Origin of the sequence: uncultured Ruminococcus sp. (genome assembly GCF_946415235.1) — a bacterium.
GTDB lineage: Bacteria > Bacillota > Clostridia > Oscillospirales > Ruminococcaceae > Ruminococcus.
The window spans coordinates 1-57,347 of the sequence record NZ_CAMKRR010000004.1; the positions used below are offsets into that span (position 1 = coordinate 1).

Annotated in this window: 57 protein-coding genes and 2 tRNA genes; 14 read left to right on the plus strand and 45 right to left on the minus strand. The window is 47.5% G+C overall.

Annotated elements, in window-relative coordinates; genetic code table 11:
• Window positions 1-215: 215 nt before the first annotated feature.
• The 31 genes from glgA to Q0R37_RS01935 all read right to left on the minus strand — a co-directional run bounded on the left by glgA (window position 216) and on the right by Q0R37_RS01935 (window position 32,963).
• Window positions 216-1,637, minus strand: a complete 1,422-nt coding sequence (gene glgA, locus Q0R37_RS01785; protein ID WP_294750465.1) for a glycogen synthase GlgA — start codon at window positions 1,635-1,637, stop codon at window positions 216-218.
• Window positions 1,638-1,652: 15 nt separating this feature from the next.
• Window positions 1,653-2,774: a glucose-1-phosphate adenylyltransferase subunit GlgD gene (gene glgD, locus Q0R37_RS01790; protein ID WP_294750467.1), complete on the minus strand. Its 1,122-nt coding sequence runs from the start codon at window positions 2,772-2,774 to the stop codon at window positions 1,653-1,655.
• A gap of 16 nt (window positions 2,775-2,790) precedes the next feature.
• Entirely contained in the window at window positions 2,791-4,017 is a 1,227-nt protein-coding gene (locus tag Q0R37_RS01795) for a glucose-1-phosphate adenylyltransferase (RefSeq protein WP_294750469.1), read from the minus strand.
• A gap of 36 nt (window positions 4,018-4,053) precedes the next feature.
• Entirely contained in the window at window positions 4,054-6,084 is a 2,031-nt protein-coding gene (glgB, locus tag Q0R37_RS01800) for a 1,4-alpha-glucan branching protein GlgB (protein ID WP_294750471.1), read from the minus strand.
• A gap of 247 nt (window positions 6,085-6,331) precedes the next feature.
• On the minus strand, window positions 6,332-8,566 hold the full coding sequence (locus tag Q0R37_RS01805) for a SpoIIE family protein phosphatase (protein WP_294750473.1): 2,235 nt from the start codon (window positions 8,564-8,566) through the stop codon (window positions 6,332-6,334).
• Window positions 8,567-8,710: 144 nt separating this feature from the next.
• On the minus strand, window positions 8,711-9,340 hold the full coding sequence (locus Q0R37_RS01810; protein ID WP_294750474.1) for a precorrin-8X methylmutase: 630 nt from the start codon (window positions 9,338-9,340) through the stop codon (window positions 8,711-8,713).
• The gene (locus Q0R37_RS01815) at window positions 9,340-10,806 is read right to left on the minus strand and encodes a cobyric acid synthase (protein WP_294750476.1); all 1,467 of its coding nucleotides are present in this window, start codon (window positions 10,804-10,806) and stop codon (window positions 9,340-9,342) included. The genes Q0R37_RS01810 and Q0R37_RS01815 overlap by 1 nt, the downstream gene beginning before the upstream one ends.
• Entirely contained in the window at window positions 10,799-11,833 is a 1,035-nt protein-coding gene (locus Q0R37_RS01820; RefSeq protein WP_294750478.1) for an aminotransferase class I/II-fold pyridoxal phosphate-dependent enzyme, read from the minus strand. Before Q0R37_RS01820 ends, Q0R37_RS01815 begins: the two co-directional genes overlap by 8 nt.
• Window positions 11,827-12,798: an adenosylcobinamide-phosphate synthase CbiB gene (gene cbiB, locus Q0R37_RS01825; protein WP_294750480.1), complete on the minus strand. Its 972-nt coding sequence runs from the start codon at window positions 12,796-12,798 to the stop codon at window positions 11,827-11,829. Before cbiB ends, Q0R37_RS01820 begins: the two co-directional genes overlap by 7 nt.
• Entirely contained in the window at window positions 12,795-13,355 is a 561-nt protein-coding gene (locus tag Q0R37_RS01830; protein WP_294750482.1) for a histidine phosphatase family protein, read from the minus strand. The genes cbiB and Q0R37_RS01830 overlap by 4 nt, the downstream gene beginning before the upstream one ends.
• On the minus strand, window positions 13,345-13,743 hold the full coding sequence (locus Q0R37_RS01835) for a bifunctional adenosylcobinamide kinase/adenosylcobinamide-phosphate guanylyltransferase (protein ID WP_294750484.1): 399 nt from the start codon (window positions 13,741-13,743) through the stop codon (window positions 13,345-13,347). Before Q0R37_RS01835 ends, Q0R37_RS01830 begins: the two co-directional genes overlap by 11 nt.
• Window positions 13,740-14,510, minus strand: coding sequence for an adenosylcobinamide-GDP ribazoletransferase (locus tag Q0R37_RS01840; RefSeq protein WP_294750485.1), 771 nt, complete (start codon window positions 14,508-14,510; stop codon window positions 13,740-13,742). Before Q0R37_RS01840 ends, Q0R37_RS01835 begins: the two co-directional genes overlap by 4 nt.
• Complete coding sequence (locus Q0R37_RS01845; RefSeq protein ID WP_294750487.1) at window positions 14,507-15,025, minus strand: bifunctional adenosylcobinamide kinase/adenosylcobinamide-phosphate guanylyltransferase; 519 nt, start codon at window positions 15,023-15,025, stop codon at window positions 14,507-14,509. The genes Q0R37_RS01840 and Q0R37_RS01845 overlap by 4 nt, the downstream gene beginning before the upstream one ends.
• Entirely contained in the window at window positions 15,022-16,071 is a 1,050-nt protein-coding gene (gene cobT, locus Q0R37_RS01850) for a nicotinate-nucleotide--dimethylbenzimidazole phosphoribosyltransferase (RefSeq protein WP_294750489.1), read from the minus strand. The genes Q0R37_RS01845 and cobT overlap by 4 nt, the downstream gene beginning before the upstream one ends.
• The gene (locus tag Q0R37_RS01855) at window positions 16,064-17,410 is read right to left on the minus strand and encodes a cobyrinate a,c-diamide synthase (RefSeq protein WP_294750491.1); all 1,347 of its coding nucleotides are present in this window, start codon (window positions 17,408-17,410) and stop codon (window positions 16,064-16,066) included. Before Q0R37_RS01855 ends, cobT begins: the two co-directional genes overlap by 8 nt.
• Entirely contained in the window at window positions 17,407-18,597 is a 1,191-nt protein-coding gene (gene cbiE, locus Q0R37_RS01860; RefSeq protein WP_294750493.1) for a precorrin-6y C5,15-methyltransferase (decarboxylating) subunit CbiE, read from the minus strand. The genes Q0R37_RS01855 and cbiE overlap by 4 nt, the downstream gene beginning before the upstream one ends.
• A gap of 4 nt (window positions 18,598-18,601) precedes the next feature.
• Window positions 18,602-19,348 carry a precorrin-6A reductase gene (gene cobK, locus Q0R37_RS01865; protein ID WP_294750495.1) on the minus strand — a complete coding sequence of 249 codons (747 nt, stop codon included), beginning with the start codon at window positions 19,346-19,348 and terminating at the stop codon, window positions 18,602-18,604.
• Window positions 19,341-20,069, minus strand: a complete 729-nt coding sequence (gene cobJ / locus Q0R37_RS01870; protein ID WP_294750497.1) for a precorrin-3B C(17)-methyltransferase — start codon at window positions 20,067-20,069, stop codon at window positions 19,341-19,343. The genes cobK and cobJ overlap by 8 nt, the downstream gene beginning before the upstream one ends.
• Complete coding sequence (locus Q0R37_RS01875) at window positions 20,066-21,106, minus strand: cobalt-precorrin 5A hydrolase (protein ID WP_294750499.1); 1,041 nt, start codon at window positions 21,104-21,106, stop codon at window positions 20,066-20,068. Before Q0R37_RS01875 ends, cobJ begins: the two co-directional genes overlap by 4 nt.
• Window positions 21,103-21,861 carry a precorrin-4 C(11)-methyltransferase gene (cobM, locus tag Q0R37_RS01880; protein WP_294750500.1) on the minus strand — a complete coding sequence of 253 codons (759 nt, stop codon included), beginning with the start codon at window positions 21,859-21,861 and terminating at the stop codon, window positions 21,103-21,105. Before cobM ends, Q0R37_RS01875 begins: the two co-directional genes overlap by 4 nt.
• Window positions 21,854-22,996: a cobalt-precorrin-5B (C(1))-methyltransferase CbiD gene (gene cbiD, locus Q0R37_RS01885; protein WP_294750502.1), complete on the minus strand. Its 1,143-nt coding sequence runs from the start codon at window positions 22,994-22,996 to the stop codon at window positions 21,854-21,856. Before cbiD ends, cobM begins: the two co-directional genes overlap by 8 nt.
• Window positions 22,986-23,687: a precorrin-2 C(20)-methyltransferase gene (cobI, locus tag Q0R37_RS01890; protein ID WP_294750504.1), complete on the minus strand. Its 702-nt coding sequence runs from the start codon at window positions 23,685-23,687 to the stop codon at window positions 22,986-22,988. Before cobI ends, cbiD begins: the two co-directional genes overlap by 11 nt.
• Window positions 23,687-24,541 (minus strand): 16S rRNA (adenine(1518)-N(6)/adenine(1519)-N(6))-dimethyltransferase RsmA, encoded by an 855-nt coding sequence (gene rsmA / locus Q0R37_RS01895; protein WP_294750506.1) that lies wholly within the window; start codon window positions 24,539-24,541, stop codon window positions 23,687-23,689. The genes cobI and rsmA overlap by 1 nt, the downstream gene beginning before the upstream one ends.
• A 10-nt stretch (window positions 24,542-24,551) precedes the next feature.
• A complete protein-coding gene (locus Q0R37_RS01900; protein WP_294750508.1) occupies window positions 24,552-24,815 on the minus strand; it encodes a hypothetical protein in 264 nt (87 codons plus the stop codon).
• A 59-nt stretch (window positions 24,816-24,874) separates the two neighbouring features.
• Window positions 24,875-25,996 carry a hypothetical protein gene (locus tag Q0R37_RS01905; protein ID WP_294750510.1) on the minus strand — a complete coding sequence of 374 codons (1,122 nt, stop codon included), beginning with the start codon at window positions 25,994-25,996 and terminating at the stop codon, window positions 24,875-24,877.
• Window positions 25,997-26,003: 7 nt separating this feature from the next.
• Entirely contained in the window at window positions 26,004-27,596 is a 1,593-nt protein-coding gene (locus Q0R37_RS01910) for an FAD-dependent protein (protein ID WP_294750512.1), read from the minus strand.
• Window positions 27,593-28,834: an aminoacetone oxidase family FAD-binding enzyme gene (locus Q0R37_RS01915; protein ID WP_294750514.1), complete on the minus strand. Its 1,242-nt coding sequence runs from the start codon at window positions 28,832-28,834 to the stop codon at window positions 27,593-27,595. Before Q0R37_RS01915 ends, Q0R37_RS01910 begins: the two co-directional genes overlap by 4 nt.
• A 6-nt stretch (window positions 28,835-28,840) precedes the next feature.
• A complete protein-coding gene (locus tag Q0R37_RS01920; RefSeq protein ID WP_294750516.1) occupies window positions 28,841-29,719 on the minus strand; it encodes a metallophosphoesterase in 879 nt (292 codons plus the stop codon).
• Window positions 29,719-30,639, minus strand: coding sequence for a mechanosensitive ion channel domain-containing protein (locus tag Q0R37_RS01925; RefSeq protein ID WP_294750518.1), 921 nt, complete (start codon window positions 30,637-30,639; stop codon window positions 29,719-29,721). Before Q0R37_RS01925 ends, Q0R37_RS01920 begins: the two co-directional genes overlap by 1 nt.
• 164 nt (window positions 30,640-30,803) lie before the next feature.
• Window positions 30,804-32,324 carry a nucleoside-diphosphate sugar epimerase/dehydratase gene (locus Q0R37_RS01930; RefSeq protein WP_294750520.1) on the minus strand — a complete coding sequence of 507 codons (1,521 nt, stop codon included), beginning with the start codon at window positions 32,322-32,324 and terminating at the stop codon, window positions 30,804-30,806.
• Between the two features lie 42 nt (window positions 32,325-32,366).
• On the minus strand, window positions 32,367-32,963 hold the full coding sequence (locus Q0R37_RS01935; protein ID WP_294750522.1) for a guanylate kinase: 597 nt from the start codon (window positions 32,961-32,963) through the stop codon (window positions 32,367-32,369).
• A gap of 292 nt (window positions 32,964-33,255) precedes the next feature.
• On the opposite strand from Q0R37_RS01935, the gene Q0R37_RS01940 reads away from it, so the two are divergent.
• Window positions 33,256-35,958: a glycoside hydrolase family 9 protein gene (locus tag Q0R37_RS01940; protein WP_294750523.1), complete on the plus strand. Its 2,703-nt coding sequence runs from the start codon at window positions 33,256-33,258 to the stop codon at window positions 35,956-35,958.
• Between the two features lie 128 nt (window positions 35,959-36,086).
• Window positions 36,087-36,830, plus strand: a complete 744-nt coding sequence (locus Q0R37_RS01945; protein ID WP_294750525.1) for a hypothetical protein — start codon at window positions 36,087-36,089, stop codon at window positions 36,828-36,830.
• A gap of 86 nt (window positions 36,831-36,916) precedes the next feature.
• Here Q0R37_RS01945 and Q0R37_RS01950 read toward each other — a convergent pair whose 3' ends face one another.
• A complete protein-coding gene (locus Q0R37_RS01950; RefSeq protein WP_294750527.1) occupies window positions 36,917-37,708 on the minus strand; it encodes an NUDIX domain-containing protein in 792 nt (263 codons plus the stop codon).
• Window positions 37,709-37,909: 201 nt separating this feature from the next.
• Here Q0R37_RS01950 and Q0R37_RS01955 point away from each other — a divergent pair, with 201 nt between their 5' ends.
• Window positions 37,910-38,986, plus strand: a complete 1,077-nt coding sequence (locus tag Q0R37_RS01955) for an iron-containing alcohol dehydrogenase family protein (protein ID WP_294750529.1) — start codon at window positions 37,910-37,912, stop codon at window positions 38,984-38,986.
• On the opposite strand, the gene Q0R37_RS01960 is transcribed toward Q0R37_RS01955, so the two are convergent.
• Both Q0R37_RS01960 and Q0R37_RS01965 read right to left on the minus strand, forming a co-directional pair.
• Window positions 38,983-39,612 carry an HAD family hydrolase gene (locus Q0R37_RS01960; RefSeq protein WP_294750531.1) on the minus strand — a complete coding sequence of 210 codons (630 nt, stop codon included), beginning with the start codon at window positions 39,610-39,612 and terminating at the stop codon, window positions 38,983-38,985. The two genes, Q0R37_RS01955 and Q0R37_RS01960, sit on opposite strands and share 4 nt — an antisense overlap.
• Window positions 39,609-40,673: an iron-containing alcohol dehydrogenase family protein gene (locus tag Q0R37_RS01965; RefSeq protein ID WP_294750533.1), complete on the minus strand. Its 1,065-nt coding sequence runs from the start codon at window positions 40,671-40,673 to the stop codon at window positions 39,609-39,611. The genes Q0R37_RS01960 and Q0R37_RS01965 overlap by 4 nt, the downstream gene beginning before the upstream one ends.
• Window positions 40,674-40,934: 261 nt before the next feature.
• Between Q0R37_RS01965 and feoB the strand changes: the two genes are divergently transcribed.
• The 4 genes from feoB (at window position 40,935) to pta (ending at window position 44,779) form a co-directional block, all read left to right on the plus strand.
• On the plus strand, window positions 40,935-43,280 hold the full coding sequence (gene feoB, locus Q0R37_RS01970) for a ferrous iron transport protein B (protein ID WP_294750535.1): 2,346 nt from the start codon (window positions 40,935-40,937) through the stop codon (window positions 43,278-43,280).
• A gap of 1 nt (window position 43,281) precedes the next feature.
• Window positions 43,282-43,425 (plus strand): FeoB-associated Cys-rich membrane protein, encoded by a 144-nt coding sequence (locus tag Q0R37_RS01975; RefSeq protein ID WP_294750536.1) that lies wholly within the window; start codon window positions 43,282-43,284, stop codon window positions 43,423-43,425.
• An 84-nt stretch (window positions 43,426-43,509) separates the two neighbouring features.
• A tRNA-Arg gene (locus tag Q0R37_RS01980) sits at window positions 43,510-43,583 on the plus strand.
• A 179-nt stretch (window positions 43,584-43,762) separates the two neighbouring features.
• Window positions 43,763-44,779 (plus strand): phosphate acetyltransferase, encoded by a 1,017-nt coding sequence (gene pta / locus Q0R37_RS01985; protein ID WP_294750537.1) that lies wholly within the window; start codon window positions 43,763-43,765, stop codon window positions 44,777-44,779.
• 52 nt (window positions 44,780-44,831) lie between these two features.
• On the opposite strand, the gene Q0R37_RS01990 is transcribed toward pta, so the two are convergent.
• A complete protein-coding gene (locus tag Q0R37_RS01990) occupies window positions 44,832-45,356 on the minus strand; it encodes an ATP-binding protein (RefSeq protein ID WP_294750539.1) in 525 nt (174 codons plus the stop codon).
• Window positions 45,357-45,806: 450 nt separating this feature from the next.
• On the opposite strand from Q0R37_RS01990, the gene Q0R37_RS01995 reads away from it, so the two are divergent.
• From Q0R37_RS01995 to Q0R37_RS02010, 4 genes are read left to right on the plus strand one after another with little or no spacing between them, the layout of a single operon-like run.
• On the plus strand, window positions 45,807-46,253 hold the full coding sequence (locus Q0R37_RS01995) for a MarR family transcriptional regulator (RefSeq protein WP_294750541.1): 447 nt from the start codon (window positions 45,807-45,809) through the stop codon (window positions 46,251-46,253).
• Between the two features lie 18 nt (window positions 46,254-46,271).
• Window positions 46,272-46,820: a glutathione peroxidase gene (locus Q0R37_RS02000; RefSeq protein ID WP_294750544.1), complete on the plus strand. Its 549-nt coding sequence runs from the start codon at window positions 46,272-46,274 to the stop codon at window positions 46,818-46,820.
• Window positions 46,821-46,824: 4 nt separating this feature from the next.
• Complete coding sequence (locus Q0R37_RS02005; RefSeq protein WP_294750546.1) at window positions 46,825-47,916, plus strand: radical SAM protein; 1,092 nt, start codon at window positions 46,825-46,827, stop codon at window positions 47,914-47,916.
• A 13-nt stretch (window positions 47,917-47,929) separates the two neighbouring features.
• Complete coding sequence (locus tag Q0R37_RS02010) at window positions 47,930-48,079, plus strand: hypothetical protein (protein WP_294750548.1); 150 nt, start codon at window positions 47,930-47,932, stop codon at window positions 48,077-48,079.
• Window positions 48,080-48,133: 54 nt separating this feature from the next.
• On the opposite strand, the gene Q0R37_RS02015 is transcribed toward Q0R37_RS02010, so the two are convergent.
• Together Q0R37_RS02015 and Q0R37_RS02020 are read right to left on the minus strand one after the other, a co-directional pair.
• A complete protein-coding gene (locus Q0R37_RS02015) occupies window positions 48,134-48,856 on the minus strand; it encodes a putative ABC transporter permease (RefSeq protein WP_294750550.1) in 723 nt (240 codons plus the stop codon).
• Window positions 48,853-49,521, minus strand: a complete 669-nt coding sequence (locus Q0R37_RS02020) for a VTT domain-containing protein (RefSeq protein WP_294750552.1) — start codon at window positions 49,519-49,521, stop codon at window positions 48,853-48,855. The genes Q0R37_RS02015 and Q0R37_RS02020 overlap by 4 nt, the downstream gene beginning before the upstream one ends.
• Window positions 49,522-49,968: 447 nt before the next feature.
• Between Q0R37_RS02020 and Q0R37_RS02025 the strand changes: the two genes are divergently transcribed.
• Entirely contained in the window at window positions 49,969-50,544 is a 576-nt protein-coding gene (locus Q0R37_RS02025) for a TetR-like C-terminal domain-containing protein (RefSeq protein WP_294750554.1), read from the plus strand.
• Window positions 50,545-50,678: 134 nt separating this feature from the next.
• Here Q0R37_RS02025 and Q0R37_RS02030 read toward each other — a convergent pair whose 3' ends face one another.
• Complete coding sequence (locus Q0R37_RS02030; protein WP_294750556.1) at window positions 50,679-50,972, minus strand: hypothetical protein; 294 nt, start codon at window positions 50,970-50,972, stop codon at window positions 50,679-50,681.
• A gap of 431 nt (window positions 50,973-51,403) precedes the next feature.
• Window positions 51,404-51,478: transfer RNA gene (locus Q0R37_RS02035), tRNA-Arg, on the minus strand.
• A gap of 93 nt (window positions 51,479-51,571) precedes the next feature.
• Between Q0R37_RS02035 and Q0R37_RS02040 the strand changes: the two genes are divergently transcribed.
• Window positions 51,572-52,123, plus strand: coding sequence for a hypothetical protein (locus tag Q0R37_RS02040; protein WP_294750557.1), 552 nt, complete (start codon window positions 51,572-51,574; stop codon window positions 52,121-52,123).
• Here the strand turns inward: Q0R37_RS02040 and Q0R37_RS02045 are convergent.
• A complete protein-coding gene (locus Q0R37_RS02045; RefSeq protein ID WP_294750559.1) occupies window positions 52,112-52,411 on the minus strand; it encodes a hypothetical protein in 300 nt (99 codons plus the stop codon). The two genes, Q0R37_RS02040 and Q0R37_RS02045, sit on opposite strands and share 12 nt — an antisense overlap.
• 1 nt (window position 52,412) lies before the next feature.
• Window positions 52,413-53,579, minus strand: a complete 1,167-nt coding sequence (locus tag Q0R37_RS02050; RefSeq protein WP_294750561.1) for a stage II sporulation protein P — start codon at window positions 53,577-53,579, stop codon at window positions 52,413-52,415.
• A gap of 113 nt (window positions 53,580-53,692) precedes the next feature.
• Between Q0R37_RS02050 and Q0R37_RS02055 the strand changes: the two genes are divergently transcribed.
• Entirely contained in the window at window positions 53,693-54,580 is an 888-nt protein-coding gene (locus Q0R37_RS02055) for a polysaccharide deacetylase family protein (RefSeq protein ID WP_294750563.1), read from the plus strand.
• Window positions 54,581-54,621: 41 nt separating this feature from the next.
• Here Q0R37_RS02055 and Q0R37_RS02060 read toward each other — a convergent pair whose 3' ends face one another.
• The 4 genes from Q0R37_RS02060 to Q0R37_RS02075 are packed head-to-tail and all read right to left on the minus strand — an operon-like array spanning window position 54,622 to window position 57,343.
• Entirely contained in the window at window positions 54,622-55,245 is a 624-nt protein-coding gene (locus Q0R37_RS02060; RefSeq protein WP_294750565.1) for a DUF4190 domain-containing protein, read from the minus strand.
• A gap of 15 nt (window positions 55,246-55,260) precedes the next feature.
• The gene (metA, locus tag Q0R37_RS02065) at window positions 55,261-56,208 is read right to left on the minus strand and encodes a homoserine O-succinyltransferase (protein WP_294750567.1); all 948 of its coding nucleotides are present in this window, start codon (window positions 56,206-56,208) and stop codon (window positions 55,261-55,263) included.
• 21 nt (window positions 56,209-56,229) lie between these two features.
• Window positions 56,230-56,610 (minus strand): hypothetical protein, encoded by a 381-nt coding sequence (locus Q0R37_RS02070; RefSeq protein ID WP_294750569.1) that lies wholly within the window; start codon window positions 56,608-56,610, stop codon window positions 56,230-56,232.
• A gap of 1 nt (window position 56,611) precedes the next feature.
• The gene (locus Q0R37_RS02075; RefSeq protein WP_294750570.1) at window positions 56,612-57,343 is read right to left on the minus strand and encodes a pseudouridine synthase; all 732 of its coding nucleotides are present in this window, start codon (window positions 57,341-57,343) and stop codon (window positions 56,612-56,614) included.
• Window positions 57,344-57,347 lie beyond the last annotated feature (4 nt).

Below are 57,347 nucleotides of genomic sequence, written 5' to 3' on the forward strand. Positions count from 1 at the left end.
TTAAAAATTTCTTTCAATTTTTTCTCACTTGACTTTTCCGTATCTGTCGGACAGTGATTATATTATATCATCTATCCCGTAATTTGTCAAATCAAATTTTGCCCAAATAATTCATTTCTTTTTGTACGAAATCACGGACGCTTTCTTTATTCACCTTATCTAAGTGGTTTTCGGACATAAAAGGCGCCTGAAAGACGCCTTTTACTATTTCATTTTCATTCGGAGGCAAGAAGCTCTTTGTACGAAGTGATGTACATATCTGCCGAAGCTGCCCAGCTGTGGTCGCATTCCATAGCTCTCTTTACGAGCTCCTCCCAGACTCCTTTATCGTTATAATCGTTCCATGCGCGCTTTACTGCGTCAAGCATATCATTTGCATTGTACGTCTTGAATGTGTATCCGTTGCCGTCCTCGCCGCCATTATCACGTACAGAGTCCCTGAGGCCTCCTGTTTCGCGGACTATGGGAACAGCTCCGTATCTCATGGCTATCATCTGAGCCAGACCGCAGGGTTCGCTCTGTGAAGGCATAAGGAACATATCCGCTCCCGAATATATCCTGTGTGAAAGTTCGGGCTCAAAGCCTATCGTTACGGATACTCTTTCAGGATATCTCGCCGCCATTTCAAGAAAGAAATCCTCATATATCTTCTCACCGTTTCCAAGGATAACGAATTTGATACCGTCATGCACCATTTCTTCAAAAACACAGCGTATAAGGTCTATGCCCTTGTGTCTTACAAAACGTGATACAATGCCTATTATCGGCTCATCTCCTTCAGCAAGACCGAACTCCTTTATCAGCTCTTCCTTGCATTTTTCCTTACCGCCGAGTTTTTTGGCGGAATAGTTCGCCGAGATGAATTTATCCTTTTCGGGGTCATACAGCTTGGTATCTATGCCGTTCATGATGCCGCGGAGCTTATACTGCTTTGTAACAAGTATCCTGTCAAGACCGTGAGCATACCACGGATCCATTATCTCCCACGCATAGCTCGGACTTACCGTCGTTATCATGTCGGAAGTCTCGATAGCGCCTTTCATCATATTGACATAACCGTCATACTCGATAAGTCCCGCGTTATACATAGGTATTCCCATGAGCTCGCTGAGGACTTCCTTTCCGTACTTTCCCTGATACTCTATATTATGGATAGTGTATACTGTCTTTATTCCGTCATATCCCTGCTGATACTTATAGTAAACATTGTAATAAACAGGTATCAGTGCTGTCTGCCAGTCGTTGCAATTGATAATGTCGGGAGTGAACTTTATATACTTCAGCATTTCAAGCACTGCCCTGTCAAAGAAAACAAATCTCTCACAGTCATCATAGAAACCGTAGAGTCCGTCTCTCGAAAAATAGTACTCGTTGTCTATGAAGTAATAAGTTATGCCCTCATATATGGTCATGAATATTCCGCAGTACTGTTTGCGCCATGAAACGTCAACAGTAATATTTGCGAGAAACACCATTTTCTCGCGTATCTCAGGCTTTATGGACTTATAGAGCGGTATCACCACCCTGCAGTCATGCCTTTTTGACTTTATCGCTTTCGGAAGCGAGCCTACAACATCTGCAAGACCGCCTGAAGCTGCGAAAGGCACAGCTTCGCTGGCAGCAAAAAGTATTTTCATATTCGATCACCGCCGTCAGATCTTACCGCCTTTTCCAATATACAGCGGATATGTCTCGGAGCCCGTAAGCACCTTTGCATTGCTTATCTCTACATTCTTATCGGTTATCACCGATGAAATACTGCAGCTCGTACCAACCTTGGTTCCCTGGAACAATACGCAGTCTTTTACTACTGTATCCTTCCCTATCCTTACGCCTCTGAAGAGGATGGAATTTATTACCGTTCCCTCTATTATGCAGCCGTCTGCGATAAGAGAATCCTTTATATTCGACTCAAGTCCGTATTTTACGGGACCATTGTCGCCTATTTTTGTGAATACAGGCATATTCTTCATGAACAGTGCGTTTTTCTTTGCAGGATCAAGGAGAAGTCTGCTTGCATTGTAATAATCCTGAATACTGTCTATCCTTGTAAAGAAGCCGTCATGTCTGAAGCCCATTATCTTGAAATCCTTGTTTCCGCTCTGAAGTATCTCGCGGGTAAAGCTGTGCTGATTGCGGCTTGCCGCGTCAGCTACCACCTTCTTAAGGAATTCCTTTGTGATGATGCACATTTCGAGCCACAGACTGCACTCACCCTTTATCTGCGGAGCTACAAGAGCGTCCTTGAGACAGTTGTTCTCATCGAACTCAAGCACCGTGGCGCAGTTGCTCTTTTCGCCGTCGTAATAGCCCTTGCTGTAGATAAGGGTTATATCTGCTTCATTGTCCATGTGCTGCTTGAGCGCAGGATTGAAATTGAGCGTTGTGACAACATCACAGTTGGACATTATCACGTACTTTGCATTTGAATGTTCAACAAAGCCCCATATGTTGTTAAGGGCGTCAAGTCTGCCCTTGTATATGCCGCCCGTCTGGCTGTACGGCGGAAGCAGATGCAGGCCGCCCTTTTTACGGGCAAGATCCCAGTCACGTCCCGATCCGAGGTGATCGAGAAGCGAACCGTAGTTTGATTTTGTGATTACGCCTACCTCTGAAACTCCCGAATTTACAAAATTCGACAGAGGAAAATCAATAAGGCGATAACGTCCCCCGAAAGGTATCGAACCCATCGTTCTTGATTTTGTCAGCTCACTGACATAAGAATCATGCATACTTGCAAAGACAAGTCCCAAAACATTATAATTAACACTCATAGTAACATTCCCTCCGTCAGATATTCTCGCCGATGATCTGTTTCGGCTCTACTACTTTTTCAGCCGATACAGTTACGTTATGTCCGACAACGGCAATGCCCCATCGTTCTCTGTTGTCAATATTCTCGGGACTTGATCCCACGTGAGCACGGTTTTCGATAACACTGTCGCTTCCTATGATAGCGTATTCAACAACAGCTCCCGATTTTATAACAGTACCCGGCATTACGATGCTGTAGTTCACAGTCGCGCCCGGTTCGATTGTAACGCCAGAAAACAGAATGGAGAAATCGACTGTTCCGTCAATAGTGCTTCCCTCTGAGATCATGGAGTTCTCAATGCAGGCATTGTCACCCACATACTGCGGCGGATAGTTGTTGTTTCGTGAATATATCTTCCAGTTGGGATCGTATAGGTCGAGCGGGACATTCGGACTGAGGAGATCCATGTTCGCCTCCCACAGTGAGTCAAGCGTTCCGACATCCTTCCAGTATCCCTCGAACTCATACGCAAAGAGTCTCTGTCCGTCCTTGAGCATTGATGTGATGATATCCTTGCCGAAGTCTTTTGACCACGGCTCGCCCTTTTCGCGCTTTGCATTGGCTTCGTTCTCGTTCTCTATGAGATACTCCTTCAGCTTTGCCCAGCTGAATACGTATATACCCATTGACGCAAGAGTTGACTTGGGCTCTTTGGGCTTCTCAACAAAGTCAACGATCTGCTTCTTATCGTCGCATATCATTATGCCGAAGCGTGAAGCCTCTGCTTTCGGAACATCAATTACCGAGATAGTACAGTCGGCGTTGTTTGCAACATGGAAATCCACCATTTTGGAATAATCCATCTTATAGATATGGTCTCCGCCGAGAACTACCACATACTCGGGATCGTATCTCTCGATAAATCCCATATTCTGGTATATAGCGTTCGCTGTACCCTCATACCATGAAGCCCCTGCCTGTGTCTCGTAGGGCGGAAGTACATGAACACCTCCATTCATCTTGTCAAGGTCCCACGGCTGGCCGTTGCCGATATACTCGTTCAGCACAAGAGGCTGATACTGAGTAAGAACTCCTACCGTATCTATACCTGAGTTGGTGCAGTTTGAAAGCGGAAAGTCTATGAGTCTGTATTTACCGCCGTATGGTACTGCGGGCTTTGCAACATTCTTGGTCAGCGCATACAGTCTGCTGCCCTGACCGCCTGCAAGGAGCATTGCAACGACTCTTTTTTTACTGTACATTGTTATTCCTCCAATACAATTTCGTATCTGTTATGATCATTTTGCAGATGATTTTTTCTTTGCCGTAGTCCTTGTTTTCACAGCCGTTTCTGAAGCAGGCATTTTGGACTTTGCTGCCGTCTTCTTCGGTACGGCTGTTACGATCTCCGTTTTCTGCCTTGGCTCTCTCTTTTTAGCCGGTACATATCTGAGGTATATCACCGAAAGAGGAGCAAGGGTCATTGTGATACTGTTATCGTGTCCGTGCATGGGGACGCTGTCTGATTTGAAGGTCTTCTCGGTGACTCCCGAGCCTCCGAACTCCACAGCGTCGGTATTGAAAACAAGCTTGTATCTTCCCTTGTAAGGAACGCCTATCCTGTAGTTCTTGCGTTCAACGGGAACGAAGTTGCAGACTGTGATTATCTCCTCATCGTTGTCGTCGATACGTCTGAACGAGATGATACTCTGCTTGTAATCGTCATTCGATATCCATCCGAAGCCGTTCCACGAATCGTCGTCCTGCCACAGCGGCGGGTTTTCCATGTAGAACTTGTTCAGCTTCTCGGAAAACTTCTGCATTGTCTTGTGAGCGTCGAAATTCAGCAGGTTCCAGTCGAGCTGAGCCTTATAGTTCCACTCGCTCATCTGTGCGAATTCCTGTCCCATAAACAGAAGCTTCTTACCGGGGTGAGCCATCATATATGCGAGGAACGCACGGTATGAAGCAAACTTCTGTTCGTAATTTCCCGGCATCTTATTTATCATCGAGCACTTTCCGTGTACTACCTCGTCATGGGAGATAGGCAGGATATAGTTCTCGGAAAAGGCATAGAAAAACGAGAAGGTGAGCTTATCGTGATTGAAGGCACGATATATGGGGTCGAGGGACATATAGCTCAGCATATCGTTCATCCAGCCCATGTTCCACTTGAAGTTGAAGCCCAGTCCGCCGATATCGGTAGGCTTTGTTACCAGCGGCCATGCCGTTGATTCCTCTGCTATCATTAGAGCGTCGGGGTGCTTGCGGAACACTGCTTCGTTGAGGTGCTTGAGGAACTCTACCGCTTCAAGATTCTCGTTGCCGCCGTAGATATTCGCAGCCCATTCTCCCTCGCGCCTGTCGTAGTCAAGATACAGCATCGAAGCTACCGCATCTACACGCAGACCGTCGATATGGAACTCGTCGAACCAGTAATTGGCACTGGATATCAGGAACGAGCACACCTCAGCCCTGCCGAAGTCAAATACACGTGTTCCCCACGCCTTATGCTCCTTTTTGCGGTCGTCCGAATACTCATAGCAGCAGCTTCCGTCGAACTCGTACAGGCCTGCCTCATCCTTCGGGAAATGTGCGGGCACCCAGTCGAAGATAACACCTATGCCCGCATCATGGAACATATCTATCATCTTCCTGAGATCATCGGGAGTTCCGTACCTTGAAGTAGGAGCAAAATATCCCGTTACCTGATAGCCCCACGAGCCGTCATAAGGATACTCCGTAAGAGGCATGAACTCCACATGGGTGTATGACATTTTTTTCAGATAAGGTATTATCTCCTTTGCAAAGGTAACATAATCAAGGAATTTATCCTCACCGTAATTCTTCCATGAACCAAGGTGGACTTCATATATGTTTACGGGGCTTTTGTAAATGCTGACAGAATTCTTGTTCTCGAACCATCTGCTGTCCTGCCATTCATAGCTGCTCTCATATATTTTAGAGGCAGTTCCCGGACGAGTCTCAAAATGAGCAGCATAGGGATCTGCCTTCATAAGTATCCTGCCGTCTCTGGCTTCGATACTGAATTTATATGCGTCATACTGTTTGAGCTTTGGTATCTCTGCTTCCCAGATCCCCTCAGCTATCATAGACATGGGATTTCTTTTCCTGTCCCAGTTATTGAAGTCTCCGACAACGGAAACACTTACAGCGTTAGGAGCCCAAACCCTGAATATATAGACCTTGCTTCTTCCTTTTTTTGCGGAATGCACACCAAAAAACTTATATGCTTCGTAGTTCTTGCCCTGATAAAAAAGGTAGAGCGGAAAATCGTTGGGATTGTTATTGTTATTGTAAACAGACATAATTCAGCCTCCTTTGCTATAATACATTTTATCAGAATAAGCAGAATTATTCAAGCTTTTTTGGTGATTATGAAAAAAATTCAGACGTTATGCTAATATTAGGCATTGCAATTAGTGCATTTTGACATATTTGTTTTGAGATTATCTCGGTCAGCTTTGTTAATATGCACAGCAAAAGCTGCTTTTTTTCATGTGATAGACACGATTTGAGTTAATATTTTGTTCACAAAAGCAGGACTTTTCCCCGTCAACCCGTAACTCTCACGCCGATGACAGTCACATCGTCAGAGTGTATCCCCGGGTTAAAGACCTGAGCCTTTCCGCTTATCTCGTCCACAATATGTCTGAGGTCATCTCCCCCGAGAAGCAGCTCCTTGATGAAGGGATAAGCGTTCTCGGATATGCCGTCGGAAAACATTATTATGATATCGCCGCTCTCAAATTCACAGTCCTTCACAAAGACCTCCGAGGCTTCGTATATGCCTATGGGGAATGTGGGTGAAGTAACCTTGAGGACGTTCCCGCAGTGTCTTATAAGAGTTGCCGCCGCACCTGATTTTATGACCGTCAGGCTGCATTCGTCAAGATCAATGCGGACAGCATCAAGAGTAGCGAAGCTCTCCTGCCACGACTTTGTCACCATGACCGAATTAATAAGCTTCACCGCAGTCGAAAAATCCACTCCTCCTGTTACCAGTCTGCGAAAAAGTCCCACGACCATTCTCGATTCACAGGCTGCTTCCCTGCCTGTTCCCATGCCGTCCGAAAGCACAGCGTAAGCCGCTCCGCTGCCGTCAAAGAATACTGTATGAGTATCTCCGTTATCGTCGGAATTATCCGCCCTTGCCGAAACGGCATATACTTCCATTCCAAAATGAGGCTTTTCGTAAACTCTGATACGCACCTCTTTTCCCGAACGTACAGGCTCGGTACAGTCAAGCGAAAGATGGAGCTCATCGGCGATAAGGTCGCAAATACGTGTACTCGACTCGGGAGCTTCTTCATTTCCGAAGTATATTTCCACCACAAGACGGTTCCTGCTGTTATAGCAGGCGATGACGTTTTCGGGGCTCATCCCGAATTTTTCAAGCTTATGCCTTATGTTCCTGCTTATGTTTTCAGAGTAGCTCACATCGACACGTTCACCGGCGGAACGGATTATATCCTCCGTTATTTTCAGCTGCTCGTACATAAGGCTCCTGCTTTCCGAGAAGCGCATTTCCATGAGCTTTGCAGCAGCTTTTTCACGTGAGCTCTGAGTAAAGACCTCCGCAAGCTCGCTTTTGCGGATACAGTCGTCAAGCTCATGAGGGAAGCTTTCCGCTGCAAATTCCGTCATGTCCGCAAGCTTTGTAAAACCGCGGTATGTATTGCCCCTGTCGGACTTCCAGCAGAATGCCCGCCTGTAGCACAATGTGCATACCTTGTCAGAATTTTCCGCTATCTCGCGGTCGATATCAGCCCCCTTTGCAAGCATATGCGATATACGCTCGGACTCGCTGCGGAGCTCGCTGACCGTATTCGACAGGAACTTCATTTTTATGCCTATCATCTCGGGAAGAGCTGCTGCGCTCTCGCTTCCCGTCCTTATCCATTTATCCGAAAACAGCGCCGAAACAGGAATAAATAAAGCGGCTCCGCATATAATATCTATCATATTCTCAACGCCCTTTACAGTCATACCCGTAAGGACTGTCAGTACGAAATTGATGCCCACAAAACAGGCTGACGCTATGTGATTTTTTTGTCTGTACAGATAGCCCGTGAGCAGACCTGCGGCAGGAAGAAGAACTATATTCATGCCCACTGACGATGACGAGAGAAAGGCTCCGCATACTGAAAGTGCTCCGCAGAATACTCCTCCGTTCTGACGATAAAAATACGCTCCCGTAAGTGTGAACACCGCCGAAGCTATGATGCCCGCATTCAGCGTCGGGAGCTCCACCGCACAGAGCGATGATATCAGCATGATGTAAACTACCGCGCAGGAAAAGCCGCTCATTCCCGACACGCTTACCGTCTTGTGCCGCCTTATGTCAAGCAGCACCTTCGATGCGGAATATGCCGTATAGCCTGCAAGCAGCGCATAGAAACCGTAAAACAGCAGCTTGAACATGAGCTCCCCGATCACCGCAGACACAGCTGTTCCCGAAACAAAAATGCTTACGGCAGTATTTATGCCGCTGAGCTTGGGATCGTTTTTCGGTTCAAGGAACATCTTTATTATCACTATCAGTGCAAGCGATGAGAGCTTAACTATATTATGTCCGATATCGCCGCCGATAATGCTGCGGACAAGACTTCCCGCAAAAACAGCCGCTGAATATGGCAGCTCCAGCGCACCTGAAATGGATATATCCGCAAAGGAAGCAACTCCCGCTATTTTCGTCCCCGCAAGAAAAAAGCCCGCTGCTGCAGCTGCTGCATAAGCAGCCGCTGCACCGCTGTACTTCCAAGACATTATCGCCTTTATATTCAACATAAATCACACCTCACAAAATATACGATAGCTAAATTATACCATCATTAATGTGAGGTTTTTGTCGTTATCCGCCGCTATAAAAAAATGATACCGTCGCTTTGTGACAGAAAATGAAAAAGCTGTGCAAAGCACAGCCATTCGTTATCATTTTTCATCAGCCATATACAGGAGCGCATTGCAGACCGCAGCCGCTACATTGCTGCCGCCCTTTCTTCCGCGGGCAACTATGCACGGGACTCCGCTTTCTATTATCATTTCCTTAGACTGCACCACGTTTACAAAACCTACGGGCATACCTATTATCAGCCGCGGTACAAAGCTGCCTCTGTCAATATGCTCCTTCAGTCTTATAAGGGCAGTGGGAGCATTCCCGACTGCGTATATGATATCTTTTCCCAGTGCAGCCGCCTTGTCCACAGATACCGCCGCTCTTGTTATACCCTTTTCGGCAGCCGAAGCTGCCACATCGCTGTCAGCCATGAAGCACTCGACAGAACAGCCGTGACGTGAAAGTGCAGCCTTGTTTATCCCTGCCTTTGCCATGTTGGTATCCGTAACAAACAACGCTCCGTCCTTTATGGCTGAAAGAGCTGTTTCCACTGCATTTTCCGAGAAATACATATTCTCATAGTAGTCGAGATCCGCAGTTGTATGTATAGCTCTCATGACTATGGGCTTTATGCCGTCGGAAAGCTTTCTGCTGCCAAGCTCAGCTTCTATGATCTCAAAGCTCCGCCTTTCTATATCCTTAGGAAGTATGTATTCAAACTCCATCAGACGCCCTCCTCAACTATCCTGTAGAGCAGGTCGGTATCAATGCTCCTGCGTACCCCCTCTGCAAGCAGGTCGTACTGTCGTTCTTTGTAGGCGTTCCTGTCGACAACTCCGCCGCGGTAAGCTATCCCCTTGCTGTCGTAGAGCCTTTTCACTATCCGCTCGGATACCTGTGAATCATCAAATAAACCGTGGATATAGCAGCCGTAAACGCTGCCCGAGTATGCGCCGCCGCAGTCAAGCAGCTCACGCTCGCCGCTGTCAGTGCTGCCCATGTGTATCTCATAGCCGCTGAACTCCGCACCGCTGAGACAGCTGAAAAATCCGCCGATATTCCTGAATCTGCCTCTGGTCTGAGTCTGTCTTTTCTCACCCATGAATACGGTCCTGCACCGCAGAAGTCCCATACCGCTTATGCTTCCGCCGCACTCGCTGTCAAGGGGATCGGCGATCGTCTCCCCAAGCATCTGATATCCTCCGCATATTCCGAATACAGGGACGCCGTTTGCGGCATTCCTCTTTATCACAGCTTCCATGCCGCTCTCGCGTAGCCATTTCATATCGCAGATAGTGCTTTTTGTACCGGGAATTATTATCATGTCGGGAGTTTCAAGCTCCTCATATCTTGTCACATAGCGGACGGTTACTCCGTCATACTGCGAAAATACGTCAAGATCCGTAAAATTGGATATTTTAGGCAGCTTTATCACAGCAATGTCGATAAGTCCCGAAGACTTTCCCTCCAGCTTTGACGAAAGACTGTCCTCGTCCTCGATATCACAGTCCAGCTGCGGAACTACACCAAGAACAGGCTTGCCGCCGCGCTTGAAAAGGATATCCTTTCCGCTGTCGAAAAGCGAGATATCTCCCCTGAACTTATTCACAACAAGGCCCTTAACCATGTTCCGCTCATCATCTTCAAGGAGGCTCAGCGTACCGAGAAGCTGTGCAAAAACTCCTCCTCTGTCGATATCTCCCACAAGAACAACAGGAGCTTTTGCAAGCTTTGCCATGCCCATATTCACGATATCATCTGTTTTCAGATTGAGCTCCACAGGACTTCCCGCACCCTCGATAACGATAATATCATGCTGTGCGGCAAGCTTGTCATAAGCCTCCTTTATTTTTGGGATTAGCTCTGTCTTTCTGCTGAAATACTCCTTTGCGGACATATTTCCAACAGCTCTGCCGTTCACTATTACCTGCGAACCGATATTGGTAGTGGGTTTCAGCAGAACGGGATTCATGAGCACCGAGGGCTCGATCCCTGCCGCCTCCGCCTGCATCGCCTGAGCTCTTCCTATCTCGCAGCCGTCTGCGGTTATATATGAATTGAGTGCCATATTCTGTGATTTGAACGGAGCACAGCTGTACCCGTCCTGTCTTAAGATGCGGCACAGCGCAGCCGCAAAAAAACTCTTTCCTGCATTGGACATAGTCCCCTGAATCATAATAGCCTTAGCCATTCATTATCCTCCTTATTGCAGCTATAAGCTGCTCATTTTCAAAGCCCGTTCTAACTGCCGTGCGGAAAAAGCCCCCGTCCAGTCCGCTGAAATCAGCGCAGCTGCGGATAAGTATCTTTCTTTCCAGAAGAAGCTCTCCGAGGTCGGTGCGTGCTCTGAATAAAATAAAATCAGTATCCGACGGGAACACTTTTACCCCCATGCCTGCGAGCTCTGCCGCAAGATGTTCCCGTTCGGATTTTATTAGATCTGCCGTTCTCTTAATGTAATCATTTTCGTCAAGTGCGGCAATACCTGCCGCCTGTGCAGGAGCGGAAACGCTCCAGTACTGTCCCGAGGCTGATATTTTTTCAGCGATAGCTCTGCTTCCGCAAACAGTATACCCAAGCCTCAGCCCTGCCATTGCAAACAGCTTCGTAAAGGAACGAAGAACTATGGTATTCCCGTTCAGAAGGTTCAGTGCGGTAAGCTTTTCACTCTCGGGAGAAAAGCCGATAAAGCTCTCGTCACACAAGAAATACGCACCTGTCTCACTGCATTTTTCAGCTATTGCAGCAAGAAGCTCCGTCTTTATTATCTGACCTGTGGGATTGTTCGGTGAAGCAAGTATCAGCATATCGCTGCCTGCGATACTGTCAAGTATGCTCTCGGTAAGAGCGAAGTCATTTTCGATGCGTAGAAAATGCTCATCAACAGTACAGCCGTATTCCGAAAGTGCTTTTCGGTACTCTCCGAATGCGGGAGCGCATATGAGTGCCCTTTTCGGTCTCAATGCAGAAACTATGCGGTATATGAGGTCGTCCGCACCGTTTCCGCAGACGATATCGCATACGGGAACTCCCAGCTTTTGCGAGAGCTTTCCGCGAAGCTCCCCGCATAAAGGATCGGGATATTTTTCCCATCCCGCAGCAGAAGCAATAACAGCTTCCCTGACCTTTTCAGGCATTCCGAGAGGGTTAAGATTGGCAGAAAAATCAAGGCTGATATCAAGTGAAAGATCATTCCCGCCGTGATGTCTGTTCAGCATATGATCCCCCCGAATATCAGCGCTCTTATGATGAATGCTCCTGCAGATACCAGTGCCGAGCCTGCATACATAAGCCTGTTTGCACGGCGTATATCCTCGTTTTCGATCTCCCGCAGAGCATCGCCGATATACGCCTTTTTGTGGAGCTCGCCGAAATAATATGCATCCCCTGCAAGCCTTACTCCGAGAGCTCCCGCACATACCGATTCCGTCTGTGCCGAGTTGGGACTGGCGTGTTTTCTCCTGTCTCTCTTCCAGATGCGGTATGCGCCACTGACGTCAAGTCCGAGCAAAGGAGCGCAGACTATCATCGCAAGTGCAGTGATGCGTGAAGGTATATAATTCAGGACATCGTCAAGCCTTGCGGCAAATCGCCCGATATCCGCGTATTTTTCGTTCCTGTAGCCTATCATGGAATCCATTGTATTCGCAGCCTTATAGAAAAATCCGAGGACTGCTCCCCCGAGAGACATATACATTATCGGGGCTGTCACGCCGTCAGAGGTATTCTCCGCAACAGTCTCCACCGCAGCACGGATAATTCCTGCTTCATCAAGAACTGCCGTGTCTCTGCCAACTATCATTGAAACTGCCTTGCGCGCTCCCTCAATATCTCCCGAATCAATTTCCTTATAGACCTTCATGCTTTCGTCCCGCAGATCTCTTGCCGCCATCAGATAGAAGCACATGACACCCTCTGCGACAGCTCCAAGCAACAAGCTGATACTGTAGCAGATAATGAGTATTATCAGAGGAACGATGGCCGACAAAAACAAAACTGTTATGGCAAGGAACACTCCGCCTGTGCGAAGTCTGCCTGCAAAGTGACTGCGTACAAATACCTCGAGCCGTGAGATCAGTCTGCCTATAAGACGTATCGGATGGGGCATGGTATAAGGATCGCCGATGGCGCAGTCTGCCGCGGCGCCTATAAGAAGCGGGAGCACCGCTGTCAAATAGTTCATATTTTCTCCGTTACAGTAATATTTTTTCCGTCAAACTCAGTGACAAAACCATGTCCGTTTGCAGTGTGCCAGTCGTAATAGCTCTTCTTCGGAACTGCAAAATGCTCCATAATGGACATTATGGTACCGCCGTGAACAACGAATGTCAGGTGTTCGGCATCGTACATATCCGCAATACAGCTCAGGAAGCCGTCAACACATCTCTTTTTGAAGTCATCGGGTAATTCTCCGTTGGGAAATGCCCCTTCGCCTCCGCTGTCTATCCATCGCTGATAACGGCTGTCAAGGCTGAGCTCGATATAGTTCCTGCCCTCGAAATCTCCGAAATCACATTCTTTGAGAGCTTCACAGACAACGGGAGCGGTATCAGGAAAAATAAGCTCTGCTGTTTGCAGGCACCGCTTCATGGGACTTGATACGAGCTTTCCGCAGGTCGGATAGCTTATGACCGCAAGCTCTGCTATGCCCGCAAAGGAAAGGGGCTCGTCAGTCCTGCCGATATACCGCATTTCAAGGTTTCCCTCAGTTTTGCCGTGACGGATAAAATCAATCCTCATCCCTTCCGCCTTTCAGGAATACGGGTATTCCGCAGATAACACGGATAACGGTATCGCTTGCGGAAGAGATTATGCAGCCGCACCTGCCTGTTTCCTCACGGCGCTTGCGCTCCGATTTCTCAACAGGTACTATACCGCAGCCTATCTCGTCCATTATTATAACTGCACCGCTGTTTTCAAGGCAGAGCCTCTTCGTGAAATCAACGGGGCTCACTCCCTGCGCCATAAGACGGGCGATTATCCTATGGTAGCTCTTTATGCACTTAGCTGTAAAAACTTCCTCAAAATCACAGGTCGAGCCGTTGACCATATCGGACTCCTTTAGTCCGAACATCTCGCAGGCAGTATCTATCTTGCCCTGATATGCTCCTCCTATTACAAATTTCATGCTATGACCTCCATTATTCTGTATGTGAAAACGGCAGCTGCTGCGATCAGAAGCTCGCATACCTGTAGGAACCATCCTGCAAGGTCGCCTGTTATACCGCCAAATTCCCTGTATGCCATGTGACGATAGTACATCATCAGGAGCAATGCGGCTGCCGCCGCAGAAATTCCCGCAGGTATATCCGCAGCTGCCATTGCAAAGCAGCTTGCGGCAGCAGTAAAAGCAAGTATGAAAAGCGCAGCATTTTTATGTGTATTGCTTGTAAAATCAAAAAGGCTCCCCTCTTTTTTTGCCGCTGTGAACGCTACGGCAGCAAGTCCGCTGAGAGCTCGCGAAAGCACATATCCGATAGCTGTGACCGCAGCGGCGGGCGTCCCTTGCAGCTCCGACAGAAGCGCAGTATAAAGCACAAGATAAACTCCCAGCTTTATGGCGGCAAAAGCGCCTATGTGCGAGTCACTCAGGATCTCCAGCTTACGCGCTTTGTCTCCCCATGAAGCCCTTGCGTCACAGGTATCGCAGAAGCCGTCAAGATGTATACCGCCGGTGACCAGAACTGTCAGAAACACAGCTCCCGCACCAAAGAGAAGGCTGCCTGTCCCGAGCCGTGTGCAAAGCCTGTCCCAAAGCATGAAAAGGCAGCCCATGACCATTCCTACAAACGGGAAAAAGCACAGTGCATAGCGGCGGTTCTCGGGTCTCCATTCTATCCTCGGCATGGGTATGCGCGAGTACATCTGAAAGGCTGTAATAAACGACCTTATCATACAAGTCTGCCCTTCAGCGCAACAGGTATCCCGTAAACACATTCGACCACATTATCCGCAAACTCCGCTATCCTGCTGTTTATGTGAGCTATCTCGCTGACATACGCCATAAGGTCCGCCGAATAGCTGTTTCCGTCACAGCCTACTTCATTCGTTACTATGACGAACTCCGAAGCTGTCTCACCAAGGGACTTAAGATTGCTTATTATCTTATCTGACGGTCTGAATATATTGCCGCCCACGTACATCTCGTTTGCACAGAGATTGCCGATACATTCAAGGAGAACTCCGCATCCTATGGGCAGATCGAGCTTGTCGACATCACGGGGACATTCCAGCGTTATATAGTTCTTGTTCCTGCGTGATTCACGGTGACGTGCTATTATCTCATCTGCATCGTCACCCACGGGATTCATTGTGGCGATATAGTATTTAGGTCCGCGGAAGTTCTCAAGTACTTTTTCAGCATAGCCTGATTTCCCGCATTTTGTACCTCCTGTAACAAGTGTTATCATTTCAGTTCCACATACCTTTCTATGCCTGAGCTGTCAAATCTGTGTGAATTGTAGTATATAGCCGCTGCTCCGTCAAGAAGCGGCAGGAGAAGTATACCTCCCGTGCCCTCGCCAAGTCTCAGCTCACCGTCTATGACTGCACGGAGACCCAGCTTTTCAAGCAGCCCTCTTCCCGCAGGCTCGGCAGAAACATGGCCCGCAAGCATATAGTCCACCGACGCAGGTGCTATCATGGAAGCCAGCACAGCCGCAGCTGCTGAAATAACGCCGTCTATGACAGTTACGACTCCGTAACAGGCACCTCCGAGGAAAAGACCGACCATTCCTGCTATTTCAAAGCTTCCAAGCTTTGAGAGGAGCTCCACACCGTCATCGGAAAAGGGAGAATTTATCTTTATCGCCCGCTTGACGACTGCTATTTTACGCTCAAGTCCTTCAGTTGACAAACCTGCACCGCGTCCTGTTACAATGTCGGGCGGCAGTCCGAGGAGGACCGATGACAGCGCTGCTGTGGGAGTGGTATTCCCTATTCCCATTTCTCCTGTGACTATGAGCTTTATGCCCTTGTCCGCAAGCTCGCCGACTATGTCCATGCCTGTTTTTATTGCCTGCCTCGCCTTTTCAGCCGACATGGCAGGTCCCACAGCGATATTGGCTGTACCCTTGCACACCTTTCGGTTCAGAAGTCCCCTGCAGGTCATATCACGGGCGATGCCTATATCAACAGCAACGACCTCGGCACGGTAAACGTCCGCAAGAACATTTATATTCGACCTGCCGTATGCTATTTCCTCGGCGCAGACAGCCGTGACAGAATTATCCGACTGTGTCACGCCCTCTGCAACAACTCCGTTGTCAGCGCACATGACAACTACTGCACGGTTGAAGATATTCGGCATATCGGTACGCTGCACAGCCGCTATCCTGTTCCACATCTCCTCAAGTATGCCGAAGCTTCGGAGAGGCTTTGCGACCGTATCCCAGCGAGCCTGTGCAAGGTCGGCATATTTCCTGTCGACAGGCTTTATATGAGCTATCCTATCCATAAATACCTCCAAACTCCGCACAAGCAGCTGCAAACCGCTCGGCAATGCTGATATCCGAATAAAAATACAAGTGCGGAAAGCCTGCATAAAGAGACTTTCCCCCGTGTATACAGCTCCACTCCCTGCCGTCCGCTTTTTTTGCATTGAAGCAGCTGCCGCAGTCAGTGCTGTCCCAGTAGTGGAACTCATGAGCGGCTGTTCTATGACCTTTCTCACAGATAAGGCTGTCCTCGCTGGCAGTAAGTGTAACATACCCGAAGCGCTGCAGGCGGGAGGTCTCATATGCAGTACCGCTCAAAGCTCCTGCCATTTTGTATTCGCGCCCGTCCGACGTCTTAATCGTATCATGCAGATACATAAAGCCGCCGCATTCAGCGATAGTCGGCATACCTGATGTCACCGCCATTTTTATGGCAGCAAGCATCTCACTGTTATCCGAGAGCTCCCCTGCATGAAGCTCGGGATAACCTCCGCTGAGCAGCAGTCCGCAGCAGTTTTCGGGAAGCATTTTATCCTTTATCGGTGAAAAATACGCGATATCACAGCCAAGCTGCCTGAGAAGCTCAATATTTTCATCATAAATAAAGCAAAACGCCTCGTCCCTTGCAACAGCAATTTTTGGCTTGCTGTTTTTAAAAAGACTTTCCACTTTTAAAGGTATATATTCGGGCAGCGGAGCTTCCGAAGCTGCTATCAGTTCATCAAGCAGTATATGCTTTTCCGCAAGCTCTCCGAGCTCCTTCGTTTTTGCTTTAAGGTCAGTGACCTCGGCAGCCGTAACAAGTCCGAGCCGCCTGCTTTCAAGTGAAAAGCCGTTCACGGGAAAGAATCCGAAATATCGACTCCCCAGCCTTTCGCAAAGCTCCTTTGCAAGAGGCACGAGACGTTCGGGAAGTCTGTTGAAAATAAAGCCGCTTATCCTGTTCGGGACTTCATAATCCATGAAGCCCTTCATCACTGCACCTATGGATTCCGACGCTCCCTTGCAGTCGATAACAATTACAGAGGAAGTCCCCGTCACCATTGATACGGAATGGGCAGAGCCCTGTCCGTTCACTCCGTCATAGAAGCCCATAACTCCTTCGATCACTGATATATCGCTGTTTTTATCGTTTTCGCACAACAGATGCTTAAGCGTATTGTCATTGCAGAAAAAGCTGTCAAGATTGTAGGAATCCGCACCTATTATGCTCTTATGGAACATCGGATCAATATAATCGGGACCGCATTTGAAGCTGCTCACTGCAAGTCCTCTTGCTTTAAGCGCAGCAAGAATCGCACAGACTATGGTAGTCTTGCCGCAGCCGCTGTTAGTGCCGCCTATAAGTATTCTTTTCATAGGCGTTTCATCTTTATTATCCATATGGGATTTTCAGCGTTCAGCATTGTGTGTTTGCCGACTTTTCGGGTTCGGGTCACCGCTATCTGAGTTATCTCGGCTTCAAGTCCGAGTTTATCAAAAATTGCTGTGCACTGTGAAAGAGTTTCCAGCGAAACAGCAGTAACGGTCAGCCGTAAATTGCGATTTCTTATAACAGCCGCTTCGACAATACTGCATAACTGACCACCCGAACCGCCAATAAAAACAGCATCGGGAACAGGCAGCTTCTCAATGATCTCAGCCGCTTCTCCGCAGTATACTTCAATATTGTCGCAGCCGAACTTTATCCTGTTCTTATCTGTAAGCTCCACTGCTTCGGGATTTTTCTCCACAGCGCAGACTGTACCGTTTCCGCAGCGCAGAGCCATTTCAACTGCCACTGAACCCGTACCGCTGCCGATGTCCCAGCAAACGCTGTCATCACCTATGTCAAGCCCGGCAACAACAACTGCCCTGACCTCTGATTTTGTCATCGGAACATTGCCTCTTATGAACTCATCATCGGCAATGCCGCATGGGATAAAGCGCTCGTTATCGGGATTTTCGCACAGCATGACACACAGTCTGTCAACGGCGCTGTCAGTAAACTCAAAAGCTTTCCCGCTCTTTATCATCTCGCTGTCATAACCAAGGTCTTTTCCGATATATACGCTAATATCCCCCATTCCGAAGTCACAGAGCTTTTGGCATACATCAGCTGCTGTTATATCTCCGCCAAGGAGGAAAAATGTCTTTTTGTGAGCTCTCACATTTCTCACGATACTTGCTTTTTTACCGTGAAGGCTCACAAAAAAACAGTCAGACCACTCTTTTCCGAGCTTTGAGCAAAGGTAAACAGGTGAAGAAATACCGCATATAACTTCGGGAGAATACTTCGCAAGCTTCTCGTTCAGCTTTTTTGCACCGCTGAAAAAGCCGCAGTCTCCCGACATTAGCACTGTTGCGGAGGAAATACTGTTTTCTTCAATATATCGGACTATTTCGTCGCTCCTGTACTCAGCGAAGAGCTTCTTTCCGAGATCTCTGAACGGCTCAAGCATACGCTCCGCGCCTATAAGTACTTCAGCATCTTCAATTGCAGCAGCCGCTTCATTTGTCAGCGTTTTTACGCCGTCCATTCCCGTCCCGACTATGTATATCTTCAACTCTTCACCTCATTTCGTCTATGATTTTCTTTATTTCATCAGCTGTAAGACCATTTTCCGCATGTCTCGTCAGCACTATCACTTTTACCCCGCATATTTCCGCTGCTTTAAGCTTTTCGGGAAAACCTCCCACTGCACCGCTTTCCTTCGTGACAATCAGTTCCGCACCGCTTTTTCTTATATGAGCGATATTCTGCTCAACTGTGAACGGACCTTTTTCCAGTATGAGCCTGTCCCCGCTGTATCCGAGTTCTATGCAGCTTTTCCGCACATCTTCCACAGGAAGTGCCCTTATCCATATCCTTTCTGAAAAACTGCGGACTTCTGCAAGCTTTGGCAGCTCCTTGCTCCCGAGTGTACTGAGGACTTTCTTATCAGAGCTGTTCAGTATCTTCACAAGCTCATCCATGCTTTCGGCTTTTATGCAGTCGGAAAGCTCCTCCTGTGTTCGTATGAGCCTGTAATAAGCTACTTCAAGTCCCGTACAGGCAGCTTTTATATTCTTTGTTACCTCTTCCGCATAGGGGTGGGTAGCATCTATGACAGCCGAACATTCAAGCTCTGTTATAAGCCTTCTGATCCCGCCGGCGTCAAGTCTGCCAACGAGCTTTTTGATACGATCGCTTTTCGGGAGCAGCTCCGCACCGTACTCAGTAGCCACGGAAACAGTGGCAGCGATACCTTTTTCCGCACAGTACTCGGCTATCTCCCTGCCCTCTGTAGTTCCGCCGAAAATCAGTATCCTACACATTGCGATAGCCTCTTGGTGTGACCATTTTCCCGTTTATGACCTTAGTTTCGGAGTTCCCGATAAAGACCGTAGTGAACATATCCACCTGTGTTTCTCTCAGCTCATTCAGCATAAGGACTCTGCTCTGCTGTCCCTCTCTGCCTATATTGCCGACTATACCGCAGACAGTTTCGGGAGAGCGGTATTCAAGTATGATATCACACGCCCTTTGAAGATAGTCCGCACGTTTTTTCGAGGACGGATTGTACAGAGCGATCACAAAATCCCCCTCCGCCGCACAGCGCAAACGCTTTATTATCTTTTCCATGGGAGTAAGAAGGTCGGAAAGACTTATCAGTGCAAGATCGTGTGTCATAGGCGCACCGAGAACTGCTCCGCCGCTGAAAGCCGCCGTCACTCCAGGTATTACTTCGATATCAACTTCGGGATAGTTCACAGAGAGCTCAATGGCAAGACCTGCCATGCCGTAAAGCTGACTGTCGCCGCTGCACACAAGAGCCACTGTTTTCCCGTCAGAGGCATTCCGCAGTGCAAGCTCAACGCGCTCACGCTCCTGCTTCATACCTGTGGAAATACATTCCTTTTCGGGATAAAAGCTCTTTATCTGCTCGATATAGACTGTATATCCGACCACGATATCGCTGCTGAGTATAGCTTTTTCAGCTTCAATGGTGATGCCGTTCCTGCTTCCGCAGCCAATGCCCGCAACGTAAAGCTTCATAGTGATATGTTCCTCTCAAAATCAAGATATACCGGCTTTTCAGCAGCCGCAACAGTTACACCGTCAGCTGCTGTCTTTTTCATTATCAGCTTTCCGCCGCTGCAAAGAACGGCGCTTCTTTCGCATACATTATCCGCACCTGTTGTTTCGAGTACAAAGTCGGAGCTTTCAAATTCTCCGCTGACAGACATAAGCTCTTCAGCAGTATAGGTATTCAACTTTATTCCCACGCTTTCGCAGAAGCTGCACAGACCTGATTCGTCTTTTTTGATGTCGATGGTAGCAGCTTCCGATATCCTGTTCATGTCCATATCATTCTGCTTAAAAGCTTCACTTACCGCATTCCTGACAGCTTCTGCGGAAGTGCCCTTCTTACAGCCGATGCCGAGAACTATATTCCTCGGGACAAGATTAAGGGTAACAGGAAATGGCTTCTTCTCGGTATCTGTGCTAACGCATATGCCCGTCCTGCAAATGCCGAATTCCGTCAGCTCCGAGGGAAGTCCGCTGTGGCGGTACTCGCTGTAAAAGCCTATCTTTTCATCATCAAGCACCTCGGCAGCGATCTCCTTTGCAGCTTTCAGATCAGTCAGTATCAGCTCGTTGGCAGCAGCGAAGCTGTCGGGAGAGAAACGCCCGCCTACATCCGTAGCGGTAGTTATGACAGCTTCCGAACCGAGACCTTCGGCTATTATCTCCGCAAGCCTGTTTGCTCCGCCGATATGTCCCGAAAGAACAGGGATAACGAATTTTCCGCAGTCGTCCATGACTATAACTGCGGGATCATCAGCCTTCGTACCGAGGTATGGAGCTACCGCACGTACCGCAATACCGCAGGCACACACGAAAACAAAGGCATCGGAGCGCTCGAAAAGGCGTCCTACCATGCTTCCCATATTCCAGAATACAGCCGAATTATCGTCGGTATGCTTATGAAAACAATATCGGCTCACCTTATGCTCGGCTTCAAGCAGCCCGCCCACTCTGAGCGAGAGCTTCCTGCCGTTTTCGGTGACCGAAAACACAGCTATATTCATGTTTTTTCTGCCTTTCTGAATTCAGTTTCAAATGTTTTATCATAGAGCTTTGAAAGCTCGTAGTCATTTCCGAGAAAACCGCCGACAGTTATAAGCGCAGTTTTAGTTATACCGTTTTTCTTCGCCGCTTCATCAAGAGAAGCCACAGTACATCGCACTACCTTTTCGTCCTCCCATGTCGCCTTGTATACGATAGCAGCGGGAGTATCTTCGCTGTATCCGCCTTTTATGAGACGCAGCGAGAGCTCCTCCGTCATGCCTGCACTGAGGAATATGACCATAGTCGCATTGTGAGCTGCAAGGCTCTCTATGCTCTCTTTTTCGGGGACGGGAGTACGCCCTGCCATTCTTGTGAGAATGACAGTCTGTGATACATCGGGGAGCGTATACTCAGCTCTCAGCGCAGCCGCAGCTCCGCAGAATGAGCTTACTCCCGGAGTAACGCTGTATGGTATATCAAGCTCGTCAAGCCTGTCCATCTGTTCGCGTATAGCTCCGTATACCGAAGGATCACCCGTATGGAGACGAACTGTGTTCTTTCCCTCAGTTTCAGCTTTTTTCATTACCTCTATCACTTCGTCAAGGTGCATAAGAGCACTGTTATGTATCTCGCAGTCCTGCTTTGCATATGAGAGGAGCTCGGGATTTACAAGAGAGCCTGCATAGATAATAACATCGGCATTCTCTATGAGCCGCTTTCCCCTGAGTGTTATAAGGTCGGGAGCTCCGCAGCCCGCACCAACAAAATCAACCATTTTCTTCACCTGTTATTGCCTGTATAAGTTCGTCTGCAAGGGAGGTTTTTATAAGGAGCTCGCGCTTGAAGGAAAAAGCGATCGCCGCTATCTTTGCTTCGCCCTTTACCCTTGCATTGAGGTAAGTTTCCATCCGCTTTTCAAGAACTTCCGCTGTTTTTTCAAGATATCCCTTTTCATCGAGGATATCCATTGCAGCGTCAGCCGTTGCACATTCGGGTATCCTTTTCAAAGTATCCGTATCAGCTCCCGCAAGGACTCCGCAGGTAACGAGCACGTCCATTCGTCCGTCCGCATAGGAGGAATGGGTATTCATTATACCTGCCCCGAGCTTTACCAGCTTGCCGATATGACCGACTATAAGTATGCTCTCAAAGCCGAGCTCAAGTCCTATGTCAACAGCATCGCCGATGAAGTTGCTGCACGTAACGCTTCTGTCAAGAGAAAACGGCAGCTCGTTCTGCACGAAGCTCTCACTGTAGTTTCCCAGTGTCAGGAGCATATTCCTCTGCCCTTCGGCACGGCGCATTTTCGCCTCGGTGCGGATAGTTTCCACAAGTGCGGAATTGCTCATGGGCTCAACGATGCCGCTTGTGCCGATAATGGAGATACCGCCCTCTATCCCCATTCGGGGATTGTAGGTCTTATTGGCTATCTCTTTTCCGCAGGGTACCGATACCGTCACACGGAAACCGCCCGAATAGCCGTATTTCTCCGCAATTTCCATGACTGCTTCGCGTATCATTCTGCGAGGTACGGAATTTATGGCAGCTTCACCCACAGGCTGATCGAGACCTGCCTTTGTCACAACGCCTATGCCCTCGCCGCCTATTATCTCAACTCCGCTGTCCGCAGCAGATACCTCGGCAAAAACGCTTATACCGTTGGTTATATCGGGATCGTCGCCGCTGTCCTTGACTATGGCACATACAGCGCTCTCCGCACTCATTCTCTGCTCACTGACATCAAGACACAGTCTGATGCCCTTTGGAGTCATTATCTCCACAGAGTCAGCTTTCCTGCCTGTCATGAGCATTTCCGCAGCAGCTTTTGCAGCAGCTGCCGCACATGAACCTGTTGTATAGCCGCAGCGCAGCTTCTGTGTTCCTCTGCAAATGTATTCCTCAAGCTTCATGGAAATTCTCCCTGTCAGTTATTATGAAAAGCGTAAAGTATCCGAGCTCGCTGTCAATGCTGCCGACCGAGCGATATATTATTTCATCGGCAAGCCCGCAGTTCGATACTATTTTTGTACATCCCGACAGTCCCTTTGCCTTTATGAGCCCTATGAGATCCTCAGCCCTTCTGCCTGCCTTCATTATGACCTTTGTGCCGCCGAGTTCAAGTGCTTTTTCAATATCTCCGCAGTCGTACGGGATAATATGCAGCTCTTCGTCTCCGAGGCAAAGGGGCTCTCCGAGCAGAGCAGCCGCCGCACTGAAACTGGTAACTCCCGCGCATATCTCGGTCTCAAAGCCTCTTTTTCCCACAAGGCTGCCTATATGACTGAACGTGGAATACACGGAAATGTCACCGAGAGTGAGGAAAGCAGCATCAATGTTTTCAAGCTCGCTGCAAAGTCTGTCGGCTATGTCCGAATAGTTTTTTCCGCACTCTTCCCTGTCAGCTGTCATCGGGAAGTCGAAATAAAGCTTTCTTTTGCCTGACAAATCCACAGCCTGCTCCGCTATTGACAGAGCAATGGAGGTTTCTCCGCCTGTGCGGGGCACCGCTATAACTCCGCACTTTTCTATGATATTTGCAGCTTTCAAAGTCATGAGCTGCGGGTCACCGGGACCCACACTTACACCGTAAAGCCTGCCCATTACTGCTTCATCAGCTCCGCAGAGACTGCAATGAGCTTATCCATATCGATCTGCTCTATACGTGCAGCCTCGGGAAGTCCCTCGGCTCTCAGTGCGGAATAAACCTTCTCCTTAGGTATTCCCATGACCGATGAAAGCGAGTTCGCAAGAGTTTTTCTTCGCTGTGAAAAGCCTGCCTTGACTACCCTGAAGAAGAATTTCTCGCTTTCCTCGTCAAGACGCTGCTCCTTGTTTATATCTATCCTTATGACTGCCGAATCCACATTAGGCGCAGGCATGAAGCTGCCACGCGAAACGCCGAAAAGATTTCTGACAGTGCCGTAATAGTTCACTCCCACTGTTATTGCTCCCGAGTCCCTTGAGCCCACCTTTGCACAAAGGCGCTGTGCGGCTTCCTTCTGTACCATTACGGTTATAGACTCTATCGGCAGACGGCTCTCAAGGAGCATCATAATGATGGGGGACGTAATGTAATATGGCAGATTTGCACACACCGCTACCCGAAGCCCCTTGAACTCCTCGTCGATAAGCCTGTGCAGATCGCATTTCATTACGTCCTCGTTGATTATTTTTACATTGTCAAAGTCAGACAAAGTCTCGGCAAGTATGGAAAGAAGCCTTGTATCTATCTCTACAGCCGCGACCTTGTCCGCCCGTTTTGCAAGCTCTGCCGTAAGGACTCCGATACCCGTTCCTATCTCAAGCACTCCGAAGCCCTTGCAGGCATTGCCGTTTTCTGCTATTTTCGGACAGATATCGGGATTGATTATGAAATTCTGTCCCAGACCCTTTGAAAAGCTGAAGCCGTGACGCGAAAGTATATCCTTCACTGTTCCGATGTTGGTTAGATTCATTCAGTACTCCTTAAACGCTGTGTCGCTGTTTTTCGGAAAACTCGCTGCGCTTTGCGTCATTGAGCTTATCCATGGTATTTACCAGATAATCGGCAGAACGGTAGGCTCTCTGAAAATCCATGTCCTTGAAATAGACCTTCAGATCCACAAATTCGCCGTCGATGACTATATCTATCTGCCCGATCTGTCTGCCGACATATTTCTGTGCTGCGTACTTTAAGTACTCGTCGATCTCACATCTGTTCATTTCTCCGCCAATAACGTTGATTTTCATACTTAAGCCTCCTGTTCATAGATAAAGTTTTTTCATACCCGTCTTTCGGGCATCTGCTTTTAATTTATTACACTGAGCTTTTCAGCGAGCTCAGCTTTTGCTATTACCTTTTCGCTGCCGTCATTGCTTATGAGGAGCAGTTCCTTGCCGTTTGAGCATATAACTCCCTCACTGCATATCGTATAGTCAAGAACTCCCTTGCAGAGTATGGTCTCTGTTTCGTCTGGGCTTATTCTTACAAGGACACGGCTTCTCGGGAATATACCGGGATTTTTGTCACCTGCCGCAGCATTTTCCTTTTCATTCTTCTCGGCTTCACGCATTCTTTCCTCAAGGAAGAGCTCCCTCGGAGTCTTTGTTTTCGACTTGACATCGCCCTTCCTCTGACTTTTCCTGAGTGGCTCGCCGCCGAACAGGACGGAAAAAGCATTGATGAAGCCAAACAGTGCTTTTATCAGTCTTGCAGGAAAAAGCAGCACCGATTTCCATACAGGCTCTTTTGCCTCCTTTTCCTGCTTGTAAGGCTGACGGATAAAGTAATAATTGCCGTCAGCATCATTTTTAGGATCAAGGAGATCATTCCCCTCTTCCGCAAAAAGAGTGTCTATAGTACCTGCGTTCTCATCGACCGCAAGTATCGAGCTTGCGGAATAACCGCTGCCGCCCTCGAGGGCGCGTCCCCTTGTTGAGCAGAATATCCTGTCGTCCGTAGCCGACCAGAAAGGAGAGTCCTCCAAGGAATGTCCGTCGGTGAGCTCGTCATAGTCACCGCGCTCGTCGAATATTGCAAGGTGCCCGTCGAGTATTGCGGCTATCCTGCCGTTTTTATAGGCGATACTGCCGATATTCCTGTTCATACCCGTATAAATATGTCCCTCGGGAGCCTTGGGCGAATCAGCGCTCTTCCTGTAAATAGCACCCATTTCACCAAGCACAGCCGAATAGATAAAGTCGTCCTTTGCAGCGGATACACCGTTTATCCTGACAAATTTTGAAGCGTCGGCGTAATAATCGATATCCTCTCTGAACATGGCGCCTGCACCCGAATGCTTCCACTCCTTGTTCTTGTTTATCTCATTGACTGTATCAGTGTATTTTTCCGCCCTTTCACAGGGAAGCGCCGTGACCTTTCCGTCACTGCACAGAAACATATTATTGTCCGATATGTAAACTATCTTCATGTGTATTTCAAGTTCCTTCCATTCTTCTGCATACTGCCTCGGCGCACTTCATGCCGTCCACAGCTGCGGAAACTATACCGCCCGCATAGCCTGCGCCCTCACCGCAGGGATAAAGTCCCTTGAGCGATACGGACTGCATATCGTCACCGCGGTCTATACGCACGGGAGAGCTGCTCCTGCTTTCAATGCCTGTGAGCAGTGTATCATCATCGTCGAAGCCATTTATCTTTTTTCCCATTTCCTTTATGCCGTCTTTAAGAGACTCGCACACAAAATCGGGAAGGTATTCCTCGGGAGCTGCAAATCTCACAGCAGGGCGGTATGACGGTTTTACCCGTCCGAGCTTTTCACTGACGCGGCCCTTCATGAAGTCGCCCAGTACCGCCGCGGGAGCATGATAATCACTGCCGCCTGCGATAAAGGCTTTTTCCTCAAGCTCACGCTGGAAGTACATACCAGCAAGAGGATGATCGCTGCCGTAATCCTCAGGTCCCACATTCACAAGGAGAGCACTGTTGGAATTCTCCGCGTCACGGGCAAAGCAGCTCATGCCGTTGACTGCGAGCCTGCCCTCTTCCGAGGAGGCTGCGACCACATGGCCGCCGGGACACATACAGAAGGTATAGAGCGTTCTTCCGCCGGGAAGATGTACCGCAAGCTTGTAATCCGCAGCTTTAAGTGCAGGATGGCCGGCAAAATCTCCGTACATAGCCTTGTCTATGTCCGTGCGAAGATGCTCGGCTCTCACTCCTACGGAAAAGCTCTTCTGAGAAAGCTTTATCTTTTCATTGTAAAGCATCTCAAAGGTATCACGTGCACTGTGACCTGCCGCAAGTATAAGGCTGTCCGTATCTATGGTAAAAGTTTCACCGCCGTGAGTATATCTCACTGCCGAAAGATTTCCGTTTTCTGCCTCAAAGCCACAGAATTTCGAACCGAACCTCACCTCTCCGCCAAGTGATATGACTTTTTCGCGGAGAGCCTTTACAGCTCCGCGGAGCTTGTCCGTTCCGATATGCGGCTTTGCAAGGTAGAGTATCTCCTCGGGGGCGCCGAATTCAACAAGACGTTCAAGTATCCAGCCTATACGGCTGTCGTTTATGCCTGTGGTGAGCTTTCCGTCGGAAAAAGTTCCCGCACCGCCTTCACCGAACTGCACATTGCATTCGGGATCAAGCTTTCCGCCGCTCTGAAACTCCTCGACTGCCTTGCAGCGTGTATCAACATCGCTGCCGCGTTCAAGGATTATGGGTCTTGCCCCCGCCGATGCAAGCACGAGAGCCGCAAACATACCCGCAGGTCCGAACCCGACTATAACAGGCCTCTTGCCGCAGCTTTTCACCGTGGGGACTTTATACTCCACAGGCTCGTATTTTGAGGCGTTTTTCAGTGTTCTGAGAAGCTTTTCCTCGTTTTTCGCCTCAATATCAAGTGATATGGTGAAGTGAACGTCGCTTTTCCTGCGTGCGTCCACAGATTTTTTTGCAAGCTTAACACTTATTATCTTATCGCGGCTTATCCTGAGCTTTTTTTCACACAGAGCCGCAAGATCGTTAAAATCGGTATCAAGAGCCGCTCTTACAGCGCCGACTCTTATCATTTGAGTTCACCCCTCAGTGATTCGGCACAATTTCTGCCCGCAAATATTCCCGACGACCATGCCCACTGCAGATTATAGCCGCCGCAGTCTCCGTCAATATCAAGTATCTCGCCGCAGAGGAATATGCCCCTTTCGCTCCTGAGCTGGAGCCGTTCATCGACACATTCGCCGCTGATGCCGCCGGAAGTGACCTGAGCATCCTTCCACGGAGCACTTCCGAGCACGTCGAAATCAAGGTTCTTTATGAGCAGTGCAAGCTGTCTCAGCTCCGTATCTTTCAGCGAGGCTATCTCGTCCGTAAGCGACCTGCCCAATGAGCGCTTTGTAAGATAATGTGCAAGGCTTCGCGGGAAAAGTCCCGTAAGGAGCTCCTCAGTGGTATGACTTCCCCGCTGATACTGTATAATGCGGAGATAGCCCACAAGCTGCTCGATGTCCATATCAGCCGCAAGGTCAAGGCGAAGAGTGAGCTTTCCGTCGTAATTCGACACGAGATGAGCCATATTGAACACACATATTCCCGAAAGAGCGCTGTCCGTGAACTGTATCTCGCCCATTTCCTCTTTAAGGAGCCTTCCGCCCGAATAAGCCATAACTCTGCCCTTTGCACGTACTCCCTTAAGCCCCTTAAGAAGCTCGGGGCGAACTCTCAGCGGAGCTACCGCAGGACATATCTTTGTGGTATGGCAGCCCTTGCTGCGTAAAAGACGGATAACGCTGCCGTCAGTTCCGTACTGCGGAGCCGCATATCCTCCTGCCGCAACAATAACACGCTTGCAGGGAAATTTTTCTCCCGAAGCCGACGATATCCTGAAGCAGTCCGAAGCGCTCTCAATAAAGTTGGCTTCAAAGCCGCAGCGCTCCGTAACTCCCAGCTCGGCTGCACGGAGCCTCAGAGCGGAAAGCACTGTGGAAGCAGCATTGCTCTTGGGATATACCCTGCCCTTTGAGTCGGCAGAGCATATTACGCCGAGACTTCCGAAAAACTCCTTTGCAGACGGAGTTGAGCTTATTATCCTCATGGCGTTTTTCACGCTGCCGTGGTAATGCTCCGAACTCATGTTGATATTGCTGAGGTTGCATCTGCCGTTGCCTGTTGCAAGCAGCTTCTTGCCGACTCTGTCAAGCTTTTCGAGAATCACCACTCTTGTCTGAGGCATAATGTTCTTTGCCTCCACAGCAGCAGCAAGTCCCGAAGCACCGCCGCCTATGACAGCGATATCCGTGATCCTGCCCATATTTTTTCACCCCTTAGGTATAAGGTCAATGACTGCCGCCTCGGGACGGTTATTCAGGCGCACAGGTGCAGGATAAACGCCTACGCCCGATGTTATGAACATCTTTCCGCCGTCGTAGTCAAAAAAACCTTTGTCATATATTTCAAGCTCCTTGTGAAGAAGCTTTGGAAGCCATACCGCCTTTTCGGAACAGTAGATCGGTCCGAGACCGAAAGGAAGCTGTGCCATCTCGCCGTGAGTATCGGCGCAGAGCGTCAGGTCAGCTCCGAAATCCGCAAATTTTTCATAATTCGGGATATGTGCAAGGAGTATATTGAAGCTTTCATCGTCCAAAGCATACTCATTCCTCAGGTCGAAGGTCGGGCTGTAATAAACATTGTCGATGCCTATTACGCGAAGACTGTTCCCGTTTATATCCAGATACTCCTCATCATAGCTGAGCACCCTTGCTCCTGCCTTTTTCAGCTCGGCAACATATCTGTCATCATAGTCGTGTTCGCCTGTGACACAGTAAACGGGATAGCCTGCCGAAACCATATCCTTCGCAAGCTCTACGGGCTTCTGCATAAGCTCCCATTCGCTGCCGCTGGTGTACATATCACCGAGCATGAATACGATATCGGGCTTTGCATTGTCGATAGTACTGAATATGGTCTTATTGCTTATACCGAGCTTTGTGGCGTGCTGATCGCTTATCACTGCAAGTCTTACCTTTGAAACGATCTTATCCGATGATATCGTTTCCACTGTAGTTTTCAGGGTGTAGTTATTGAACCACCACAGACCTGCAATAAGGACGAGCCACAGCCATTTTGCGGAGCTTTTCTTCTCTTTTTTTATATTTTTCGCGCTGTTGTCTGTATTTTTCTTTTTGCCTGATGCCATTAGATCTTTTCCTTTACATGGATATCGAGCTGATCGTAAGGTATCTCGATACCGTTTTCATCGAACGCCGCCTTGACAGCTTCCGTCATATTGTAGCGTTCGGTTAGATAATCGCCGTTGTTCACCCATACGAACACATCTATCCCTATGGAGCTGTTGTTATGGGAGCTCATTCTTATTATGGGCTCGGGAGCTTTCAGTATGAGCTTCTCGGCTGATATTATATCAAGGATGACCTTTCTCGCCTTTTCAAAATCAGCACTGTAGCTGATATTGAAGTTGAGGTCGATACGTCTTGCGGGAGTTTCAGTATAATTGATGATCTTCGCATCCGTGACCTTGCCGTTCGGCATAAACACGGTCTTGCCGTCGAATGTGGATATCTTGGTATAGAATATGCCGATATCCCTTACAGTTCCCACAGAACCGTCAAGCTCTATGATATCTCCCGTAGTGAACGGCTTTGTAAAGAGCAGTATAAATCCGCCGCTGAGGTTTGAAAGGCAGCTCTGAAGCGCAAGGCTTATGGCAAGTCCCGCAGCACCGAGGATAGTGATTATGGACGACATGGGCACATTCAGCACCGACAGCGCCATTATAACGACTGCAATATAAAGTATTATCTTTATCAGCGACACAAGGAAGCTCTTTGCCGCACCGTTGACATTGGACTTTGATACAGCCTTGCCGACTATCTTCGCTATGAGCTTTGATATGAGGATGCCGATAATAAGTATCAGCAAAGCTATAACGATAAGAGGCAGAGCCTTTTTAAAATATTCAATACCGTCGGCAAGTATTCCCGAGGTCTTTTCCACGGATTCCTGTATGCTTCCCATCAGTTCACCCGTTGCTGTCTCGGCAGCGGGAGTTGACGATGCGGACGTAGTTGTTTCGGTTATCAGCTGAGTGGATGTCAAAATATCATCTCCGTGTGAAATGTTAATAAACCATACAAAAAACATTATAATATGTATACCTGTAATTATTATAACAGATTTCGCAAAAAACGTCAATATTATCTGCAATTATTGTAAAAAAATCTGCACTTCATCCAAATGTTGAAGTGCAGGTTTGTATGTTATTATTTATCAGAGCCTTCAGTATTAAGTATCCTTCCGTTGAATTCAGCAGGAGTGATGAAGGTCGGTACCATCTCATGAAGCGCCTGTATAGCCACATCTTCATCGTTGAGCTGAGCGGCATCGCGCAGCTTTTTAAGGCGTGAAGCAAAGTGATCCTCGTCGATATCTATCTGTTTTCCGATGAATATGAGCTTATTCGAGGTCTTTTGCAGTCCCTCCTCCATCATGAGGAGCTCTTCCTTTATCTTCTCACCGGGTCGAAGTCCGGTGAAAACGATGGGAACGTCTTTATACGGCACCTTTCCATACATTCTGATAAGATTTTCCGCAAGAGTAACGATCTTGACGGGCTGTCCCATATCAAGGACAAATATCTCGCCGCCGTTTGCGATAGCAGCAGCTTCCATAACAAGGCTGACAGCCTCGGGGATAGTCATAAAGTAACGGATGATATCCTCATGAGTTACGGTAACGGGCTTGCCCTGCTCTATCTGTCTCTTGAATAGAGGTATTACCGAGCCGTTTGAGCCGAGAACATTTCCGAAACGTGTGGTAACGAATTCCGTTTTGCCTTCATGCTGCTGTGAAAGGTACTGAACTATCATCTCGCAGCAGCGCTTTGAAGCTCCCATTGCGTTTGTAGGATTTACAGCCTTATCTGTCGATATCATCACGAACTTCTGAACATCATGGAACTGTGCAAGTGTAGCCACATTGAACGTTCCGATAACGTTGTTCTTTATAGCCTCCATAGGAGAGCTCTCCATGAGCGGAACGTGCTTATGGGCAGCAGCATGGAAAACTATCTGAGGCTTGTATCTCTCGAATATCTGATTCATTCGGAAATAATCACGTACAGAAGCGATAAGGGTGACAAGATCAAGCTCACTGCCGTACTCCATTACAAGCTCCTGCTGTATCTCATAGGCGTTATTTTCGTATATATCAACTATAATGATCCTTTTCGGACTGTATCTTGCAATCTGACGGACAAGCTCGGAGCCTATGCTTCCGCCTCCGCCCGTTACCATGCATATCTTGCCGCTGATGAACTCCCTGATGTCCTTATTGTCGAACTTTATGGGATTTCTTCCGAGGAGCTCCTCAACCTTTATATCCCTTACCTGTCCGAGAAGGGACGAAGAGTCATCAAGGATAAGATTTCCGATAAAGGGAACTATCTTGAGCGGCAGCTTTGTTTCATTGCATATATCTATTATCGCCTTGCGTTCATCCGAAGTAAGTGACGGGATAGCAAGTATAAGCTGTTCTATTTTATATTCATGGGCATATTTTACGATCTCCTCCGATCTTCCGACAACCTTTACACCGAGTATCTCCTTGCCGAGCTTGGCAGGATCGTTGTCGATGATGCATACGGGATCGAACTGAGCTGAGTACTTATCATCTGTATACGGCGATCTCTGAGCATTGAATATCTCATTGAGCAGCATGGTTCCCGCTACACCGCCGCCGATTATCATGGTCCTTTTCGCGCAGCTTTCAATTTTGTTTTCCAATTCCACAATAAACCTCCCGAATTCCGCTTCCGATGCGGAAAATTACTTTGTGCAATCATTACGGATCTCCGAAATATATTTTTTTATCATACGAAAGCACTCGTCAGCAGTACCGTTATTCTCAAATCTGACATCAATGCCCGCACCGGCAAGCCTTTCGTCGGAAAAGTCCTCGTTATCCGCTAAAAATCTGCGGCAGAGCTCGGCATATCTCGGTACGGTCTGTTTCTTTTCACGCTCTACTGCACGAAGGAAGCGTATATCGTCGCTGACCTCAACATACAGGGGCACGACAGCATCCTTTCCGCAGTATTCTCTCAAACGCAAAAACGACTCAACAGTACCTATCCCCGCACAGTCTCCCTTATCGAGCGAAATGCTGTCGGCGGCGGTAAAATATGTCCAGTCGCCGTGGCAGGTATGGTATGTACGCGACTCTATGACCTTACCGCTTTCCTCCATCTCGCGAAAGCGTTCCGCATCAACAAAGTGGTACTCGACACCTTCCTGTTCATTGCTTCTCACAGGGCGGGTAGTATAAAGCACTATGGGCAGAAGGCCGAGCTCAGCAACTATGCGGCTGTACATTGTATCCTTTCCCGAAGCACTTTTGCCGATGATATAAAAAATACGGTTCATATCAAAGCTCCACATATGAAATCTTTTTTGCAGATTACTCCACAATAAGACATTATAGCACATCAGGGACAATAAATCAAGGGCAAAACCCGTCAAATATTGCGGTTTTGAGACCAAGAAGCAAAGAAATGGTACAATTTAACTAAATATTGCGGATTTGGTTTTGAATACTGAGCAAAATGCCGTTTTAAAAGACGAATTTGTAAATTTTCTGCACCTGCACTTTACTTTACTTTCAAAAAGTATTAAAGTATATAATGAAAAAATTGCTGATCACAGGAGGATATTACACATGAGAAAGACAGCAGGACTCTCTGTCAGAGCAGCTTCTCTCACAGCTGCCATAGCGGTTGCAGCAGGAACTTGTCTGCCGTACATAGGTTATAACAGCACTCTTACAGCCTATGCGGGGCAGCAGCTCGGACAGACAGATTTTGAAAACGGGGCAGGACTCCCGTGGCATATCGTTGAATCCGCTCCGGGAGAAATGGATTTTGATATAAGCGGCGGAGTATATACAGTCACTATCGTAAATCCCGGCGGAGCTTCAAGAGGCGGAGAGGACCGCTGGGACTGCCAGTTCAGGCACAGAGGACTGAAAATAGTATCGGGACACAAATACAAGGTCTCATACGAGATAACTCCCTCCGAAAGCGGAAAATACTACACAAAAATAGGCAACCTCGACGGAGATGTGGAGATATGGCACAACATGATGGCTGACGGCGGTCCCGATTTCAACGGCACATGGGACTGCATACAGATAAACAAGGACGAAACAAAAAAGGTAGAGCTCACATTTACCGCAGACAAGTCCCTCGATGTCGCCGAATGGGCATTCCATCTCGGCGGCAGCGGTCAGTATACCAACGGTGACTGCTTCCCTGTCGGCACAAAGATAAAGTTTGACAATATGTCCCTTATCGACCTGACAAGCGACGAAAACGACTATCCCGAAGCCGAAAAGTACGAAAGAGCCAAAATAATGACCAATCAGGTCTGTTATTTCCCGAAGAGAGCCAAAAAAGCTACTCTTCTCAGCGACTCCGACAAGGCTGTGAAGTTCGAGGTAGTTGACGGCAAGGGCAAGACCGTCTACGAGGGAAAGAGCACTCCTTTCGGAGAGGATAAGGACTCGGGCGATAAGGTACACGTTATCGACTTCACAGAGCTGAAAAGCGAGGGCACCTTCCACATTGAAGCAGAGGACGGCTCTGAAAGCCGTGATTTCGCAATATGCGGTTCTCAGCCCTACTCATTCATGCTTTATGACGCGCTGAACTACTTCTACCAGAACCGCAGCGGCATAGAGATCGAAAGCGAATATATTTCCTCGGGTGACACGGAATCTCTCGCCCGTGCGGCAGGTCATCCTAAGGATATGGCTGAAATAGAGCAGACATGGGGCTACAAGGGCAGCAGCGGCTCTATCGACGTTACGGGCGGCTGGTACGACGCAGGCGACCACGGAAAATACGTGGTGAACGGCGGCTTTTCACTGTGGCTCATGCAGAATCAGTACGAAACAGCCGTGAAGTACGGCTTTGAAAAAGCCTATGCCGACGGCACTATGCTGATCCCCGAAAACTCCAACGGTGTCCCCGACCTCCTTGACGAGGCAAGATGGGAAATGGAATGGATGCTGAAAATGATAGTTGACAGCGGCGAATACAAGGGCATGGCATATCACAAGGCTCACGACGAAAAGTGGACCGCCCTCGGCATCGCTCCTGCCGATGACGATATGAAGCGTATCGTGAAGCCGCCAACGACCGCGGCTACACTCAACCTCGCAGCCTGCGCTGCTCAGGCAAGCAGACTGTGGAAGGATATCGACAGCGATTTCGCCGACGAGTGCCTCGAAGCTGCCGAAAACGCCTTTGAGGCAGCAAAGAAGCACCCGAAAATGTTTGCTCCCCTTGACGAATCTGTAGGCGGAGGAGCTTACGGCGACAACGATGTTACCGATGAATTCTGCTGGGCAGCCATCGAGCTCTTCATCACAACAGGCAACGAGGACTACTTCGACGAAGCAGCCGAAAACAGGTTTTATCTTGACGTTCCGCTGACGCTGGGCGGCGGCGAGAGCGTTGACACGGCAGGCAGCTTCGACTGGGGAAATACAGGCGCTCTTGCAACTTTCAGCGCTGCCCTAAATCCCGACTGCTTTGACAAGACAGATAATGAGATCGTACATGAAGCTATCATTGCAGCTGCCGACCACTTCATGTCAATGGAAAAGGAACAGGGCTACGGTCTCCCTTACGGTCAGAGCACTCTCAGCTACAATGACAGCGACAAGGGCTATATATGGGGCTCAAATTCATTCGTTGCCGATAATTCAATAGTAATGGCATACGCTTATCTCCTCACGGAAGAGGATCAGTACCTCGACGGAGCTATAGGCGGTATGGACTATATCCTCGGCAGGAACGCCATGGACTACTCATATGTCACAGGCTACGGCACTCATGCCATAGAATATCCCCACCACCGCTTCTGGGCACAGCAGATCGACGCCTCCTTCCCGAAAGCTCCAAACGGAGTAATGTGCGGCGGTCCGAATTCGGGTATGCAGGATCCCTGGGTACAGGGATCGGGCTGGAAAAAGGGCGAGATCGCTCCGCAGAAGTGCTACCTTGACAATATCGAAGCATGGTCAGTAAACGAGTGTACCATCAACTGGAACGCCTCCCTTGCATGGCTCGCAGGCTTTACGGCTCAGGAAGCTACCGACGACGGAATAAAAATAACAAAGCACTCAAACGGAAAGAAAACAGAAACTACCGAAGAGGAATCTAAAACAAAGAAATCCTCGGACAATGACGAAAAAGCCACTTCCAAGGCTTCAAAGCCGAAGAATGACGACAGCGAAAAGAGCGGAAGCTCCGACGGCATAGCAAAGACCGCTCTTATTTCGGGAGCTGTGGTAATATGCCTTATCTCGCTGGAGCTCTTCATCTACAAAATGTTCAAGCTGAAGAAAAAGCAGTGATCTCATTCCCCTCTGAAAAGAGGGGAATTTTCATTTTCTTTTCACATTGGCGGGCACGCTCGGGCTTGACTTTTTCCGACATTTATAGTATAATAAAAACATCTATGGTACAGGAGTGTGTTAATTAAATGAGTAAAGGAAACGGCTTTTTCAGCAATCTGAAAAAATCCACAAAAATAACCGTTGTGTCTTGCTGCTGTTTTATAGCACTTGCGGCGGCGATCCTTACTTTCTTTGTATTTTTCCCCGTTACGCCTTCGGAAAAGGTCATCTCCAGCTTCGGACGCGAAAAGATCATCAAAGGAGACAATACTGCAACAACTGTCACAACAGCTGTTACAACTACGATAAATGACATAAAAGTGGTCAAAGGAACACGTACGACTACTGTTGCAAAGACTACAAGAACAAATTATACCATAAAGGTAACATCCGGTTCGGGCTATTTCGTGGATCAGAGGATACCTACAGGCGTTTATCCCAATGAGTACTTCGTTCCCACCACTACCACCACTGCTCTGAGTTCAGCAGCAGGCGGCACAGGTACAGGCTCGGGAAGCGGCTCGGGCGCAGGTTCGGGAAGCGGCAGCGGCTCAGGCGGCGGCTCGGGTGCAGGCTCCGGCAGCGGAAACGGTTCGGGAAGCGGCGCAGGTGCAGGTACGGGTACAGGCAGTGAAACTCCCGTAACTCCTCCCGACACAGGTTCGGGCAGCGGTACAGGTACAGGCAGCGAAACTCCCGTAACTCCTCCCGATACAGGTTCGGGCGGCGGTGCAGGTGCAGGCGGTGAAGCTCCGGTAACTCCTCCCGACACAGGTGCAGGCGGCGGTGCAGCTTCAGGCGGCGATGCACAGGCTCCCGCAGCAGAATAAAAAATAACAGGCGTAAGAAAAAAATACTTACGCCTGTTTCTATTATCACAAAGGGCGTGATATTGTATCACGCCCTTGTCTTTTTATCAGAATACCGCCTTTTTTATCATATCCAGCTCTTCAAGCGAGATACAATTTGGTATATCCTCATACTTCATTATTGAAAGCAGCTCGTCTATCTCGGCCCAGCACACTTCCGAGACCTCCGAGGACTGCAATGTAAGGTCCTCGATATTGATGCTCTCACGGCATATATACACTGCCACGAGCTCGTTATCGCGGATATCCCCCCTTGAGTACTCTGCCCTTTTCAGACCGATGAACTCAAGCTTGCTGCGTTCTATATCAAGTCCGAGCTCCTCACGCACTTCCTTGAGCGCAGTGTAGCGGAACTCATCTCCCTGCGAAACATGACCTGCTGCCGAAACGTCATAGCAGTCGGGATTTATATCCTTATCATGCGCGCGCTTCTGAAGCAGTACGAATACCCCCATATCACGACGCTTTATCATCCATATATGTACGGTCGGGTGAAGCTCGCCGTCCCTGTGGATCAGTGAACGGGGCTTGCTCTCGGGAGTTATCCTTGCACGATCGTCAATTATATTAAGGAACTCATCGGAAATGAATTCTGCCTTTATTTCGGGATCGTCCTCGGCAGCTTCCGAAAATACCGACTTTATCTCGTCGATCGTATCATTCTGGAGCTCTTCGTCGGAAATATATATCTTATATGACGCAGGAGCGCCCTTTTCGGCAACAGCTCCCGCAAGTGTGAACTTATCCTTTATATCAGGACAACCAAGTTTTTTCGCAGTCTCTTCGTAAAGCTTGTCCTCTGACGCGAGCCTGCTGAGAAAAATCTCTACATCTTCCATACATATCACCATCTACATTATATTCCCTGAAATGCCTTTATTCGGCGGTATTCATTATATACCCACAGAGCGTAAATGTCAAGTCTTTTTGCAAAATTCAGCAATAATCAGTATGTTTTCCCGTCATTTCAGCTCCGTATTGACAATGTAATTGCACGGGTATATAATATTTTTGTATAAACACAAAGGAGACCTATTGTCATGAAATTCTATATGCCCACCAGACTGTACAGTGAAAATAACTGCATCGAAAAGCACTCCGCAGAGCTTGCTTCTCTCGGAACTCATGCCCTGATAATCACGGGAAGGAGCTCCTCAAAGCGCAACGGCTCCCTCAATGACGTTATCTCTGCTCTTGAAAAGCATTCCGTAAAATATACCATATTTGACAGAACGGAGGAAAATCCCTCCGTAGAGACCGTAATGGCTGCCCATGACACAGGACTTGGATGCGGAGCTGATTTCGTTATCGGTCTCGGCGGCGGTTCGCCTCTCGACGCTGCAAAAGCCGCTGCTCTCATGATGAAAAACAAGGAAAAGCCGTGGGAGTTCATGTACGAGACTTCCCCTGCCGACGCTCTCCCCCTTGCTGCCATACCAACTACCTGCGGTACAGGCTCGGAGGTCACGGGAGTTGCCGTGCTCACACGTCACGATATGAAAACAAAGGTCTCCGCAAAGCATAAAATATTCCCTGATATCGCACTTATAGATGGGAAATACCTGCTTGATGCTCCGAGGAAGATCATAGTGAATACCGCCATAGATGCCCTCGCTCACCTTATCGAGAGTGCCATAAATACCTCTGCCGATACATACAGCGATATGATCGTTTTCGCAGGCCTCACCGACTGGGGAAAATGCCGCGCGTATATCGACGGTTCTGCGGAGCTTACTGCGGAAGCTGCACAGCTACTCATGAATACCTCGTCCCTTGCAGGTATGTCCATAGCACAGACAGGTACCACTATCCCCCATTCTCTCAGCTATATGCTCACCTACAGTGCGGGTATCCCTCACGGTGCGGCTGTAGGGGCATTTCAGAGCAAGTACCTGAAATACGCGGACACAGACAGAAAATCCGCTGTTCTCAGCGCAGTCGGATTCAAGGATACGGATGAACTTGGCAGCTTTATCTCATCTCTCGCACCTGTCACCGCAGACAGAAAGCTCCTTGAAAGCTCCGCGGAAAGCGTTCTCCGCAATCAGGCAAAGCTTGATCTCTGCCCTTACAGGATAACAGAGAGCATAATGTCCGATATCATTGATATAATTTAAAGAGTGTCAAGAAGCTCGGGAAGTTCGCTGAATTTCCCGAGCTTCGGTACTTTCTGCTTTATTTTTCCGAAGCCGTAGGAGGCATGGATAAACCCGCAGCCCGCTTTTGCGGCTGCGTCATAGTCTCCCTGTATATCGCCTATATAGTACGCTTTTTCAAGCTTGTTCCTCTTTGCAAGGAGAGCGATATTGTCACCCTTTTCCTTCAGATTGTTTCCGTAGCACTCTATATCCTCAAAGTATTTCCCGAAGCCGTAATGCTCCAGAAACGCTTCAATATATCCGCTCTGACAGTTGCTTACGATGTAGAGTGGGTATTTTTTCTTCAGACGCCCAAGCGTTTTTTCAAGGTCGGGATAAAGAACTCCTCCGTGTGCAAGGAGATACACGTTCTCATAGTAGCAGCACTTCTCAAGGAGCTCCATACGCTCCTTCTTCGGCAGGTCTCCGAAGAGGATATCCGCTATCCTGTCCATTGTGAGCCCCATTACTCCCATGATATCCTGCCTTGTTATATCGGGACGCTCATAACCGAGCGCCCTGACTTTTTCTGTCCATGAGAGCGCCACATTCTCCGAGGAGTCCCATAATGTACCGTCCATATCGAAAATAAGTCCTGTTTTCATTTACCTTCCACCATTCTTGCGTATATTTCATTAAGCTGTGCTCTGTCGTGCTTTATCTCATCGAGTATGGTTATCCTGCCCTTTCTTACAGTCCTTGCTTTCAGCCATATATCCGCGAACATCTCCTCTGTTATACCATAGGACTGAGGATTTACGTCAAGCCCGTAGGTGCGGAAGAAGCTGAGAAGTCCCTGTATGTCCTGTCCCTGGAAAATGCAGGCAGGAAGGGTTCCGAGGGCAACTCCGAGACCGTGGGATATCTTTATATCGGGATAGTATTCCTCGATAGCATGGGCAAAAAGATGCTCACTTCCGCTGCACGGTCTTGACGAGCCTGCTATCTCCATGGCAAGTCCGCCCATAACGAGGGCTCTTGAAAGTATCCTTATGAAAACGCGGCTCTTCATGTTTTTTTCATCGCAGTGATATACGGAATCATAGCTCATTCTGCTCAGCGCATAGGCAAAGTCGTCCACCTGCGTTGAGGTCTTTGAAGCCGAGAGCTTCCAGTCGTAGAGAGCCGTGTGCTTTGCGATAGTGTCACCGATGCCCGATAGCGTCTGCCCTTCGGGAGCGTTGATTATCATATTCGTATCTACTATTATAGCCGTCGGTATCTTGCAGGACAGTGTCATACGGGCACTTCCGCTCGTTTCAAGCACGGAAAACGGCGAAGCAAGCGAGTCATTACTCAGAGATGTGGGCATACAGATATAGACCGCCTTGCTGATATGGGCTGCATATTTGGCAGTATCAAGAACTCTTCCGCCGCCTATCCCGATTATGACCTTTATTTCCTCAACGCAGACCTTTTTCGCAATGGCTACAGCCTCGTCGAAGCTGGCGCTCTTCATGGCGACTATCTCGGCATCTCCGAAATCATGGCTGATATCGGTTATTTTGTCCTTGTATATCCCTATAAGGAATTCCTCGGAAACAACGATAGTTTTCTGACCTATAATGTCGGGGATGTACCTCTTTATTATCTCGTCCGAATGAAAAAAAGCGTCCTCCTCCACTGCAAGGCAGATGGGGAGATTGAATCTTGTATGCTGGTTCATTGATTCCACCTCATTTGCATTTAATTTACGGCATTATTGCCTTGTCACAAACATTATACCATAAATTCTCTTTTTTTACAACTGTATGACCTGTTTTAGGCACTGAAAACTCAGTTTCAGGACTGACAATGATATTCCTCAAATACTAATTAACAAATGCAAAACGGTTAGTACAAAATAACTTTAATTGACTTTAAGGGCAAAAAGTTATATAATGATAACATAAGAAAGGTTTGCAAAGAATTGGAAAGAAGGAATAATATGACACTTAAGGAACTGAAAGCAGGTCAGAGTGCCGTTATCGAGGCAGTCGGCGGAGAGGGCGCTCTCAGGCAGCATTTCCTTGACATGGGCGTTATCCCGGGTGCTGAGGTCACCATGCTTAAGCTCGCTCCCATGGGCGATCCAATGGAGCTTCAGATACACGGATACTCCCTTACACTTCGGCTTGCTGACGCAGACAGGATAGAGATAACTCCCCTCAGCGAAAAATCAGCTGTTGCGGCTCAGAAAAAGAAAAAGTCAAAATCCCACCACCCCGGACTCGGCGAGGGCGGTATCTTCCACGCAAAGGGTGACGGTGATCCGCTTCCCGACGATGAACAGCTCACATTTGCACTTGTCGGCAATCAGAACTGCGGCAAGACCACCCTGTTCAACCGACTGACTGGCTCAAATCAGCACGTGGGAAACTTCCCCGGTGTCACGGTAGACAGAAAGGACGGTCCAATAAAGGGCTATCCGAATACCCTTGTCACCGACCTCCCGGGTATATACTCAATGTCGCCATACAGCAGCGAGGAGATAGTTTCGAGGAACTTCGTCCTTGACAACAAGCCCCGTGCTATCATAAACATCGTTGACGCCATGAATATAGAGCGAAACCTCTACCTCACCATGCAGCTGCTTGAAATGAATATCCCCATGGTAGTTGCACTGAACATGATGGACGAGGTAAGCGGAAACGGCGGCTCTGTGGATATAAACTCTATGGAACAGCTCCTCGGAGTGCCTGTAGTTCCCATATCGGCTTCAAAGAACAAGGGCGTTGACGAGCTCATAGACCACGCTCTGCATATAGCTCACTATCAGGAGCGCCCACTTCAGCAGGATCTCTGCGACGAGCGCCACAAAAACGGCGCGGTACACCGCTGTCTCCACGGAATAATCGCTCTCATAGACGACCACGCAAAGTCTGCGGGGATACCAGTAAGATTTGCCGCAAGCAAGCTCGTTGAGGGAGACAAGCTCATACTCAGGCAGCTTCAGCTCGACGAAAACGAACAGGAAATGCTGGAGCATATCATCAGTCAGATGGAAAAGGAACGCGGTCTTGACAGAAGCGCTGCTGTCGCGGATATGCGCTTTGCTTTCATACGCAGGATATGCGACGAGACTGTTATCAAGCCCCACGAGAGCAAGGAGACCATAAGGAGCCGCAGGATAGACAAGCTGCTCACGGGAAAGTTCACGGCGATACCCGCTTTTATTGCAATAATGATCCTTGTCTTCCTGCTTACCTTCAACGTCATAGGCGCATGGCTGCAGGGACTTCTCGAAAATGGCGTTGATCTGCTCACTAAGGCTGCAGACAGCGCACTTGTGGAACTCGGCATAAACGAAACTATCCACAGCCTTGTCATTGACGGAATTTTCGCAGGCGTGGGAAGCGTTCTGAGCTTCCTCCCCGTTATCGTGACACTTTTCTTCTTCCTGTCTCTCCTTGAGGACAGCGGGTATATCGCAAGAGTTGCCTTCGTCATGGACAAGCTCCTGCGTAAGATAGGTCTTTCGGGCAGAAGCATCGTTCCTCTGCTCATAGGCTTCGGCTGCACTGTTCCTGCGGTAATGTCCACAAGGACTCTCCCCAGCGAGCGCGACCGTAAGATGACCATACTCCTCACCCCATTCGTGAGCTGTACAGCTAAGCTGCCTATCTACGCTTTTTTTGTCAGTGCATTCTTCCCGAAGCGCGGCGGACTTATCATGGCAGGGCTTTACATACTCGGCATACTCATGGGCATTGTCACGGCTCTGCTTTACAGAAAGACTATCTTCCGCGGTGAAGCCGTACCCTTTGTCATGGAGCTCCCCAACTACCGTATGCCCAGCTTCAGGAACGTAGTTCAGCTCCTGTGGGAAAAGGCAAAGGACTTCCTGCAAAGAGCCTTCTCCGTCATACTCATAGCAACGGTCGTTGTGTGGTTCATGCAGAACTTCGATTTCGGCTTCAACATGGTCAAAGATTCGGAGAACAGCATCCTCGCCTCTGTAGCAGGACTTTTAGAGCCCGTATTCCGACCTGTGGGACTTGGGAACTGGCGTATAGTCACCTCTCTCATTACAGGCTTTATGGCTAAGGAAAGCGTAGTTTCCACTCTCGAAGTACTCTTCGGCGGAAACGTGGGAGCTGCCCTTACAACAGCGGGAGCGGCTTCCCTTCTTGTTTTCAGCCTGCTCTATACCCCCTGTGTTGCTGCAATTGCCGCAGTAAAGCGCGAACTCGGCAAAAAGTGGGCTTTCACTATGGTAATATTCCAATGTACCGTGGCATGGGCGGCTGCTCTTGTCATTAAGTTCATATGTCTCTGCTTAGGAGTGAACTGATATGAATATTTACGATATCATAATACTGGTCTGCATCGCCGCAGGACTGTTCCTTGCAGTGCGGAGCACACTGAAACAAAAGGGAAAAGGCGGCTGCTGCGGGAATTGCAGCACCTGCCATCAGTGTAAGAGCTGTACCAAATGAGTACAGCTCTTATGTTAAATAAATAAAATTATTATCAGACTCTTGAAATGAGCAGAAATATGTGTTAAAATATTATTTAGATTTGTCCCAATAGCTCAGTAGGATAGAGCGACTGCCTCCTAAGCAGTAGGCCGGAGGTTCGACTCCTCTTTGGGACGCTCTTTGAACCACGTTTCGGCGTGGTTTTTTATTTATGCCGTTTATTCGCATCGGCATTTTTGCGTGAAGCGACTTTTCTGCGGCAATGTGAGTATACTTGATTATCTAATGATTGACTTTGAAAAACAACTGTGTTATAATAGGAAGGTAAAAAATAAATCCAATGGAGGTCTCTCAAATGGGAATGTTTGACAAGCTTATAGCAAATCTTAAATCCAGCAAGAAAACCATCGTATTCACTGAGGGCAGCGATCCGCGTATCCTTTCCGCAGCTGACAGACTTATCAAGGAAAACCTCATGGGCGTTATCCTCTGCGGAAACGTTGACGAGGTAAAGGCTGCTGCGAAGAACGGCGGTTTCAATATCGACAGCGCTGAGATACTCGACCCTGCTACATATCCCGAAATGGATGCTCTCGTTGCTCAGATGTTCGAGCTCAGAAAGGGCAAGATGTCAGAGGACGAGTGCCGTGCAGCTCTTGCAAAGTCCAACTACTTCGGAACAATGCTCGTAAAGGCAGGCAAGGCAGACGCTCTCCTCGGCGGTGCTACATACTCTACAGCAGATACAGTAAGACCTGCTCTCCAGATCATCAAGACAAAGAAGGGTTCTAATCTTGTAAGCTCTTCATTCATACTCTTCCGCGAGAAGGACGGCAAGGAAGAAAAGATCGCTATGGGCGACTGCGCTATCAACCTCAGCTATGAGGATACAGTTGACAAGGAAGGCAATGTTGTTCTCACAGGCGCAAGAAAGCTCGCAGAGGTTGCTGTTGAGACTGCAAAGACTGCTGATTTCTTCGGTATAGATCCTAAGGTAGCTGTTCTCAGCTTCTCCACATACGGTTCGGGCAAGGGCGGCACAGTTCAGCTCAGCCACGACGCTGTTATCGAAGCAAGAAATATCGACCCCAACCTTGTTATCGACGGTGAGTTCCAGTTTGACGCTGCTGTTTCGGCAGAGGTCGCAAAGACAAAGTGCCCCGACTCAAAGGTTGCAGGACAGGCAAATACATTTATCTTCCCGCTCATCGAAGCAGGAAATATCGGCTACAAGATAGCTCAGAGACTTGGCGGCTACGAGGCTTACGGTCCTATCCTTCAGGGACTTAACGCTCCTATCAACGACCTCTCAAGAGGCTGCAACGCTGACGAAGTATATAAAATGGCCATCATCACAGCAGGTATGGCTTGATCAATGCTTAATTAATAAAACGGGACTGCATTCGCTGCAGTCCCGTTTACTGTTATAACGGATCTTTTCTTGCGGCTATCATGCGCTGTATCTCCCGTATAGAGCAGCGGTAATCGCCGTCGCCGCTGCGCTTGTATGTGCCTGTGAAAGGGCTGCCGTTTATATATACGGGCTTTTGCGAGACAGAAGCCTTTGGAACAACGATCGAAATTATATGCTTTCCGTTTATTTCCCTTATCTTTACGTCTTCCTCGCTCAGTATATTCACGCTTACCTTACGGGGATCGTTTATGATGTCCCAGAAATCCTTCACGAGCCAATCGGGATCGGGCAGGTCTACCGCATGGAGCGACTTATCACTGTATTCTTCAACGCCCAGAAGGATTATGCCACCAAGAGTATTTGCAAAAGCCGAATATGTCTCCCACAGACTTACAGGAAGTCCGCCTATAGCCTTTTTGGCTTCTATCCTGTTGTTTTCCCTGTACTTTTCAAGATGTCCGAGGTCTATCATATCCGCACTCCTTTCGCATTCCTTAACTTCATTATATACATTATCTGCCTCAAAGTCAAGCATATTGCCTTCTATTTTGGGTAAAAACTGCCATAAAAAATATCATTTGACATCATTTACCATTTATTATATCAAGAAGGAGTTTATTCAATACTTAAAAGATTTGCAGCAGCTGTCAGTACTTTTCTATCAGTGTCGTCAATTCTTCCATGAACAGTAAACGCCTCATATGACAGCCGTGAAAAACTCACTCCGCATATCTTTGCTGAAAAACGCTACCGATACAGCAGCGATAACTGCCGCAGAAGCGGCTAAAACAGGAAGATACTCATTTGAAGTGTCTTCCTGTTTTGTTTATTTTAAAGCTGACCGTCAGTTCATGAGCGGAGCTATATCCGAAAGATAAATAAGAATTTTTTAGTTAAATATCAAAAATAGTAAAAAGGGCTTGACAAGCAGAATTATATTTGATACAATATAATTGTAAACAATGCATATTAAAGGAGTGATAAGATGGAATATGACTACAAGGAAGCAATGAAACTTGAAAATCAGCTTTGTTTTCCCCTGTATGCGGCGGCAAGAGCTGTGACAGGAGCATACACTCCCTATCTTAAAGCCCTTGATCTAACCTACACACAGTATATCGTTCTGCTGGTCCTCTGGGAAAATGACGGAATTACAGTCGGTGAGATCTGTAAAAAACTCATGGACAGCGGAACGCTTTCGCCGCTGCTGAAAAAGATGAAAACTCTCGGATATATCGAAAAACAGCACAGTAAGGACGATGAACGCGCAGTTCTTATATACCTGACCGAACAGGGCAGGGCATTGCAGGAACAGGCAAAGGATGTCCCGTTCAAGGTCGGACAGTGCGTTAAGATCGCTCCCGAAAAGGCAAAGCAGCTCTATTCGCTGCTTTACGAATTGCTTGATGCAGCAAATGAAGATTTCCGATAATATGAAAGGAGCCAAACCATGAATACAGTGTACGATTTTACAGTTAAAGACCGCAAAGGCAGCGAGATAAGTCTCAGCGATTATAAGGACAAGGTACTGCTCATAGTCAATACTGCAACAGGCTGCGGATTTACGCCTCATTATGAACCTCTTGAAGCAATGTACCGCGACCTGCATGATAAAGGTTTTGAAATACTCGACTTCCCCTGCAATCAGTTCGCAAATCAGGCTCCGGGAAGCGAAGAGGAGATACACCAGTTCTGCAAGCTGAAATTCGGAACCGAGTTCCCTCAGTTTGCGAAAACAGACGTAAACGGTGACAACGCAGAACCGCTGTTTGTATTTCTTGCCAAAGAGAAGCCATTCGAAGGCTTCGGCAAGGGTATAAAAAACGCCGCACTCAGCAAGTTTACTGAGATGAATAACAAGAAATTCGGTGATAAAGCGTACATCAAGTGGAATTTCACAAAGTTCCTCATTGACAGAACAGGCAAAGTTATTGCAAGATTTGAGCCTACTGCCGATATGAAAGAGGTCAGAAAAGCGGCTGAAGACTTATTGGGGTGATATTATGGGCGAAAAATTTGATCTTCAGGAATATCTCATCGAGGGCGTGGAGGGTATCGTATCCGAAGCGATAAAAGCCACACTTAAAAACCCGAAGGAAAGCGCGTTTATGCTTAAATTTGCCGCTGCGAGCCGTACAGCTTCAAAAAAGCGCCGGAAAGCCGAGGCCAAAGGCGACCATATCCCGCCCTTTCTTATCGCAAGTATCACAAGCAAGTGCAATCTTCACTGTGCAGGCTGTTACTCACGCTGCAATCATGCAACAACAGATTCCGAACCTGTCAGACAGCTCACCGACGAGGAGTGGCAGAATGTATTCGACGAAGCCGAGGAGCTTGGTATCAGCTTTATCCTGCTTGCAGGCGGAGAGCCCATGCTCAGGCGCGGCGTTATCGAAGGGGCAGGAAAAAAGCAGAATATTCTCTTCCCTATCTTCACAAACGGCACATATCTTGATGAAAGATACTTAGAGCTGTTCGATAAATGCCGCAATCTGATACCCGTTATGAGTATCGAGGGCAGCCGTGAGCTGACAGACGAAAGGCGCGGCGCAGGCATTTATGACAGACTTATAGCCAATATGGACGAGATACATAAGCGCGGACTGATATTCGGCGCTTCCGTGACAGTCACTACAAGGAACTGCAAGGAAGTGACCTCACAGGCATTTTTGGACAGTCTTTCGGAAAAAGGCTGCAAAGTAGTCATATTTGTGGAGTATGTACCTGTGACCGATGAGAGCCGAGAGCTTGCTCCTACAGATATCGAGCGTGAGTATCTGCAGAACAAGATCAGACAGCTGAGAGAAACACATCCCGAAATGGTCTACATATTGTTCCCCGGAGATGAAAAGAGCTCGGGCGGCTGTGTTGCTGCAGGAAGGGGCTTCTTCCATATCAATTCCCACGGCGGCGCAGAACCCTGTCCGTTCTCACCCTATTCAGACATCAACGTAAGAGACAGCTCTCTGAAAAAGGCGATGGATTCACCGCTGTTCAGAAAGCTGAGAGATGAAGGCTATCTGCTGGAAGATCACGAAGGAGGCTGCGTCCTCTATGAAAAGCGTGAGCTTGTACAGCAGATCATCAACGAATAAAAGAGGAAATACTATGAAAGGTATAATTATTTTACTGGTTATCTGTGCAGTAGTTGCTTGCTGCTGCTTTACTCACCGCAGAGTCATAAGAGCTCTTATCAAGCACGAGCCCATGCCTCCTGCTCCGAAGTGGCATTTCTGGTGCAAAAACAAGCGGAGCTGAACACAGGATATGAAACTATAAGAAGAACTAAGCGCATATTGAAAAGCCGTCTTTTCAATTGCTATTATTTTTTTTGCTGAATGCCAGCTTGTTTTTATACTGCTCCAGTATCTCCGAAAGAGGCTTTTCGGGCTTCAAAGAAAGGAGAAACCGCGGCTTGCGCTGTTTGAAACCATCCTGTATATATTTTTTCAGGGATTCAATCCTTATTACGATCTGGTTTTCATCGGCAAAATTACTTATATAATTCATAATGTGGGTCGAGTAAGCCAAGTCTATAGCAAATACACCGTAAAAGAAGCCTATTCCGAATGAAAACGCAAGGTTGTGGGAAAGCCATTTCAATGCATTCAATGTATGAGGATGTATCAGAAAATAATACACTGCACTTAAAAACATCCAGTAAAATGAATATTGCGGACAAATAATGCCTTTAATATTTCCTTTGCACTCAGAATAATCCCAAAGTCGGATATGGGCAGCAGATATCATGATAGTTCCGATCAGATATTCCAAAGCTGTAATAGCTATAGCCATAAGTGCAAATAAGATGAGCTTTTCGACCCACTCTTTCTTAACTGGTATAGTGTGTTCAAGCTGAGTAAGCAGATACAATATACACAGACTGAAGCCGTAAAGCGGCAGACAAGGTCCCGTAAGGAAGCCGGGATTTACCCATTTCTTCCGGGTCACGTACCTTCTGTAGATGACTTCAAGTCCCCAGCCAAACATACTGCCGACAGCAAACAGAAATGTTAAAGTCAGAAATATATTCAATGCTTATCCTCCTTTTTAATATATTTTGCATACCATATAACTGCTATGACCGAAATGAGAATGAATAATACTACAGATACAAAGAAAGCAGGAGATGCGGGCTTTGATATGTTATCACACATGATCGTGGAGATCACTATATTCGGCAGCATTCCCAATATACTGCCAAGCATATATTTCTTAAAATCTGCCTTTACTGTGCCGAAATACATACTTACCGCCTCTAATGGCAGAAATAAAAGCGTTCTCAGGAAGAAACTGAAAAATACGATATTACTGCTCTGCCGCTGAATAAGCAGCGATAATTTCTTGTTTTTTTCCACTATCCTTTTTACAGCTTCGGTACTGTAAATACGTCCCATGAGATAGCCTATGGCAAAGCTTATTGCCGAACCGATAAGATTAATGAAAAAAGCGGGAATGAGTGAAAACTGCATCCCGACAGTTAGCTGCAGGACCTTATACGGGAAAATGACCGACACTGTTTTGAATAAATAGAGCATGAGCATTGCCAGAGCAGAAAGAAGCTCATTTTTCGGAGAATATTCAGTTATTACCGATGCGGACATATACCGTCGGTTGCAGATCAGGAAAATAAATAATATGATCCATATCACAGCCGAAAGCAGTTTTGCATATTTTATTATCTTATCTTTTCTGTTCATAATGGTGAAAGGCTATATTTTTCTTTTTTAACTGTGCGGAAAGAACAAGCAGCGTACCGAAAACAGTCTCATTCGACGAATCTGTTTTCATATAAAGCTTTTCTTCTCTTTTTCCCTTGTGCTTATGAATGTGTAAAGCCGCGATCTCCCATAACATATCTCCCCATAAGAAAACACTTATTATTATAATTGAAATAGTGATAAATATACCCATTTTCCTTAGTCTACTTATCATCGTTTCATCCGAAAGCTGTTTTAAAGATATTCATAATATATCCCCGAATATTACTTCAGGCTCTTGACATATACCTCATGTGTATATTATAATACAAGTGGGCAAAAAAGTGAACGGACATTTTTGACGCAATATATGGAATTTGCCACACTTTGTTCCAAATCCGAGTATTATACCTCGGATTAATAATATTTTGTAGAGAAGTGAGCTTGATGAACGAGGAAAGAAAAATCGACAGAAGAATACTTAAGACCAAAAAAGCTATTCGCAACTCCTTTGCCGAATTGCTCTCAGAAAAAGAGCTTAATTCCATAACGGTAAGTGATGTCGCCAATAAAGCTGATATAAACAGAAAAACCTTCTATAACTACTACAGCGGAGTATATCAGGTCATTGATGAGATCGAGAATGAACTGATATGCCTGTTTGACTGTGAGTTAAACGATATCGACTTTCAGGAGGCAATGAAAAATCCGCAGCTTATCTTTGAAAAGCTTACGGATATAATAAACAGCGATATCGAGTTTTACGGTTATCTTATGAAATCAAAGGGCAGTATCAGTCTTGTCAGTAAAATTTCAGAACTTCTTAAGAGCAAAGTAAAGAATGTGTTTTCTAAGCAGATAAGCATTTCCGAACCAAAGCTGGATCTGATAGTCAATTATTCCATAAACGGTATGTTAAGTGCATATCAGAAGTGGTTCAATTCGGACAGAAAATATCCTTTGGATAAATTCTCAAACGATGTAGGTACGATAACATTCAAAGGAATAAACGGATTGGTTTGATCAGCTGAGATCGGTTTTCCATACCGGTCTTGCAGCTTCATCTTTTTGCAGTAAATGATATTATAAAAAATACGGCTCTGATTATGATATAAATAAAGGCTGCGTATGCTATCCTACGCAGCCTTTTGCTTTAACTATATTTTTTTCATGGCCGATACTGCCCCTATTTTTAATACTGTATCAATTACAGCCTGTTCCCCTTCAGTAAGTTCGTCAGCCAATACATCTACCATGGCAGATGAACGCGGAGCTGACAGATCGGGACTTGTATCTATCCAGAACCTGTATTTTATCACACCTCCGCCGACAAGCTTCATAATCATTATACTTGTTCTATATATGTCGGGATCGTATTTCTCGCGCAGCTTCTCAATTATTACGTCGGGAAGCAAAGCCATAGGTGCATATACTCCTAAACCTCTTACCACAGAAGATCAACTCCTTTCAAAAAAGTTTTCGTCAAACGGCTGTTGTAAAGATCAGAACAGTTTTTTCTCTGTCAGTTTCCCCGTAACGAGAAAGCAATGTCCGTTCCTTATAATTATTATAACATATTTCAAATTATTTTGGTATATTTTTCCAAAAAAATAATCAACAAAATTTTTACCGGTATTTAGTCAGATATATACAAAGACAGAACTTTCATATAATTATTTCAGGCATCCGATACCATTCTTATAACACACTCTCCTGTAAATCATGACGAATGTCGCAATTGAATTGCCATAAAGATGATCAACCGTATTATCCTAACAAGGGTCGGCATAAAGCCGACCCTTACGGTGTGTTATAAAATGGAAACATAAAAACTAACGCCCCACTTAAAGTGAGGCGCAAACTTGGCTGCGGGGCTCCCCGCTGGTACGCCTGACTGGAGTCGAACCAGCGCACACGGCGTCGGAGGCCGATGCTCTATCCACTGAGCTACAGGCGCATTTTTCTCAGTACCATATAATTATATCAAAAACTCTTGAAATTTGCAAGCATTTATGATATAATTATAAAAAATAAATTAGGAGGGAACGTTTTGGGGGACTATATTTATTTAATAGTTGCACAAACAGGCACAAGACCTGCGCGGTTCTTCAAGTTCTGTACTAAAAAACCGTTCAATCACGTTTCTCTTTCAGGCGATATGGAGCTTTCGGAGATGTACAGCTTCTGCCGTACATACAGACCATTTCCGCTTCCTGCGACCTTTAATCAGGAAATAGTTGGCCAGGGCACTCTCGGTCAGTATCATAACATACCATGCGAGATCTACCAGATAAGCGTTACTCCCGAGCAAAAAGAAGCCTATAACAAGCTTATTTCCCATTTCGCACAGCACCGCAAGGTCTATTCCTATAACCTCCTCGGACTTCTTGCAGTGTACTTCAATATCGAATGGAAACGCGAAAGAAGCTTCGTCTGTTCACAGTTCGTCGCATATATCATGGATAAAATAGGCATTCCTCTCGAAAAAGCCTTTTCGCTCTACACTCCTGATGATTTCAGAAATTTCCGGGGAGCCGATCTCATTTATGCAGGCGAGCTCAACACGTTCTATTATACAAGGAGATCCAAGCTATATACATAATGATATGATATACGCCGCAGCTCTCACCTCGTCGGGCGCAAGGGTATACGCGCCGCAGTAGATCTTACTGTCGGGAGCTATCAGTGATATATCGAGTTTTCCGCTGTGTCCGAGAAGCTTTAAGGATACTTCTTCGTCTCTTAGCAGAAGTCCTGCGGGAACCATATTATTATTGCTTATCATATTGTATGAATTTGCATATGAATTCATAAACATCCATGAGCCGCCGCTCAGAAGCAGATAAAGAAAAGCTGCTTTCAGGGCGGTTTTTTTCTTTTTTTTACGCATTTTATCTTCCTTTCATCGAATTGAGCAGCTCTCCGAGGGAACGTCCGAAAAGCTGTCCAGCGAACTGTACCTGACCGAGAGTATTGCAGTGCGAGCCTACCTCGATAAGCAGACTGCCGTTGGTAAGGTCCTGATTATAGTGCCTGTAATCGAAGAGTATGGGGCGCGTAAGCCCCTCATGATCGGATTCGAGCTTGCTTTGCAGAGTGCAGGCAAAGTGAAAATTCTGCATATAATTCGGCATACCGAGAGTTCCGTCGTCACAGCCCGAGATAATCATGATCTGAGCCGCTTCCCTGCCGTCCACTTCAACAAAGGGCTGATAAGCGCAGCCATCCCCCGAGATCGCATCTCTGTGGATATCAAGAGCCACCTTTATGCTCGGATATTTCTCAAGTATAGGCATTATAGTCTCACGGCTCCTGCCGTACGAACCGTTATAGGAAGGGTAATCGTGTATCTCCGCGGCATGGATAACGCCTATGCCGAGCGCTTCAAGCTCTGCCTGTATGGCATTTCCCACCATTACCACATTCTTCGTATCGTCAGTTGTCCTGTAATTGAAGCTTGGATCGTAGCTTTCGCGTACAAAGGGCTCAAAGCTTTCGGTAGTATGGGTATGATAGATGAGCACAAGGGGCTCGTCTGTATTTTCTACCGTAAAATTTGGATAATATCCGCTTTCACGGTAAAGCTCATCATTCGGGATATCCGTCCTGTTATTGACCTGTCCTCCGCCGTCAAGGTCAAAAAATGAAGTACCGCTGTATCTTCCATAGGTAGTCCGTATTATCTCACCGCCGTCGCTCCACGCTTCGGGATAGGGCTTTGCACCTGCATTGCCGCTTCTCATGTCGAGAGGATCAGTAAGCCTCACATAATCCCTGTTCCTGTCGTCCTCATCGGTATACCCGTACCCCTCGGATACGATATCCGCTCCCTCAAGCATTTTATCCTCAAGCTTTATGCGCTTTATCACCTCTGCGTCGGCATTTATATGATCCGCCGCCGCCTTTTCGGTCATCCCTGTGGTATAAACTTCTGCTCCGTCAAGAGAGCCTATTACTCCCGCAGCTCCCTTTGCACCGAAAGCCGCTGCGGCAGGAACAAGAACAGCTGCGACACATCTTGCGAAGCCCTTTGTTTTTCTGCGTTTATGGCGCGTCATATACTCACCTCTTTCACTATCTTAAGTATATTCGCCCGTTGCGCTGTCTATGTCCGCAAATTCATGTCATTTCCCGACATAAAGCGGCATATCATTGAAAAGAGGTGATAACGATGTACAAGTGCCTTTCATTCAGCAGGCTCATTTACAGACTTATTTTCGCATTGCTTACCATTGCCGCTTGTGCGCTTTTTTTCATTGCAGGAACGGCAGTTTTCTCTGTTTCGGCATACAAAAGCACTGAAAAGCCTGTACCACTCCCCGTAATAATGTATCACAGCGTATGCGGAAAAGCTCCCTCAGCTTACACGGTAACTCCGCAGCAGCTCGACAGCGATCTTGCATGGCTGAAAAACAATGGTTATACATCAGTCAGCGCCCGACAGCTCACGGACTATACCCGCGGTAATGGTGAGCTTCCCGAAAAGCCGGTCCTTATAACCTTTGATGACGGTTTTTACAATAACCTTTCACTTGCTCTCCCCTTGCTTGAAAAGTACGATATGTGCGCCGTTGTATCTATTGTTGGCAGATATACCGATGATTATGCAGCCGCCGATCCCCACGCTGACAGCTATTCCTACCTTACATGGAGCGATATCGCCCGGCTTGCAGCTTCGGGACGGATAGAGATCGGCAGCCACACCTATGATATGCATTCCAACAGCAATGGCAGGCAAGGCTGTGCAAAACTGCCTGAGGAGAGCAGCGACGAGTACGCAGCAGCACTCGGTACGGATATAGGGCTGCTAAAAACCGAGCTTTTACAAAACTGCGGGATAATTCCCGAGGTCTTTGCCTATCCTTTCGGAGCGATCAGCAGAGAAAGCCTGCCAATACTGCGTGAAAGCGGTATCCTTATAACTCTCACCTGCCGTGAGGGCATAAATCATATCACCCGCGATCCCGACTGCCTCTATGGTATCTTCCGATATAACAGGAGCGGTCTGCTCACTACCGAGGAGTATATGGCAATGCTTACAAATGAAACAGGGGCGTGATAATATTATCACGCCCCTTCTGCATCAAAGGTGCTCAGGCATCAAAATACCGGTACATATTGCAGTGAAAGCTTATCCTTTTCGTCGTCCTTTGACGATCCTGACGAACTTTCGCTTACCGAACCGAAGCTTGCGCTTCTGCTGTAGCTTTCGATCAGCTTGCCAAAGAATTCATCAAACGAATCACAGCCGTTTCTCTGCCAGTACTTATCATACTTAGGATCGCGGTACTTATCAAATCTTTCGGGGATAGTTCCGTCCTCCTCATAGTCCGCAACGATCTGTTCTGAATTCAATACAAAATACGTATAGTCAGGACCGATTTTATACATGATGAATCCATAGTATGCAAAGAGCAATCCGGCTATAGCGGAAAGGATTATGGCAGTTATGGCAAAGCCCTTGCCCTTCCTTTTGCCCACAAGTGATACTATGGCAAAAATAAGACAGAGCGGGACAGAGATTATACTCAGCATAGTACAGCACGGTATGATATTTATCAATGCTATTACAAATGCAGCTATTGCAAGTCCGCTGCCCTTCTGCTCGGGAGGCATATTATAGTTCTCATTGTACATACCTCTGAACTCACCGTCAGGGAAATATCCGCGTCCGTTATTGTTATTGCCGTAATTGTTTCCGTTGTTATTGTACATATCTTCCATTTTGATCCTCCTCGATCATAAACTTGTTTCCCAGTTCCAGTTGCGTACCTCAAGCTCCTCGAGATTGTACGGCGTTTTCTGATAAACGCAGTAGTTGAGCCAGTTTGAAAACATCAGATTTGCAGTGCAGCGCCATGAAAACACAGGCATATTTTCGGGATTGTCACCAGGGAAATAGTTATATGGTATCTGTATATCTATACCCTTTTCAACATCACGCCTGTACTCGTTGGCTATGGTATCCCTGTCATACTCGGAATGTCCAGTTATAAAGTATTGTCTGCCGTTTTTATTGGCAACTATATGGACACCTGCTATATCAGAGGAGGTAAGAACTTCAAGCTGCGGTATGCGCTCGATATCTGTTCTGCGGACCTCCGTATTCCTTGAATGCGGAACATAGAATATATCGTCAAATCCCCTTAAGAGCTGACAATTGCTTACCTCAGCCCTGTGAGGGAATATACCGAACATTTTGTGGTCAAGGGTATACTTAGGTATACCGTAATGGTAGTAAAGACCTGCCTGTGCTGCCCAGCATATATATATAGTGGAAAAAACATGAGTTTTCGACCACTCCATAATGCTGCATATCTCTTTCCAGTAGTCTACCTTTTCGTAGTCAAGGAGCTCCACGGGAGCTCCCGTGATTATCATTCCGTCGTATCTGTCCTCGCATATCTCGTCAAAGGTCTTGTAAAAAGACTCAAGATGATGATGTGAGGTATTTTTCGATGTATGCGAAGCCATTTGCAGCAGATCAACGTCCACCTGAAGCGGAGTATTACTGAGAAGCCTCAGCAGCTGACACTCCGTTTCTATCTTTTTGGGCATGATATTGAGTATCACTACCCTCAGAGGACGGATATCCTGATGCTCTGCCCTTTCCTTCGACATAACGAAGATATTTTCATTTCCGAGAGTTTTGAAAGCAGGAAGCTCTGAAGAAATCCTGATTGGCAATCCTGATCTGTCCTTTCATATTTATTCTTTCTTGTTCTTGCAGCTCTGACAGCCGTTCATGAAGCTGTCAAGGTCGCTGCACTGTCTGCTGTCGTCCTTCAGGAAGCGCAGCTTTTTGAGCGCATCAAACTTAGCACTGTCATCAAGCTCGAAAAGCATATGCTTTATGCCCTTGAGTACGCTTTTCAGCATCACCGAGCGGACAAGGCCGTCACACAGCATGAGGTCTCCCCCGTCGTCATAGTCGTAAATGACAGTTTTCTCGGTACCGTAGGAATATGCTATAAATCCGATAACACCGCCCCTGTCAAGAGCCTCTGTGATATGGAGCTCAGCACTGCCTGCGGCTTCTTTAAGCTTCTCATAGCCGACAGTATCGAACCTTTCCTGTATCTCAAGCATATTATTTCTCCTTGCCTATGGCATTACGCAGTGCACGGAGCTCCTCTGCGGTAAGCTCACGGTAGGTACCGGGCTTCAGCATACCGAGCTTGAGAGGTCCTATGCTTATACGGCGAAGTCTTGCGACCTCAAGTCCCACAGCCTCGCACATCTTACGGATCTGGCGGTTCCTGCCCTCTTTGATCGTCATAAGGAGCACAACTCTGCCCTCCTCCTTGTCCTTTACAACAACTGAAGCAGGAAGAGTCTTTTTACCGTCGATCTCCACGCCCTCAGCCAGTCTTACAAGCTGATCGTCATTGATATCAGGGCGCACCGTTACACGGTAGGTCTTTGATATATGGCGGCTCGGGTGCATTATGCTGTTTGCGAATTCGCCGTCGTTGGTAAAGAGAAGCAGTCCCTCCGAATTGCGGTCAAGACGTCCCACAGGGTAAACACGCTCCTCAACGTCTGTGAGAAGATCCATGACGCAGCGCCTGTCAAGCTCGTCCGAGACCGTTGTGACATAGCCTCTCGGCTTATTCATCATGAGGTACAGGAAGCTCTTCTTTCTCGGCATGGTGATACGCTCGCCGTCGATAGTGATAAGGTCCTTGAAGCCGCACTTGTCACCCAGCTTTACGGGATGTCCGTTGAGCTTTACCCTGCCCTGTGTTATGAGCTCCTCAGCTTTTCTGCGGGAGCATACGCCGCTGTCGGCGATCATTTTCTGAATTCTTATTTTTTCCAATTTT

Bases quoted from the DNA above. Each gene is read 5' to 3' on its own strand.
- Q0R37_RS01845 (WP_294750487.1), bottom strand. From the start codon at position 15,025: ATGATAACACTTGTTACAGGAGGTACAAAATGCGGGAAATCAGGCTAT.
- Q0R37_RS01915 (WP_294750514.1), bottom strand. From the start codon at position 28,834: ATGGGCAGGATCACGGATATCGCTGTCATAGGCGGCGGTGCTTCGGGA.
- Q0R37_RS02025 (WP_294750554.1), top strand. From the start codon at position 49,969: ATGAACGAGGAAAGAAAAATCGACAGAAGAATACTTAAGACCAAAAAA.
- Q0R37_RS01830 (WP_294750482.1), bottom strand. From the start codon at position 13,355: ATGAGGATTGATTTTATCCGTCACGGCAAAACTGAGGGAAACCTTGAA.
- Q0R37_RS01965 (WP_294750533.1), bottom strand. From the start codon at position 40,673: ATGAACCAGCATACAAGATTCAATCTCCCCATCTGCCTTGCAGTGGAG.
- glgB (WP_294750471.1), bottom strand. From the start codon at position 6,084: ATGTCTGTTTACAATAACAATAACAATCCCAACGATTTTCCGCTCTAC.
- Q0R37_RS01820 (WP_294750478.1), bottom strand. From the start codon at position 11,833: ATGCTGAACAGACATCACGGCGGGAATGATCTTTCACTTGATATCAGC.
- Q0R37_RS02005 (WP_294750546.1), top strand. From the start codon at position 46,825: ATGGGCGAAAAATTTGATCTTCAGGAATATCTCATCGAGGGCGTGGAG.
- glgD (WP_294750467.1), bottom strand. From the start codon at position 2,774: ATGAGTGTTAATTATAATGTTTTGGGACTTGTCTTTGCAAGTATGCAT.
- Q0R37_RS02000 (WP_294750544.1), top strand. From the start codon at position 46,272: ATGAATACAGTGTACGATTTTACAGTTAAAGACCGCAAAGGCAGCGAG.
- Q0R37_RS01900 (WP_294750508.1), bottom strand. From the start codon at position 24,815: ATGAAAATCAACGTTATTGGCGGAGAAATGAACAGATGTGAGATCGAC.
- pta (WP_294750537.1), top strand. From the start codon at position 43,763: ATGGGAATGTTTGACAAGCTTATAGCAAATCTTAAATCCAGCAAGAAA.
- Q0R37_RS01875 (WP_294750499.1), bottom strand. From the start codon at position 21,106: ATGAATATAGCTGTGTTTTCGGTCACCGAAAACGGCAGGAAGCTCTCG.
- cbiB (WP_294750480.1), bottom strand. From the start codon at position 12,798: ATGAACTATTTGACAGCGGTGCTCCCGCTTCTTATAGGCGCCGCGGCA.
- Q0R37_RS01840 (WP_294750485.1), bottom strand. From the start codon at position 14,510: ATGATAAGGTCGTTTATTACAGCCTTTCAGATGTACTCGCGCATACCC.
- cbiD (WP_294750502.1), bottom strand. From the start codon at position 22,996: ATGAAGCTTGAGGAATACATTTGCAGAGGAACACAGAAGCTGCGCTGC.
- Q0R37_RS02060 (WP_294750565.1), bottom strand. From the start codon at position 55,245: ATGGAAGATATGTACAATAACAACGGAAACAATTACGGCAATAACAAT.
- Q0R37_RS01995 (WP_294750541.1), top strand. From the start codon at position 45,807: ATGGAATATGACTACAAGGAAGCAATGAAACTTGAAAATCAGCTTTGT.
- Q0R37_RS01805 (WP_294750473.1), bottom strand. From the start codon at position 8,566: ATGTTGAATATAAAGGCGATAATGTCTTGGAAGTACAGCGGTGCAGCG.
- Q0R37_RS01950 (WP_294750527.1), bottom strand. From the start codon at position 37,708: ATGGAAGATGTAGAGATTTTTCTCAGCAGGCTCGCGTCAGAGGACAAG.
- Q0R37_RS01795 (WP_294750469.1), bottom strand. From the start codon at position 4,017: ATGTACAGTAAAAAAAGAGTCGTTGCAATGCTCCTTGCAGGCGGTCAG.
- Q0R37_RS01945 (WP_294750525.1), top strand. From the start codon at position 36,087: ATGAGTAAAGGAAACGGCTTTTTCAGCAATCTGAAAAAATCCACAAAA.
- Q0R37_RS01935 (WP_294750522.1), bottom strand. From the start codon at position 32,963: ATGAACCGTATTTTTTATATCATCGGCAAAAGTGCTTCGGGAAAGGAT.
- Q0R37_RS01990 (WP_294750539.1), bottom strand. From the start codon at position 45,356: ATGCTTGACTTTGAGGCAGATAATGTATATAATGAAGTTAAGGAATGC.
- Q0R37_RS01975 (WP_294750536.1), top strand. From the start codon at position 43,282: ATGAATATTTACGATATCATAATACTGGTCTGCATCGCCGCAGGACTG.
- Q0R37_RS01940 (WP_294750523.1), top strand. From the start codon at position 33,256: ATGAGAAAGACAGCAGGACTCTCTGTCAGAGCAGCTTCTCTCACAGCT.
- Q0R37_RS02055 (WP_294750563.1), top strand. From the start codon at position 53,693: ATGTACAAGTGCCTTTCATTCAGCAGGCTCATTTACAGACTTATTTTC.
- Q0R37_RS02010 (WP_294750548.1), top strand. From the start codon at position 47,930: ATGAAAGGTATAATTATTTTACTGGTTATCTGTGCAGTAGTTGCTTGC.
- Q0R37_RS02020 (WP_294750552.1), bottom strand. From the start codon at position 49,521: ATGAACAGAAAAGATAAGATAATAAAATATGCAAAACTGCTTTCGGCT.
- Q0R37_RS01815 (WP_294750476.1), bottom strand. From the start codon at position 10,806: ATGGCTAAGGCTATTATGATTCAGGGGACTATGTCCAATGCAGGAAAG.
- cobI (WP_294750504.1), bottom strand. From the start codon at position 23,687: ATGGGCAGGCTTTACGGTGTAAGTGTGGGTCCCGGTGACCCGCAGCTC.
- Q0R37_RS01910 (WP_294750512.1), bottom strand. From the start codon at position 27,596: ATGATAAGAGTCGGCGCTGTAAGAGCGGCTCTTGATACCGATTTTAAC.
- Q0R37_RS01855 (WP_294750491.1), bottom strand. From the start codon at position 17,410: ATGAAAAGAATACTTATAGGCGGCACTAACAGCGGCTGCGGCAAGACT.
- Q0R37_RS02070 (WP_294750569.1), bottom strand. From the start codon at position 56,610: ATGCTTGAGATACAGGAAAGGTTCGATACTGTCGGCTATGAGAAGCTT.
- Q0R37_RS01955 (WP_294750529.1), top strand. From the start codon at position 37,910: ATGAAATTCTATATGCCCACCAGACTGTACAGTGAAAATAACTGCATC.
- feoB (WP_294750535.1), top strand. From the start codon at position 40,935: ATGACACTTAAGGAACTGAAAGCAGGTCAGAGTGCCGTTATCGAGGCA.
- Q0R37_RS01835 (WP_294750484.1), bottom strand. From the start codon at position 13,743: ATGAAATTTGTAATAGGAGGAGCATATCAGGGCAAGATAGATACTGCC.
- cobM (WP_294750500.1), bottom strand. From the start codon at position 21,861: ATGGTTGATTTTGTTGGTGCGGGCTGCGGAGCTCCCGACCTTATAACA.
- Q0R37_RS01905 (WP_294750510.1), bottom strand. From the start codon at position 25,996: ATGAAGATAGTTTACATATCGGACAATAATATGTTTCTGTGCAGTGAC.
- glgA (WP_294750465.1), bottom strand. From the start codon at position 1,637: ATGAAAATACTTTTTGCTGCCAGCGAAGCTGTGCCTTTCGCAGCTTCA.
- Q0R37_RS01810 (WP_294750474.1), bottom strand. From the start codon at position 9,340: ATGGAGTTTGAATACATACTTCCTAAGGATATAGAAAGGCGGAGCTTT.
- cobT (WP_294750489.1), bottom strand. From the start codon at position 16,071: ATGGATAGGATAGCTCATATAAAGCCTGTCGACAGGAAATATGCCGAC.
- cobJ (WP_294750497.1), bottom strand. From the start codon at position 20,069: ATGAAGCTTTACGTTGCGGGCATTGGCTGCGGAAGCAGGAACGGCATC.
- Q0R37_RS02045 (WP_294750559.1), bottom strand. From the start codon at position 52,411: ATGCGTAAAAAAAAGAAAAAAACCGCCCTGAAAGCAGCTTTTCTTTAT.
- Q0R37_RS02050 (WP_294750561.1), bottom strand. From the start codon at position 53,579: ATGACGCGCCATAAACGCAGAAAAACAAAGGGCTTCGCAAGATGTGTC.
- Q0R37_RS01920 (WP_294750516.1), bottom strand. From the start codon at position 29,719: ATGGCATCAGGCAAAAAGAAAAATACAGACAACAGCGCGAAAAATATA.
- cobK (WP_294750495.1), bottom strand. From the start codon at position 19,348: ATGTGTAGGATACTGATTTTCGGCGGAACTACAGAGGGCAGGGAGATA.
- rsmA (WP_294750506.1), bottom strand. From the start codon at position 24,541: ATGAATCTAACCAACATCGGAACAGTGAAGGATATACTTTCGCGTCAC.
- Q0R37_RS01960 (WP_294750531.1), bottom strand. From the start codon at position 39,612: ATGAAAACAGGACTTATTTTCGATATGGACGGTACATTATGGGACTCC.